Below are 56739 nucleotides of genomic sequence, written 5' to 3'. Positions count from 1 at the left end.
CCGGGTGATCTTCTCCTACGGCGTCGTGCAGGCGATCGGCCGCCTGACGGTGCGCTTCACCGCGCTGCCGGTGGCGATCTACAGCCCGAAGGAGCACTTCGATCAGGTCAAGGACCTCTGGTACGGCGTGCGCACGCCCGACGGTCGCTGAGGCCCGGCGACCCCGGCCTCCGAGGAGGGGCGGGCCGCGGTTCACGGGAGATCGCGGCTTCGCCCGGGGCGATCATCGGCGCGGTTTCCTCGGTCGGGAGGCTCCCGAGCACGTCGCACACAGGAGTCTCACGGCCGCGTGAGCTTATCCCGTGCCGCACAGCGGCCGGCGCTTGTGTCGGGGCGGGGGCATGAAATACTCGCCGCATTCCGAAACCGTTTACCCCAGATCCCGAGCATCGTCCGGATGAGTGCAGCGAGCCCCAAGGCGTCGGACAAGGCCCAGGAACCCTCGATGGAGGAGATCCTGGCGTCGATCCGGCGCATCATCGCCGACGATCAGATCGCCAAGGCCGAGGTGGTCGCGCCGCAGAAATCCGCGCCGCCGCCCCAGAACGACGACGTGCTGGACCTCGCCGAGGTCGCCCAGCCGGTGCGCAAGCCCATGCCCCTCGACGAGCCGGAGATCGCGTTCCGCAAGGAGCCGATCGAGGACGGGCAGATCGATTTCGACGCGATCTCCTTCGACGACGACGAGCCGGATTTCGAGCCGCTGCCCCCGCCGCGCCCCGCGCCGGTCGAACCGCCGCGCCCGGCGCCGCAGCCCGCCGCCCGCGCGCCCGAGCCGGAGCCGACGCCCACCGAGCGCCTCACCTCGGCCGTCACCGACGCCAGCGTCGCCCAGGCCTTCAACATGCTCTCCAACACGGTGATGAGCAGCCAGGCCCGCACCCTCGAAGACCTCGTGCAGGACATGCTTCGGCCGATGCTGAAGGACTGGCTCGACGAGAACCTCCCCGGCATGGTCGAGCGGCTGGTCCGGGCCGAGATCGAGCGCGTGGCCAGGGGTCGCTAAGACAAGAGGGCCGCTGGGGCGAGAGGGGCCGCCGACGCCGAATCGCGGGGCTCGCGAGTTGACGCAAGGGCCGTGACGGGTTGAAAGCGGGCCAGCTTCCGCTTCCTCGACATGTGACCCGACCCGCCCATGATGGACAAGACCTTCGATCCCGCCGCCGTCGAGGCGCGCGTCAGTGCCGCCTGGGAGTCCGGCGGCGCCTTCCGGGCCGGGCGGCCCGAGCGGGCCGGGGCGACGCCCTTCACCATGGTGATCCCGCCGCCGAACGTCACCGGCAGCCTGCACATGGGGCACGCCCTCAACAACACGCTGCAGGACGTGCTCTGCCGCTTCGAGCGCATGCGCGGCCGCGACGTGCTCTGGCAGCCGGGCACCGACCATGCCGGCATCGCCACCCAGATGGTGGTGGAGCGCCGCCTCGCCGAGGCGAAGGAGCCGGGCCGGCGCGAGCTCGGCCGCGCGGCCTTCGTGGAGAAGGTCTGGGCCTGGAAGGCGGAATCGGGCGGCGCCATCGTCAACCAGCTGAAGCGCCTCGGCGCCTCCTGCGACTGGTCGCGCGAGCGCTTCACCATGGGCGTCTCGGGCGCGCCGGACGACCAGATGGTCCGCGCCGTGACCCGGACCTTCGTCGACCTGCACGCGCAGGGCCTGATCTACCGCGACAAGCGCCTCGTGAACTGGGATCCCAAGTTCCAGACCGCGATCTCCGACCTGGAGGTGATCCAGGTCGAGGTGAAGGGCCACCTCTGGCACTTCGACTATCCGGTCGTCGATGCGGACGGCGCCGAGACCGGCGAGATCATCACGGTGGCCACGACCCGGCCCGAGACCATGCTGGGCGACACCGCGGTGGCGGTCCACCCGGAGGACGAGCGCTATACCCATCTCGTCGGCCGATTCGTGCGCCTGCCCCTGGTCGGGCGCCTGATCCCGATCGTAGCCGACAGCTATTCGGACCCGGAGAAGGGCACGGGTGCGGTCAAGATCACGCCCGCCCATGACTTCAACGACTTCGAGGTGGGCAAGCGCGCCGGCTGCACGCCGATCAACATCCTGGATGCGGAAGCCCGCATAAGCCTCGACGGCAACACGGCTTTCCTGAACGGTTCGGACCCCGAGCCGGAGGCTCTGGCCCTGCACGGCCTCGACCGGTTCGAGGCCCGCAAGCGCGTCGTCGCCCTGATGGAGGCGCAGGAGCGCCTGCGCCTGACCGAGCCGAACACCCATGCGGTCCCGCACGGCGACCGCTCGAACGTCGTCATCGAGCCCTACCTCACGGACCAGTGGTACGTGAACGTGAAGCCGCTCGCCGAGCGCGCCCTGCAGGCGGTGCGCGACGGGAAAACCCGTTTCGTGCCCGAGAATTACGAGCGGACCTTCTTCCAGTGGCTCGAGAACATCGAGCCCTGGTGCATCTCGCGCCAGCTCTGGTGGGGCCACCAGATCCCGGTCTGGTACGACGAGGCCGGCGGCATCTACGTCGCGACGACCGAGGCCGAGGCGCAGGCACAGGCCGATGCGAAGCGCGGGGCACCCGTCGTCCTGCGCCGGGACGAGGACGTCCTCGACACCTGGTTCTCCTCCGCCCTGTGGCCGTTCTCGACGCTGGGCTGGCCGGACGAGACCCCGGAGCTCGCGCGCTACTACCCCACCGACACGCTGGTGACCGGCAAGGACATCATCTTCTTCTGGGTCGCCCGGATGATGATGCTCGGCCTCCACGTCACCGACCGGGTGCCGTTCTCCACGGTCTACCTGCACACGCTGGTGCGCGACGCCTCCGGCGCCAAGATGTCGAAGTCGAAGGGCAACGTCGTCGATCCCCTCGGGCTCATCGACCAGTACGGCGCCGACGCCCTGCGCTTCACCCTCACGGCGATGGCCGCGCAGGGGCGCGACATCAAGCTCGCGGTGAACCGGGTCGAGGGCTACCGCAACTTCGCGACGAAGCTCTGGAACGCCTCGCGCTTTGCCGAGATGAACGGCTGCACCCTGCGGGCCGAGTACCGGCCAGAGGAGGCGGGCGAGACCCTGAACCGCTGGGCGCTCGGCGAGGCCGCCCGGGCCGTCGCCGAGGTCACCGCGGCGCTCGAGGCCTACCGCTTCAACGACGCGGCGGCGGCCGCCTACCGCTTCGTCTGGAACATCTTCTGCGACTGGTACCTGGAGCTCGCCAAGCCCGTGCTCCAGGGGGAGGGCGTCGAGGCCGCCGCCAGGGCCGAGACGCAAGGGACCGTGGCCTTCCTGATCGACCAGATCGCCAAGCTGCTGCATCCGTTCATGCCGTTCCTCACGGAGGAGCTCTGGGCGATCAAGGGCGAGGGCGTGCCGGAGCGCGGCCTCCTCGCCCTGGCGCCCTGGCCGGACCTCGCCGCCCTGAACGATTCGGCCTCCGAGGCGGAGGTCGGCTGGCTGGTGGACCTCGTCTCGGAGATCCGCTCCGCCCGCTCGGAGACCAGCGTGCCGGCGGCCGCGCAGATCCCCCTCGTGGTGGTGGGCGCCGACGCCGAGCTGCGCGCCCGCGCGACCCGCTGGGGCGACACCCTGGTCCGCCTGGCCCGGCTCTCCGAGATCCGCTTCGAGGCGGCCGCGCCGAAGAGCTCGGTGCAGCTCCTGGTGCGCGGCTCGGTGGCGGCCCTGCCCCTGGAGGGCATCGTCGACCTCGCGGCGGAGGTCGCGCGCCTGAAGAAGGAGGCGGCGAAGGCCGGCGCCGAGATCGCCAAGATCGAGGCCAAGCTCGGCAATGCCGACTTCCTCGCCCGCGCCCCCGACGAGGTGGTGGACGAGCAGCGCGAGCGCCGCGACGGGGAGGCGGCCCGCCTGGAGAAGATCACGGAGGCGCTGGCGCGGCTCGCCGGTTGAGCGCGTCGTGACCGCCGCCCGCACCCTCGCCGAACTCGGCTGGTCCGCCTTCTTCGCGGACCAGCACCGGCCCGACGAGGCGGCCCTGCTGCCCCAGCGCGTCGCCACCGTGCACCGCGCCCGCATGAGCGCCCTCTCCGAGGCGGGACCGGTCAAGCTCATGCTGCCGGTCCACACCAACACCGGCGACTACGCCGTCGGCGACTGGGTCCTGGTCGAGGCCGGCACGCAGATGCTGCGCCGGCGCCTGGACCGGCGCACCGTGCTCGAGCGGCGCCGGGAAGGCAGCGCCACGCCGCAGCTCGCGGCGGCGAACGTCGATGCGCTGTTCATCGTCACCTCCTGCAACGCGGACTTCAACCCGACGCGGCTGGAGCGCTACCTCGCCCTGGCCAACCAGGGCGGGGCGGAGCCCGTCATCGTGCTGACGAAAGCGGACGTGGCGGCGGATTCCGGGCGCTACCGGCGCGAGGCCGAGGCCCTGCAGCGCGACCTCGCCGTCACGGTCGTGAATCCACGCGAACCCGAGGCGGCGACGCAGCTCGCCCCCTGGTGCGGTCCCGGCCGCACCGTCGCGGTGGTCGGCTCCTCGGGCGTCGGCAAATCGACCCTGGTGAACACCCTGGCGGGTCCGGACCATGCGGCGCCGCAGGCCACGGGCGGCATCCGGGAGCACGACGCCAAGGGCCGGCACACCACGACGAGCCGCTCGCTCCACGCCATCGCGGGCGGCGGCTGGGTGATCGACACGCCGGGCATCCGCTCGCTCCAGCTCGGAGACGCGGCCGAAGGGATCGACACCCTGTTCGCCGAGATCACCGAGCTGGCGCCCGCGTGCCGCTTCCGCGACTGCACCCACGCCCACGAGCCCGGCTGCGCCGTGCAGGGCGCCGTGGCCGAGGGTCGCCTCGACCCGGAGCGGGTGGCGCGCTGGCGCGTCCTGCAGGCCGAGAACCGGGGCAACACGGTGGTGCCGACCGGCCCGCGCGGCAACAAGCGGCGCTGACGGCCCGGCCTCAGATCCCGCCGCCCGCGACTTCGCGGGCCACGGCGCGGCGGCCGATGTCGCGCCGGCAGAACCCCTCCGGCCAGTCGATCCGGGCCACCGCCGCGTAGGCGCGGGCCTGGGCCTCCATCATGCTCTCGCCCAGGGCCGTGACGGCGAGCACCCGGCCGCCATCGGCGAGCAGGCGCCCGCCCTCGGCACGGGTGCCGGCCTGGAACACGATGACCTCGTCGCTCACCCCCGCCGCCTCGACGCCGCGGATCTCGGACCCGCGCATCACCGTGCCGGGATAGCCGGCCGCTGCCATGACCACGGTGAGGGCAGCGCGGCGCGCATCGAATTCCAGATCGATGCCGGACACGTCACCCTCGCAGGCCGCCAGGAGGGCGGGCACGAGGTCGGAGGCGAGGCGGGGCATCAGCACCTGGGCCTCCGGGTCGCCGAAGCGGGTGTTGTACTCGATCAGCTTCGGCCCGTCGGCGGTGAGCATCAGCCCGGCATAGAGGATGCCGGTGAAGGGAATGCCGCGCGCGCGCATGCCGTCGAGGGTCGGGGCGATGATCGTCTCCATCACCTCCCGCTCCAGGGCCGGGGTCAGGATGGTGGCCGGCGAATAGGCACCCATGCCGCCCGTATTCGGACCGCGATCCCCGTCGAAGACCCGCTTGTGATCCTGGGCCGTGCCCACCGGCACCGCGCGGGTGCCGTCGCACAGGGCGAAGAAGCTCGCCTCCTCGCCGAACAGGCATTCCTCGATGACGATCTCGGCGCCGGGCTCCTCGAACAGGGCGCGCACCGCGCTCTCGGCCTGCTCCCGGGTCTCGGCCACCACCACGCCCTTGCCGGCCGCCAGCCCGTCGGCCTTCACGACGATCGGTGCCCCGTGCGCGGCGAGGTAGGCCAGGGCCGGTTCGAGGGCCCGGAAACGGGCGAAGGCGGCGGTGGGGATGCCGACCTCGGCACAGAGATCCTTGGTGAAGCCCTTCGAGCCTTCGAGCTGGGCGGCGGCCTTGGTCGGCCCGAAGACCCGAAGACCCGCCGCCTGGAGGTCGTCGACGAGGCCGGCCACCAGGGGTGCCTCGGGCCCGACCACCACGAGGCCGATGCGCTCGCCCGCGCAGAAGGCCCGCACGGCAGCGTGGTCAGATACGTCGAGATCCGGCCTGTTCTCGCCGAAAGCGGCCGTGCCGGGGTTGCCGGGCGCGGTGAACAGGCGGGCGCAGAGCGGGCTCTTGGCGATGGCGTAGGCCAGGGCGTGCTCGCGCCCGCCCGAGCCGATGAGGAGGATGTTCATGGGGCGTGATGTTCCCCAAAAGCCGATCGTTGAAAAGTCCGATTCTCCGTGGACCCTGGCGATGTGCACGGGAAGCGTTCCGCGAACCGGATCGGCCCTTCATCTCGTGGCGTACGATCCGGGTGGAACGAACACGTCGGGGCGACGTTGTGAGGATTATGCCAGGCTGTCGCAAATCCGTTCCGTTTTTGGTGGCGCCGACTCCCCCCCGGAGCGTCAGCCTCTCGCATTATGTCACGCGCGGCCGGGTTCCGCTTCGAGCCTCCAACGACAACAGCAACCTCGACGACCTGCCGATCTGGCGCATGGCCCTGGCGATCTGCGCCGTTCCGGTCGCGTCGGTCCTGGTGATCCTGTCCATCCTGATGTGAGGCCCGGGCGGCGGCGGCGCCTACTTTACCTGCCGCGGCGCCGGCCCTAGCGTCCGCGCCCATGGCCGTTCCCCCTCCGCCCGCCAAAGCTGCCGTCGTACCCGAACCAGTCTCCAACGTGCCGGAATGGTCCGTCGGCGACCTCGCCTCCGCCCTCAAGCGGACGTTGGAGGATGCCTTCGGCCATGTCCGCCTGCGCGGCGAGATCTCGGGCTTTCGCGGCCAGCACAGCTCCGGCCATGCCTATTTCTCGTTGAAGGATGGCAGCGCCCGCATCGACGCGGTCGTCTGGAAGGGCACCTTCAACCGTCTGCGCCAGCGTCCCCAGGAGGGGCTGGAGGTGGTCGCCACCGGGCGGATCACGACCTTCCCGGGCAAGTCCTCCTATCAGATCGTCATCGAGACCCTGGAGCCGGCGGGCATCGGCGCCTGGATGGCGCTCCTGGAGGAGCGCAAGCGCGTGCTCGCCGCCGAGGGCCTGTTCGCGGCCGAGCGCAAGCGGCCCATTCCCTACCTGCCCCGCATCGTCGGCGTCGTGACCTCACCCACCGGCGCCGTCATCCGCGACATCCTGCACCGGCTCGCGGACCGCTTCGCCCGGCCGGTCCTGGTCTGGCCGGTGCGCGTGCAGGGGGAGGGGGCGGCCGAGGAAATCGCCGCGGCGATCCGGGGCTTCAACGCATGCACGCCCGGTGGCCCGATCCCACGTCCTGACGTGCTGATCGTGGCCCGCGGCGGCGGCTCGATCGAGGATCTCTGGGCCTTCAACGAGGAATGCGTGGTGCGCGCGGCCGCGGACTCGACGATTCCGCTGATCTCGGCGGTGGGCCACGAGACCGATACCACCCTGATCGACTTCGTCTCAGACCGCCGGGCCCCGACCCCGACCGGAGCCGCCGAGATGGCGGTGCCGGTGCGGGTCGACCTCGTCGCCGAGGTGACCGATCTCGGGCGGCGCCAGCGCGAGGCAGTCCAGCGGCGCCTCGACCGGGAGCGCAGCGACCTGCGTGCCCTGGTGCGGGCGATGCCCGATGTCGACGCCTTCCTCGCGGCCAAGCGCCAGCGCCTCGACCTCGCCGAGGCCCGCCTCGGCCCGGCGCTGGCCGGAAACGCACGGGTGTTCCGACTGCGGGTCTCGCGTCTGGTCGAGCGCTTCGCCCGGCATCCGCCGACCCTGGCCCTCGCCCAGGCACGCGGGCGCGTCGCCCGCATCGGTGACCGCCCCGGTGCCGCCCTGCGCCACGACATGGCGCGGAAAGCAGAGGGGCTGTCGTATCTCGGGCGCCGCCTCGTCATCGCCCGCGAGGGAACCCTGAGCCGGGCCCGCGCCGAGCAGGTGCGCAGCCGCGACCGCCTCGGCGCTCTGCAGGCGCGTCTCGTCCAGGCCGGCGCCCGGCTGACCGAGCGCCGCGCCGACCGCCTCGCCGGTCTGGCCAGCCTTCTCGGCGCCCTCAGCTATCGCGCCGTCCTGGCCCGCGGCTACGCCCTGGTGCGCGATGGGGACGGGCGCGCGATCCGCGCCGCCGCGCAAGTTGCCCCGCACATGACCCTCGAATTCGCCGACGGCCTCGTCGGCGTCCGCACTCTCGATATCCCGTCCGACACGCGGGCCGGCCCCCTTGCGTCGCGCCCCGAGGACCACGCCGAGCCGGTCTCCGGGAAGCGGATCGCCGCAAAGACGGGCGCCCGGAAGACCGCGCCGAAGAAGGCCGTCCCGAAGGCGCCCCAGCCGGAGGCCGCCGCGGTCCCGGCTCGGCAGGGGACCCTGTTCGATCTCTGAACAGGGGTCGTCGGCAACGTCGCACGGCGCCTGTGGCCGTCCGGCGTGTTTCCCGTCACATGGTTCGGGTTGACGAACCCGCCCGCGTTTGCGACCGCACCGGCGGCACGGCTCGTGCCTTCCGGGATGGCGCCGGAACCGACCGGGGAGGAGACGCGGCAATGACGACGACGATCGACAGCGCACAGAGACTGCATCTCGTCTTCGGGGGCGAGTTGGAGAGTCTCGACGGCGTGAACTTCCGCGACGTCAAGAATCTCGACATCGTCGGCATCTTTCCGGACTACGCCTCGGCGCAGATCGCCTGGAAATCCAAGGCACAGTCGACGGTTGACAGCGCACAGACGCGCTACTTCATCGTGCATCTGCACCGGCTGCTCGAGCCCTGATGTGCGAAACCTGGGCTCGTAACCCAGGTGAAGGCATTGTGACGCCCCTGTTGCGGCTGTTATGGAGCGCCGCAACGAAGGCCCGCCCCCCCGGCACGGGACCGGCCCTCCTGGATCGCGAGATGAAGACCCCGGCATGAAGTCCTCGATCAAGATCATCGCCGGCAACGCGAGCCGGCCGCTGGCCGAGGCCATCGCGGCATATCTCGAATTGCCGCTGGCCAAGTGCATGGTCCGGCGCTTCGCCGACATGGAGATCTTCGTCGAACTCCAGGAGAACGTGCGCGGCGAGGATGTGTTCATCGTCCAGTCCACCTCGTTCCCGGCCAACGATCACCTGATGGAACTGCTCATCATGATCGACGCCGCGCGCCGCTCGTCGGCCCGGCGCATTACCGCGGTGATCCCGTATTTCGGCTATGCCCGCCAGGACCGGCGCACCTCGGGCCGGACCCCGATCTCGGCCAAGCTCGTGGCCAACCTCATCACCGAGGCGGGGGCCGACCGCGTGATGACCCTCGACCTCCATGCCGGGCAGATTCAGGGCTTCTTCGACATTCCCACCGACAACCTGTTCGCCGCCCCCGTGATGGTGCGCGATATCAAGGAGCGGCTCGACCCCCGGGACTGGATGGTGGTCTCGCCCGACGTCGGCGGCGTGGTCCGCGCCCGCGCCATCGCCAAGCGCATCGACGCGACCCTGGCGATCGTCGATAAGCGCCGCGAGCGTCCCGGTGAATCCGAAGTGATGAACATCATCGGTGAGGTCGAGGGCCGCTCCTGCATCCTCGTCGACGACATCGTCGATTCCGGCGGCACCCTGGTGAACGCCGCCGAGGCCCTGCTGAATGCCGGCGCCAAAGACGTCTCCGCCTACATCACGCACGGGGTACTCTCGGGCGGCGCGGTCTCGCGTATCGCCGCCTCGCGGATGAAGGAGCTGGTCATCACCGACTCGATCCAGCCGACTCAGGCGGTCAAGCTCGCGCGCAACATCCGGGTCGCCACCATCGCGCCGCTCCTGGGCGAGGCCATCGGTCGGACGGCGACGGAATCGAGCGTGTCGAGCCTCTTCACCTGAGGCCCGCGTCCCGGATGTCCGGGACCGGCGGATCGCAATTGCGTTGACCCCATCGGAACCTGTATAGACGGCGCTTCCCTATTGCAGCGTTGAGACGGGATGCTGCCGGCCAGCCAAGGCCGGAGCGAGCGACGCCCTGTCGGCGGCGCCCCGGACCCGTCCCGCACGAACCAGTTGGAGTCACCCGATGTCGCAAGGCCCGCTGATGCCGAAGGCCACCGCCGTATGGCTGGTGGAGAACACCTCGCTGGCCTTCGAGCAGATCGCCGATTTCTGCAAGCTGCACCCCCTCGAGGTGAAGGGGATCGCCGACGGCGAGGTCGCCGCCGGCATTAAGGGCCTCGACCCGATCACCACCGGCCAGCTCACCCGCGACGAGATCGAGAAGGCGCAGAAGAGCCCGAACTACAAGCTCAAGGTCGCGGTCTCGAAGGTGAAGCTGCCCGAGGTGAAGCGCACCACCAAGGGTCCGCGCTACACGCCCCTCTCCCGCCGCCAGGACCGGCCGAACGCCATCCTCTGGCTGCTGCGCAACCATCCCGAACTCAAGGACGCGCAGATCATCCGCCTCGTCGGCACCACCAAGTCGACGATCCAGCAGATCCGCGAGCGCACCCACTGGAATTCCGGCTCCCTGCAGCCGATGGACCCCGTGACCCTCGGCCTCTGCACCCAGATCGACCTGGATTTCGAGGTGCAGCGCTCGGCCAAGGACCGTCCGGCCAACATGCCGGTGGACGGCGGCGCGACGCTGCTCCCCACCGAGGTCTCGACGGCCACGGACTACACCGAGTCCGACGAGCACCATCGCAGCGCCCGCGACGAGAAGCTCAACGCCGATTCGGTCTTCGCCAAGCTCAAGGGCATGCGCAGCACCGAGGACGACGACGAGGACTGAGGGCCCCGCCGATCCAGTCCTGACCGATCCCCGCAGCCCTGCTGCGGGGATTTTTCGTTTCCGGGCTCGAAGGCCGCCACGGTACTCGGCCTGTTGCCGGAGGCCCGGCAATCCGCTATGCAACCGCCGTTCTCCGAATGGATTCGACGAGGCTCGGCTGTCCCGCCGGGCCCCGGCCCGTTTGGAGGATCGCTCTCGACCATCGTTTGAGAATGCGTCGGCCCTCCTCCGGGAGGTTGAGCCCGTCGGGTCCGTGACCCCGGGCGGCGACGTCGAGGGTGTCCCGTCACACGAGCCGCCGATGCCGGCCTCCCGATGAGGCCTGTCAGGAGACAGAATGACCGCTGGTAACGCCCTGCAGCGTAGCCCGAGCCGCGACGATTTCGCCGCTCTTCTCGAGGAGTCCTTCCTCGAACACGAGATCACCGAAGGGTCCGTCGTCAAGGGTCGCGTCGTCGCGATCGAGAAGGACGTGGCCGTCATCGACATCGGCGCCAAGACGGAAGGCCGTGTCGCCCTCAAGGAATTCAACGGCCCCGGCCGCGAAGGCGAGCTCGCCGTCGGCGACGAGGTCGAGGTCTATGTCGACCGCATCGAGAATGCGCTCGGCGAGGCCGTCATCTCGCGCGACAAGGCGCGCCGCGAGGAGAGCTGGGTCAAGCTCGAGAAGGCCTTCGAGGCCAACGAGCGCGTCACCGGCGCGATCTTCAACCAGGTCAAGGGCGGCTACACCGTCGACCTCGACGGCGCCGTGGCGTTCCTGCCGCGCTCCCAGGTCGACATCCGCCCCGTGCGCGACGTCACCCCGCTGCTGGGTACGCCGCAGCCGTTCCAGATCCTCAAGATGGATCGCCGCCGCGGCAACATCGTCGTGTCGCGCCGCACCGTCCTCGAGGAGAGCCGCGCTGAGCAGCGCTCCGAGCTGGTGGCCAACCTTGAGGAGGGTCAGGTCATCGACGGCGTCGTCAAGAACATCACCGAGTACGGCGCCTTCGTCGATCTCGGCGGCATCGACGGCCTGCTCCACGTCACCGACATGGCGTGGCGCCGCGTGAACCATCCGTCCGAGGTCGTGACCATCGGCCAGACGGTCAAGGTCAAGATCATCAAGATCAACCACGAGACCCACCGCATCTCGCTCGGCATTAAGCAGCTGCTCGCCGATCCGTGGGAGGGCATCGCCCAGCGCTACCCGGTCGACGCCAAGCTCAAGGGCCGCGTGACCAACATCACCGACTACGGCGCCTTCGTGGAGCTGGAGCCGGGCATCGAAGGTCTGATCCACGTCTCCGAGATGTCCTGGACGAAGAAGAACGTCCACCCGGGCAAGATCGTCTCCACCTCGCAGGAAGTGGAAGTGCAGATCCTCGAGGTCGATCCCGTCAAGCGCCGCATCTCGCTCGGCCTCAAGCAGACCCTCCAGAACCCCTGGGAGGCCTTCGCCCAGCAGCATCCGGTGGGCTCCGAGGTCGAGGGCGAGGTCAAGAACAAGACCGAGTTCGGCCTGTTCATCGGCCTCGACGGCGATGTCGACGGCATGGTCCACCTGTCGGATCTCGACTGGAACCGTCCCGGCGAGCAGGTCATCGAGGAGTTCAAGAAGGGCGACATGCTGCGCGCCCAGGTTCTGGACGTCGACGTCGAGAAGGAGCGCATCTCGCTCGGCGTGAAGCAGCTCGGCGGCGACCCCTTCACGGAAGCGGGTGACCTGAAGAAGGGTCAGATCGTGACCTGCGAAGTGGTGGACGTGAAGGATTCGGGCGTCGACGTGAAGATCGTCGATACCGACCTGACGACCTTCATCCGCCGGGCCGAGCTCGCCCGCGACCGTGGCGACCAGCGCCCCGAGCGCTTCGCCGCCGGCGAGAAGTTCGACGCCCGCGTGATCCAGTTCGACCGCAAGGCGCGCCGGGTCCAGCTCTCGATCAAGGCCCTCGAGATGGCCGAAGAGAAGGAGGCGATGGCCCAGTTCGGCTCGACCGACTCGGGCGCCTCGCTCGGCGAGATCCTGGGCGCGGCCTTCAAGAAGGCCCGCACCAGTGACGACAAGGACGAGTCGCAGGACTGATCCGTCCCGCATGAGCCCCGGTCCTCCCGGACCGGGGAACGCGAAACAGTCTCTACGCCCGCGCGGGATCGCCTCCCGCGCGGGCGTTTTTCATGGGCGCAGCCTCGGCGGCCGGGTTCGCGGCGGAGGATGCCGGCCCCCTTGTCGGTCCGCGTCCGGCAAGGCTAGAACACGGGCGGGGCGACGGATCGCCTTGGGTATCGCGCCGGAGGACGCGCGATACCCAAGGCCGTGATTCGTCAAAGGCCGAGATGCGTCAAAGGCTTGATGCAAATCGGCGGGGAGTGTGGGACAAGGTTCGGTACGCAGGCGCGTAGCGGGCTCGGAGCCCAGGAACTCGGCGTTCAAAATATCAGCCGGTCGAGCCGGCACGAGAGGGAGCAGAACCAGCGCATGGCCGCGGATGCCGAACTTCTGATCGATCGCCGGCGCCTGCGCCGCAAGCTCTCCCTCTGGCGCGTCCTTGGCATCGGCGGCCTCGTGGTCGCGGTCGGCGCGGTCGGTCTGCGGGTCCGCAACGGCGGAGAGGGCCTGGGCCTCGGCAGCGTCCGGCCGCAGATCGCCCGGATCTCCGTGGGCGGCTTCATTGCCGGCAGCGAATCCACCACGAAGCTGATCGAGCGCGTCCGCGATGCGAGCGCCGTGCAGGGCGTCGTGGTGTCGATCTCCTCGCCGGGCGGTACCACCACCGGGTCCGAGGAGCTCTACCGCAACCTACGGGCACTCGCCGAGAAGAAGCCCATGGTGGCCTTCGTCGACGGCACCGCCGCCTCCGGCGCCTACATCGCCGCGATCGCCGCCGACCACATCGTGGCGCGCGAGACCGCGCTCGTCGGTTCCATCGGCGTGCTGTTCCAGTATCCGGACCTGTCGGGACTCCTCGACAAGGTCGGGGTCAAGGTCGAATCCGTGAAATCCGCGCCCCTGAAGGCCGAGCCCTCGGGCTTCACGCCCACCTCGCCCGAGGCCCGGGCCGCCCTCGCGGCCGTCGTCGGTGACACCTACGCCTGGTTCAAGGGGCTTGTGGCCGACCGGCGCAAGATGACCGAGAAGGAACTCGCCACCGTCTCCGACGGCCGGGTGTTCAGTGGTCGCCAGAGCGTGCCCCTCAAGCTCGTCGACGGCATTGGCGGTGAGCGGCAGGCCATCGCCTGGCTCGAATCCGAGCATGGCGTGGCCAAGGACCTGCCGGTGCTGGACTGGAAGCCGACCGCCAAGAGCGACTTCCGGCTCTGGTCGGCCCTCGGCCTCGGGGCCGACCTCGTCGGGCTCGACGGCGTCGCGGCGCGCCTGCGCCAGGTCGGCGACGAGACGGCGGGTCTGGCCCAGGGCGGCCTCCTGGTGCTGTGGCGCCCGGGCCCCGCGGACGCTGCCCGCTGAGGGCCCGTGCCACACTCTTTCGTGCATGACTTCGTGAAGGCCCTCGCATGATCAAGTCGGAGCTCGTGCTCAAGATCGCCGAGCAGAACCCGCATCTCTACCAGCGCGATGTCGAGACCCTGGTGAACGCGATCCTCGACACCATCGCGGATGCCCTCGCCCGGGGCGACCGGGTGGAACTGCGCGGCTTCGGGGCGTTCTCTGTGAAGCGTCGCGATGCGCGGCGCGGGCGCAACCCGCGGACGGGTGCGACCGTTGCCGTCTCGGAAAAGGCCATTCCCGTGTTCAAGACGGGCAAGGAGATGCGCCTGCGCCTCAACGAGGCCGGCATCGGGGACGGCGAGGCCGCCGCGTCCTGATCCGCCCCGTACCCTACGCTCGGAGTTCCTCTCGATGATCCGCTTCCTCAAGGGCCTGGTCTTGCTTCCCGTGGCGATCCTGGTGGTCGCCTTCGCGGTGGCGAACCGCGATGCGGTGCGGGTCTCCTTCGATCCGCTCTCGCCCGACATGCCGCTCTTCAGCGCGACGCTGCCGCTCTACCTGCTGCTGTTCATCGCGGTGGCGGTCGGCGTGCTGCTCGGCGGCTGCGGTGCCTGGTTGGGTCAGTCGCGCACCCGCCGCACCAGCGCCGAGCGCCGTCGCGAGATCCGCCGCCTGGAAACCGAGACCGCCCGCCTGAAGACCTACGCGCCGGCACCGACCAACGAGGGTCCGAACGGCATCTACCGCAACGCTCCCGACCGCGTCGCTCTGCCGGCCCCGCGCTGAGGCCGGCCTCGATCCGCACGCCTGGAACTGCATGTCGGCCATCGCGATCAAGATCTGCGGGCTCAGCACGCCGGAGACCCTCGACGCCGCCTTGACGGCCGGCGCCGACTTCGTCGGCTTCGTGCATTTCCCACGCAGCCCCCGTCATGTGAGCCTCGAAAGTGGTCGCGCCCTGTCGGCGCGGGCGAAGGGCCGGACCGAGCGGGTGGTCCTCCTCGTCGATCCGGACGACGCCCTGGTGGCCGCCGCCGTCGCGGCCCTCGATCCCGAGTGGATCCAACTCCACGGCCGCGAGACGCCCGAGCGCGTCGCGGCCATCCGCGCCGCCACAGGGCGCCCGGTGATGAAGGCGCTCGGCGTCGCGACGGCTGCGGATCTCGACGCGGTGGCGGCCTATGCGGAGGCGGCCGACCGCATCCTCCTCGACGCCAAGGCGCCGCCGGGCGCCGTGCTGCCCGGCGGCAACGGCCACGCCTTCGACTGGACCCTGCTCCACGGTGCCGCCCTACCGGCGGACTACATGCTCTCGGGCGGGCTCACCCCCGACACCGTGGCGGCCGCGCTCGCCCATACGGGAGCCCGCGCGGTCGATGTCTCCTCCGGCGTCGAGATCCGTCCGGGAGAGAAATCGCCGGAGCGGATCGCCGCCTTCGTCGCTGCCGCCCGGGGCTGACAGGGCAGGGGATCGCGGCCGGACGCCCCGCGCTTTCCGCCCCGAACGGCCCGGATTCGTCGGTCATTTCGCAATTCGACGCGTTGGCCGCATTGTCGCCGCCCCCCGCGCGGGTCTAGGCCTATCGACAAACGCAGACCTGACAAGGACCACGCCCGTGACCATCGCTCCCCCTCCGAACTCGTTCCGCAACGGCCCGGACGAGCGCGGCCGCTTCGGCATCTTCGGCGGACGCTTCGTGGCCGAGACGCTGATGCCGCTGATCCTTGACCTGGAGGCGGCTTACACCGCCGCGAAGGCCGATCCGGCCTTCCAGGCAGAGATGAACAGCCATCTGACCCACTATGTGGGCCGGCCAAGCCCACTCTACTACGCCGAGCGCATGACGGAGCACCTGCGTGCGCAGGCTGCCCCCGGCCACGGCGCGAAGATCTTCTTCAAGCGCGATGAGCTGAACCACACCGGCTCGCACAAGGTGAACAATGTGCTGGGCCAGATCATGCTGGCCCGCCGCATGGGCAAGCCGCGCATCATCGCCGAGACCGGCGCCGGCCAGCACGGTGTCGCCACCGCCACCCTCTGCGCCCGCTTCGGCCTGAAATGCGTGGTCTACATGGGCGCCGTGGACGTGGCGCGCCAGGCGCCCAACGTGTTCCGCATGAAGATGCTCGGCGCCGAGGTGGTGCCGGTGCAGTCCGGCACCAAGACTCTCAAGGACGCGATGAACGAGGCCCTGCGCGACTGGGTTACCAACGTCGCCGACACCTTCTACTGCATCGGCACCGTGGCAGGCCCGCATCCCTACCCGGCGATGGTGCGCGACTTCCAGTCGATCATCGGCCGCGAGACGAAGCAGCAGATGCTGGAGATGGAGGGCCGACTGCCGGATTCCCTCGTCGCGTGCATCGGCGGCGGCTCCAACGCCATGGGCCTGTTCCATCCCTTCCTGGACGATCCCGAGGTCGCGATGTACGGCGTCGAGGCGGCGGGCCACGGCATCTCCAGCGGCCTCCACGCGGCTTCGCTGTCGGGCGGCAAACCCGGCGTGCTGCATGGCAACCGCACCTACCTGCTGCAGGATGCCGACGGCCAGATCGCGGACGCGCACTCGATCTCGGCCGGCCTCGACTATCCGGGCATCGGCCCCGAACACGCCTGGCTGCACGAGGCCGGGCGCGTCACCTATCTCTCGGCGACGGATCAGGAAGCCCTCGACGCCTTCAAGCTGTGCTCGATGCTGGAAGGCATCATCCCGGCCCTGGAGCCGGCCCACGCCCTCGCCAAGGTGCGGGAACTGGCACCCCAGAAGCCCGAGGATCATCTCCTCGTCGTCAACCTCTGCGGCCGCGGCGACAAGGACATTCCCCAGGTCGCCGAGATCCTGGGGACCCAGCTCTGAGCCCAGCGGCGGAACGGCCATTTTCCGAGGCTTGACCCCGTTGACACCCCACGGCGGGGTTCCCTATACCGCCGATCTCATCGCGGCCACGATCTTCGGCGGCCGCGGTCTGGCGGGGTAGCTCAGCTGGTTAGAGCAGAGGAATCATAATCCTTGTGTCGGGGGTTCAAATCCCTCCCTCGCTACCAATAATTCGAAGCACTTAGCTTGAAAGCCCTGGCCAGGACGCCGGGGCTTTTTCGTTACCGGGGCGGAACTGGGGCGGCACCTTGGAGGTCCGCTCGTCGGTCCGGGCCCAGAATGCCGCCCCAGTGCGGCGCGCGGCCGCTCCCCGGTTTGTCCACAGGCCAGACTGCCACCGCCCCCGTGTCCCGTTCCAGGCCACGCCGCGGATCAGCCCTTGCCCCGCTCCTGGTAGGTCTCGACGAGGAAGGTCGCGATGGCGCCGGCGGCGTTGACCGCGAGGCTCGCGTGCCGGGGCGACGGCCGGACCCGGGGCCGCTCGTCAGTCGGCGGGTCGTCGGCGTGCGCATCCGAGAACCGGTTCCTCAGGGTGCCGAGGCCGTTCACCAGCGTCATCGCCCCGCCGAGGATGGCCTTGATCGGCACGTCCCGGTGCTGGTCCGGGGCCAGCTTTAACCCGGCTGCGACGGCGCCGTATAGCTTGGGCAGGTCATCCTTCGGGGCGTAGGGGATGCCGAGCCCGTCGAGGATGTGCTTGCACACAGCCTCCAGCAGGGTGCGCGCGACCGTGATGGCGCCCTCGGGATCGGCCGTCCGGCGTGCCAGGGCCTTGGTCCAGACCGCATGCACGCCGTCGGCATCGAACGAGGCGAGCGCATCGTTGACCACCGCGTCGCCGGGGGACCGGTTGCGGCCCTCCAGGTGGTCCATCAGGGGCGTGAAGGATTCGCAGATGAATGCTCGCCGCTCCGCGTACCGGCCGTAGCGGTCTTTGATGTACGGCCAGAAGGCATCGAGCGTGCGGGAGGTCCTGACGAATGCCGGCAGGAGCGCCTTGGCCTTGTCGTCGTGGAGCAACTCGCGTCGGAGGATCTCGTAGGCGTGCCCGTCGGGGGAGCCCCCGGTCGCGGCCGCGACGAGGATGCCCTCCATCATGGCCACCCGCTCGATGAGCGTCTCCGGCATATCGTCCATTGGGTCCCCCGGCGTCGGGCCCAGGCTATCGTCATGCCGCGGGGTGCGCACGTGCGCACGCGAGATGCGCACAGGGCAAGGCACAACGGCCTCCCGCCGGAATTCCGGCTGTCGCCGAAGATTATTCGCCGGGTGTCTCGGCGGCTGCGTGGGCAGCGGCGGCCTTGGCTTGAAAGGAAGCCCAGGCCGCATCCGCGGCCTCGCGCCTGGCCCTTTTGTCAGCAGCGTCCGCCTCTGCCTTTTGGGCGGCCTTCAGGGCGGCCTTCATGTCCTCGCGCCTCCGCCTGTCAGGCGGCCGCTTCCCGACGTGGTACACGAGCGGTCCTGGAGGAAAGGGACCGAGGTAGACGCCCCGCTTGGCACCATTATCCAGCGCGATGAGGATGGGTCGGATGCGGTGGTCAAACTTCATCGCGTACCCGGCCAGAACACCCGAGATGTAGCCGTCGAGCCTGCGCCTGTTGGGGCCGCCCGCCTCGCGGATGGCCCAGTACCAGCGAGGAGCGTCGCTGTAGAGACGCTCCTGCAGGATGTGCAGCATCTCCCTCTCTCTCATGGTTGGCGTGATCTTCTTGCTGCCAGCATTGCGGGCGTAGGCCTCCTCGAAGCACTCGGCCTCGCATCTTGCCCTCATCTCGGCCGTCGGCAGGTCAGCGCACGCTGCCCATTCACTCACCTTACTCATGGCACGCCCCCATCCTCGGTTGGGGGCACCCTGGACGGGTGGGGTTACCGCGCTCCGAATCGGGGCGGGCCATGTATGGCCAGGGTTGCCAGTGTGTTGCGGCGTCCCCAGCAGTTTGACCGGGTCAGCTTAACCGGCATGCAACCGGCGCCGTGGCATCTCTCGGATCGGCATAGCTGCTCACACACCGACGACGCCGGCGAGGACCCGTCCTCACTATCCGCCCGGCATCGGTTTCGGGCGTGGAGGTACCCAGCATGTCAGTTACGACCAGAATGCCCCCGGATCTGGCACTGGTGCTCGATCGGGCCGAGGGCGGCCTACGCATCTTCGTGGAGTTGCAGAGGGCCGAGGTCGACAGGATGTCCAAGCGCTGGCAGGAGAGCGACCGCGGTGCGGCAGTCTCTCGCTGGCTGGATGACCTGGAGGACACCGCCGAGCTCATCGCGGAGTGCGAGGGTTCGGCCCATTAGGTCCGACGGTTGATGGGGCTCCGGCAGTGATGCCGGGGCCCTATTCGATTCGGGCGGCGAACTCGCGGTGGTTAGTGCGTCTCGCATTCGAGGGTCCGATTGACTCGCTGCCCGATTCAACTGCAACCGAACCTCAACGATGTTGGGGTTAGCTCCGCCCCTAATGCAGGGGGGAAAAAGTGCCGTTCTTTACGCCTGAGCACGTCCGGATCGCGCTAGAATACCTCGCCGAGAGCTCGCACCCGTCGCTCGTCAGCTTTATCTCGATGACCCGCAATGAGGTGCCAGTCGAAGCGCCTGGCGTCGACGGTGTCGAGTTTGGCGGTCGTCAGGAGAACGAGGTTCTCGCCGCATACTTCTCACCGGACATCGATGCATCTGAGCCGCTCTATTACGTGCCGTTTGGACGTAGCGGCGAGACGCACTGGCGCAAGAGGAAGGCATACGCGGGCAACACTTTACAGCGGCAGCGGAGCGGCAAGCCCTTCTTGTATACGCGCGAGGGGGAACGGGATGACGCGCGCTGGTGGCTGGCCAAAGACTTCCAGTCAGCATTGGCGTCCCGTCAAGGGAAGGCACTTGGTGCGCGGCCGCTCTCCATCCATCACCTCGCAGCATGGTGCTACCGGGACGTCGACCTGAAGGATCAGGCGGAAGCCATCTCCCGCTTCCGCGACGAGTTCAAGCTCGACAAGTATGGTCTGGTACCGGACGTCTTTTCCCCAAACCTCGACCCGGCGCTCGCCGCCATTCCCTTTGACGCCGCTAAGGTCGGGCCCGGGGTCCTCGACCTACTCGACGAGCTGCCGAGCGACCTTGCCCCAGCGGCCCCCATGGTGGCGTCGGTGGGTCCGGCGGCTGTCGCTTCCGACGACGACGATGATGAGGCCGTCGCGCCCGGTTCCTGGGACATCTCGGATGCGAGCCTCGCGACGTATACCGGGCACCTCCGCGGCGTCGGAGCAGCCATCGCCCAGGCTGTCGCGGCGCTTCGCTCCGGCATGCATGTGGTGTTCACGGGGCCGCCCGGTTGCGGCAAGACCGACCTCGCCCAGCGCCTATGCGAGGCGGGCGGCTTCCGGCCATGGCAGGTCACCGCCACCGACCAGTGGGGCACCTTCGAGACGATGGGCGGCTACTTTCCCGACCCGGACGAGGGCGGGCAAGTCCTCGACTTCCGGCCCGGCACCGTTGTCGAGGCCATCGAGTAGGACCGCATCCTGATCATCGACGAGGTCAACCGCGCCGACATCGACAAGGCGTTCGGTGAGCTCTTCACGCTCCTGAGCGGGCACCCGGTCGACCTGATGTTCCAGCGCCGGGTCGGGACCGAGCGCCGCCGCATCCGGCTCGCCCACGGCGCGGCCGCCGCCGAGCCCGGGGTAGACGTCGCTAATCGGCCTGCCGTGGCGGGTCGCCCTGGGCATGCAGGCGGAGGGCTGGGTCCTGCGCAGCCCCATCATTTGGCAACGCCCGAACGCGCTCGGCGAGCCGACCGCCAAGGACCGCCCCTGGCGGACCTACGAACACCTGTTCCTTTTCTCGAAGGGACCGCGCTACTACTTCGACCGATCCAGACTGAATGGTGCGGAGGACGTGTGGGTTCTGCACGCCCGGCCTGAGAACCCATACGCGCACTGCGCACCGTTCCCCGTAGAACTAGTCGAGCGCTGCCTAGCCTGCGGCTGCCCGGCGGGAGGCACAGTGCTCGACCCATTCTTGGGCTCGGGGACCACCCTTGTCGCCGCAGCCCGAGCTGGCCTCGACGGTGTTGGCGTCGAGCTCAATGACGCCTATGCCGCCCTGGCCGAACGTCGCATCCGGGAGAGCATCGGAACTGCCCCGCGGCGGGCCGCCAGGGCGTGAAGCCGGCCGGTTTGGCGCCCCGCCTTCCTGGATGGGTGCAAACCGACGAGGTCCCCGGCGCGAAGCCGGGGCCTTTCTCGTTCACGGTCACGTGCTACCCCGGTGCCATGGACATCCGCCTCGCCTACGTTGACCTCACCGTGTTCGAGATCCCCGCCGGCTGGGTCGCAGTCGGCTTCATCGGCGCCGGCGACGCGCTGGCCTACGACGCGGACAGGCGCCCCCACCGCATCGCCGATGGCGTCGCCCATCCGGTCGATCCGGCCGAGGTCAACCGAGCCCTTGTCCAGGCCGTCGACGAGGCCGGCCTGCGGGTCTGGCCCGGCGGGTGGACGCACGCCCTGCCTCAGGCGTTCGGGCTCAACAGGCGCACGACGCAGCGCGACCGTATCGAGCGCAGCGGCCTGGCCCCCGCCATCCTGAAGGCCCTCGGCATCGCGGCAGGCTCGCACGACGCGGACGGGCTCGGGCTGATGATGAGCGCGCTCGCCACCTACGTCGAGCGGCATGCCCAGGGTCTCGGCATACCCGAGGACCTCGACGACGCCGCGGAAGCGACGGCCAACGCCCTGTCCCTCATGCGCGACGTCCGCCGGGGCCGTACGACGAAGGCGGAACCCGATTAACGATTCCGAAGGGAGTCCCTGCTAGGCAGCTACCCCCCAGCCCAGGGTCGGTCATGCCGCCCAAGGCCAACATCGGTGCCTTCCGTGACGAACCTCCCCATTTTTGGGACGCCGCCGCACGTGCGCGCGCTTCTCCTCGGCACGCCCCCCTACGCTGGCAGCCTTCAGCGCGACCTCTACTCGGCGCTAGCGTATTTCTACCCGGGCGTCCTCTCCTCCAAGCCGGAGGATCTCCTGCTGCAATGCGGCGGGTCGCGCGTCCTCACCGAGCTCGTCTGGAGCCTGTGGGCAACGTCCGGGCATGCCCTCGACGACATCCATGGTGTCGGCGGGAGGCTGCTCGTCGGACGGATGGCCATCGCCTCGGGCGAGCTCCACCGCCTACTCGATGCCAGAGCGGCCGAGGACATCGAGCTCGACCTGAGCTTCGAAACTGTCGATGCGGTCATCGAGATCCGGGACCGCATCGACGTGCTCCTGTCCCTGGCCGGGGAGTGGCGAGGCGTCTCGCGGATGCCGGCGCTGCTGTGGCGCGAGGCGGGCCGGCAGAACAAGGCCGACCAGGGCGAGATGCTCGCGACGGCGGTCGGCGCGTCCCTCCTGGGGGGCAGGGTCAACCTCAAGCGGAAGGGCAGCGCGTTCGCCACCCCGTTCGCGCAGTGGCGCGACTACGGCCGGGCGATCCTGGCCCGGAACGCCTACGCGCCGAAGTCCGAGGCAACCGCCGCGAAGGGCTCCCCGCTCCAGCGCCTGCAGGCTGCCCGCGCCGAGGCGACCCCGGCTCCCGGTAGCGCGGTGCTGTTCCCGTCGAGCATCCTGGAGGGTGTCGGCAGGTCCGACAATCAGAAGGAGATGAAGCGCATCCTTGAGGACGTCCTGGACAAGGACCTGCCGGGCGTGCCTGTGCCGGCCGACTGGGACGCCTGGGAGCGGACGCTGATCGCCCAGCACCCGAACGGGGCCGCCTTCATCCGCGCCGTGCGCCGGAGCCAGGGCAACCGCGCCTGGTGGGGGCACGCCGTCGTCTGCGCCGACGGGCCGCCCGGGACCGGCAAGTCGGCCATGTGCCGGAGCATCGCCGAACTGTCCGGCCTGCCGATGAAGCGCTTCCAGTGCGAAAACGCCGGGGACAATTCGTACGGGGGCACGCCGATCCGCTGGAACAGCGCCCAGCAGGATTTCGTGACGGCGGGGTTCGTCGAGCACCGGACGCGGTCGTTCGTGGCAGCCCTCGACGAAATCGAGAAGGCAGCCGGGTCGAGGGACTCAAATTCCGGCCGGATGCACGACGTGCTGCACGGCCAGTGGGACCGCGAGACCGCATCGCGCTGGCAGAGCCATTTCCTCTGCCACGAGATCGACCTCACGGGCGTCGTGTTCCTCTGCACGAGCAACGACGCGGCCAGCCTGCCGAGCTCGCTTCGGGACCGGATGACCGTGGTCCGCGTCGAGGAGCCGACGGCGGAGCACCTCGCCGCCCTGGCCCCGCAGGTCGCCTGTGACATCTGCCAGGACATGGGCCTCGATCCGGCATGGGGCGTCCTCGACAGCGATGAATGGAACGCCCTCCGACAGGCGTGGGGCGCGGGCGGCTCGATCCGCCGGCTCCAGCATCTTCTCAGCACGCTCCTCCGGGCTCGCGACGCAGACCCGTCCACCCCCCGCCATTGACCCCGGAGAGAACCATGGGCCTGAACCTTCTCATCCCCGTCGGCTCCCCCATCGTGGAGCTGTTCCTCGACCTCCTGCAGGCCTCAGAGGAGGCCGGCGAGGTCACGCCTCAGGCCGCCTATGTCGGCCGGACGCACCTCTACCGGACCCAGGCCTCCGTCCGGAGCGCACAGGTCTCCCCCGTCGTGGCCGCCGGCATGGCGGCGCAGATCTACGCGCGGGCGAAGGCGGGGTTCGTCGATGCAGCCTGACGACCTCCAAGCGATCCGCGAGCGCACCCGCGCGGCGTGGACGACCCGCCGGGTGTGTGGCCTCGTTGGCATCGCCGCCACCCTACGCATCGAGCGCCTGATCGCCCTCGATAGCGCCGGCCGCATCCCTCGGTCGGACGCCCTGCGGATGGCGAAGGAATGCGAGGCGGTGGCGTTGTGTTTCGCACCGCTTCCCTGGCTGTAGAGGCGTACCGCCACCTCCGCCGGAAGGCCTGGTCTGTCCGCGAGCGGGGACGCGTCGTCCGACACGTTGAAACCCTGGCCCTCGCGGACGCCGCCTTCCGCGTGTCGGCCGCCGGGGTGCGCCGCATCCAGGAGCGCCAGACCCGAGAGGTGGTGGCCACCGTCCGGGGCATCCCTGTCGAATCCGGCGCGATCCCGCCCGGGGCGGTCCAAGTGTGCTTCTGCCCCTATCGGGGGCCCTGCTTCACGCTTGAGGACGGCACGCCGGTGAGCGCGGCCGCCCTCGTGATCCTCGCCGCCGACGGCACGTGCTGGGCGGTCAACCCCACCTGAAAGGTCACCAAGGATGCGAACGCTGATCCTCGCCGCTGCCGCCCTCGTTCCTGTCGCCGCGGTCGCGAGCGACGAGCTTTGGCCGACGTTCGACACCGGCTGGCGCTGGGCCGTCACCGAGGCGGCGCCGGGTGGCCTTCAGCGATACAGCTACGTCGACGCGGAACCGGCGGGCCCGGCGGGCCCGGCCACGTGGAAGGTCCGCGTCGAATGCGGCCTCCAGGATCCTCGCACCGGCCGCGTGGTCCGCCGCGTCGTCGGGACCGGCACTAGCACCCGTGGGAGAGCTCCCGGATTCGGGGGGCGATTCGACCTCACGGACGGCCGGTGCGGGTCGTTCGTCGTCACGCAGGATGCCGCGCGCCCGGAGGCCCTGCGGCTCTACGGCGAGATGGTCGGCGTGGACGAGTGCCCCCGCCGCGGCGCGGGCGACCTGTCGTCCGGCGACTAGGCCGTCGGCGCCGCAGCGCTGGCCCGCGCTTCGGAGACGGCATGGGCTGCGCGCGCATGCTCGGCGGCCTGCAGCTTGACTGCCTGGAGCCCACCCCGACTCCGCCCAATAAGAAGTCGAGTTACGTAAGACCACTGGCCGCATGAGCGAAATGATAAATTAACCAATATCCCGAGTCGGGCTTGCGCCGCCGGCTCGATCAAGCCATTAACTGTTTCACGCTAGGTACCATCAGTCAGCCATTAACCTTGGGGTGTGGTGCCGCGTGCATTTGCCAGAGATATGTCTACTTTCCCTGACGTTCAGCCGAATGGCTGCGTGCAGGAGGTTTGAGTGGACGAAATTTTGAAGATGGAGCTGCTGCGTACAAGCGCGCAGCTGACGGACTGGAAGTTCCGTCGTCTCAGCATAGGGGCACAAGCAAAGTGCATGGCGCAAGCTTTCCGACGCTCCCACGTTGTCGTGGCAATTTATCCGACGCCTGATGGGGCGAGTTTCTGTCACATGCTGCTCAAGGGCACAGCAGCGAAACTTGATGCGGATGTGCAAGAGGCTGCAGACGCCATGGGACTATTCTGCATTCTCAAGCCAACCTGGTTCGCAGTCAGTGTTGAGGATGCCGATACTGCAAGAGCAACGCGTGACGTCTTCGAGCTGGATCAGTACGAGCGCAGGCGCAACAAGAGAGCGGCGCGTGCGACAAGCGAGTTTCGTGAGCAACTGACCCCACGAGGCCGAAACAGATTTGCTCAGACCAAAATCGTCGAGCGCTACACTCAATACGTTCGTTCTGGTCCTCTTACCCTGCGGAAGATCCGGCTCGCGAGAGACGCAGCGTAGATCGACAAGTTCGACAAGTGACCGGGTAATTTTTTCTCGCCCGGTCACAAAAATCAGGCTGAAGATAGATAAATGACGGGCGTCAAACGCTGAACTAGACATACTAATATTATTTGTTTTATCTGTTTAAATCTAATTTACATTATATTATAATATTTGATAAACTTATCTATCGGACGGCATCCAGTTCCCATTCGCATCTTTGTGCATCCTAACAATGCTTGGCGTATTCGTTATCTCTCGCCTTTGATGCTCAATAGACGTCAGCACTCGGCGCTGGTCAGATTCCTGCTTCGCAGAACGTGCCTGCCACTCCGCGTATGCCTTCTCCATGATGGACCGCACGTAAGCTCGGCCGCTTATGAGGCTGCTCCGCGGATTGATAACCCGGTTGTTTAGGATTGGCACGAGGAAGCTACGGCCGAGGTGGAGGGTTACATCTACGGCGAGGCTGCCGTTTAGGAAGCTGGGCTGCTTCGTAGCGACTTGGTGCTCATGCTGCTGACGGGGTAGATCGAAGTTTGCCAGCAATATCCGCAGATTTTTGCGGTACTCGCCACCCAACGCTTCGTCCGCCTTCGATAGGGTCGGGAAGTCTTTGGTGAAATCCTGTTCAAGGAGCCGTTTGGCAGTCACAGCCGTGTGCATTAACGGTAGCTCGACGGCAAGTTGCCAGAACCACCACAGCGCCCTTGCTTCTATCCGTGCATTTTCAGTCGAGAGCAGCGCACCGACTTCAACTTCGGATCCTAGCGCGGAAGGCGCCGCTTCGCTCGCCAATGTGTCGGCGAAAATTTGAGGGGGAGCCGGCGCGAGCGTCGTCTGCGGACTCACACGCTTTTTCGGTTTTGCGAGTGGCATTGCGCCTTCCGCTCGCGCTTTCCTCAACGCCTTACGTCGCTCTTTTTGCGAAGCTCGGAAGCGTCGAACGCAAGCCGCCTCAGCCTGAGCCATGATGTTCAGCGGTGCGTTGTCGGCTGATGCATCAAGGTACTTCTGCAAGTCGGGCTGCTCCATCTCCTCCATGACGAAGTTCCAGAACGACTTATCAGGCCCGTCACGATCAATCGCGTCAAGCAAATGTTTACCGCGGTACTTCCGCGTTTCGTAACCCGATGTCTGTACATTTCCCGAAAGTGCCTCGTGCAAGGCAACGAGCCACCAACACTGCCAGGTGAAGATTTCGGATGTCAGGGCCGCGATCCGGCTACGCTTTGATCCGGACTTTGGCTGAGGCAAGCGCCGTGATGGGATCGCGCTTCCAAGCCTGATCAGCGTCGCGGCTTTTAGCTTAAATTGCGGCGCATCCGGTCGTGCCTGCAAAAAATTCAAATCGTGCGCGCTTACCACCCGAGCTGCGGCCGTTCGCATCTCAGGCGGGCATATGCGAATATTGAGGGTCACGGCGAGGTTACGCCCACGTGCGTCCTTTACCTCCGCGACCTCCACCACTTTGAATGCCGCTACATGCTCTGCAATTTCGGTTAGGGCTGGCTTCAGATACCGGATCCGAAGCGGCCCCATTCTCGCAGGAGGCGGCATGCCAAGAACTTCGCCCAGCTCTGGAACGCCGATCGTAATAGCGAAGGGTGGGGCGTCGGCGGAATAGCGAGCCCTTGCCTCGGCAAGACGCCCCACGATGGCCCGATAGAGTAGCGCCCCGCCCTTGGTCGAGAAGCGGGCAAGTTCGGCAAGGGCGAGGTAGCCGTAGAGACCTTGCCGCAGTAGCGGGGCAACCCATCCCGGCAGCGACACACGGTAGGTATCATCGATGCCTAGTTCCTGTCGCTCACCTCCAAACAGCCTCACAAGGCTGTCCGAGAGCTCTCGCGGCTGCACAAGCCGTCCGCGTCCGCTGATTGCGATAAGGGTAGGTCGAACTGGAATCGCAGGCTCATGCACCTGCGCCGGCAAGCTCCCTGGATGAGCCCCGACAATGAAGCTCACGACCCATTCCCACAATGCAACGTCTCGAGCTGTAAGCCGTGGAACAGCGCAGAGGCGTCGGTCGAGTAGATAGGCGACAGGCCGTGGCACGGCCGGAGCTATTTCAGCGAAGGCCGCAACCGAGGTCGTTGCTGTCGCCAAATCCCCACGTACCAAGGGGACGAATGGCCGCCGTCTTGAGCGGGTTGTCGGTGCGCCGTGCTCTAGGGTGCCAGAAGGAGCGGACATAGGGCTATGACTTGAAGATTTTCACCAGCCTAGGGTACGCTTTGACGGAATAATTTCAAGCTAAATTCCTTGGCGATCAATGGGTTGGACGGCTGGAGGTGGTAGCGGTTGCGCTCACCTAATACTGAACTAGGAGGCGGAGGGCAGTCCCGATGGACGGTTCCGACGGACCGACCGAGGCGATAGGGTTTCCTTCATTAGCATTATCTGACGGAAACACCGTCCGGCAGAAGTTTAAACCCGGAAATTTCCTAGGAGAAAGCCCATACATCCTTCGATATGAGGTGGTGCAAATCTTCATGAATAAAGCGTTTGAGGATGGTCCGGGTCGTCAAGCTAGCGGATCGCTGCACCCTTCGGCTCGTCCAAGCGGCCCGCACCACCGGTAACTCGTCGGCACGGGTGGTGTATCGCTCGGCTCGCTGCTTGACGCCGTTTCTGCAGCGCCGAGACCTTCCCTCCAAGCCGGTTTACGAAGGTCGCTCAACGAACCCTGTCCGTCGTCAGATGATTTGGGACATTCAGCGGTGTTCAGGAGCGGAGGCTCTGATCCATCGGGGGTAAGAGGTTAGGCGGCCTGCGCGTGGTGGCGCAAGCGGCGATCCATCAGGGTCTGGCGCTTGATGCGTTCGCGCTCGGCCAGGATCCCTTCGCCGCGTCCGAAGTAGACGTCGGCGGGCGTGAGATTGCTCAGGCTCTCATGGGCTCGGGCATGGTTGTAGTGTTCGACGAAGTCGTCAACCTGCATCTCCAACTCGCCGGGCAAGTAGGCATGTTCGAGCAGGATGCGGTTCTTGAGCGTCTGATGCCAACGCTCGATCTTGCCCTGCGTTTGAGGATGGCATGGCGCACCGCGGATGTGGGTCATGCCCCGAATGCCGAGCCAGTCAGCCAGGTCGCTGGCGACGTAGCTCGGCCCGTTGTCGGAGAGCAGGCGCGGCGGCTGCATCACCCGCGCCTGATCGAGCCCAGCCGCGCCCAGCGCCAGGTCGAGCGTGGCGGTGACGTCGCTGGCCTGCATCGTCGTGCACAGCTTCCAGGCGACGATGTAGCGTGAGAAGTCGTCCAGGACCGTCGACAGGTAGTACCAGCCCCAGCCAACGACCTTCAGGTAGGTGAAGTCCGTCTGCCAAAGCTGGTTGGGCGCGGTGGTCTTATCGCGGAACTCGTCGGCAGCCTTGATGACGATATAGGCCGGGCTGGTGATCAGGTCCTGAGACTTGAGCAACCGGTAGACGGTCGCTTCCGAGACGAAGTAGCGGCGCTCGTCGGTGAAGCGCACCGCCAGCTCACGCGGACTGAGTTCAGGCTGCTCTAGAGCCAAGGCAACGATCTGCTCGCGGATCTCCGCAGGTAGACGGTTCCAGACCCGGCTCGGCTGCGAAGGATGGTCATTCAACGCCTCGGGGCCGCCGCGCTGGTAGGCGTCGTACCAGCGGTAAAACGTCGAGCGCGTGATGCCGAGCTTGTCCAGGGTGGCGCGCACCGGCAGGTGGGATTGCTCGACCAGCCGGATGATCTCCAGCTTCTCGGGGGCCGGGTACCTCATGCCTCGTCGCCCCCAACCCCGCTCATGCTTTTTTTAAGCAGACGGTTCTCCAAGACGAGATCAGCCACGGCCTCCTTCAGCGCCCCCGCTTCGCGACGGAGATCCCGCACCTCATCCGTCGTTGCCGCGCGAGCCGTGTCGCCGGACAGGCGTTTTTTGCCAGCCTCCAGGAACTCCTTGGACCAGCCGTAGTACATCGAGGCAGCAATCCCCTCGCGCCGGCACAGCTCGGCGATGCTGTCCTCGCCACGCAAGCCTTCCAGCACCACACGGATCTTCTCCTCGGACGAGAACTGCCGACGTGTGGCCCGACGGATGTCCTTGATCACCGCTTCTGCCGGCTTCTTGGCCGGTCCGGATGTCTGCTTCATCTTCGCTCCTCAGGGGCTACGATGAACCAGCCATCCTCCGTTCGTGAAGACCCTCAATCTGTCCCACAGGTGCTGACGTCGGACACGCAAATACAGACATTCGCTCGATAGATATGGCTTGTGGTCTCAGAGCCTTGTCGTCAGGTCCGTCAGCCAAGCCGGCGAAGCGTTCACCAGACCGGTCTCCAGCATCTTGTCGTAACCGAGCACGATGGTCATGCCGGTGACGATGAGGATCAATCCAAGCGCCGCCTTTAGTCCCTTGCCCAGACCCATCATCCGGTCGCGCCAGCGCATCAGCACCTCGCGGGACAGGGTGCCGAGCAGCAATAGCGGGAGGGCGGCGCCGAGGCCGAACAGGAGCATGGTCAGCGCCACGACGCCGAGGTCGCGTCCCTGGGAGGCAAGCAGCGAAGCCGCCCCGAGGGTCGGACCGACGCAGGGGCTCCACACGGCCCCGAGGAGCAGGCCGACGCCGAACTGGCCGAGTAAGCCGTTCGTGGAGAAGCCGCCGAACCGGCTCTCGGTCCAGTTGCTCACCGGACCGGCCGCAACGGCCAGCCGCGTCTGGGCCGCGGGGACCATCAGGACCAGCCCGATCAGGATCAGCACGATGGCCGCGCCGGTCCGGAAGATGCCGGCGTCGAGGCCGATGGCGAAGCCGACGGTCGCCACGAACAGGCCGATGGCCACGAAGGACAGCGCCAGGCCGGCGGCGAGGGCCGCCGGACCGAGCCTGTGCTCCGACGCCGCCGCGCCGAGCACCAGCGGCAGCAACGGCAGCACGCAGGGGGACAGCACCGAGAGGATGCCGGCGAGGAAGGCGAGGCCCAGGCTCGTGACCATGACGGGTCAGATGGCCTTGTCGAGGAGCGACGAGATCGCCTCGGGCTTGGTCTCGCCTGCCGAGCGACCGGTCTCCTTATCGCCCTTCTAGGTGATGAGGGTGCTCTGCATCGTCGCGCCGAACTGCTTGACCACGTCCTTGCGGCTGTCGAAGTCCACGTCGAAGACCTGAAGGTCCTTGAACTTCGGGTCGGCCTCCAACTTCGCCAGGATCGGCTTCTGGGCGGCGCAGGTGGTGCACCACGGGGCGGAGATGTGCACCAGGATCGGCTTGCCGGCCTTCTGGGCGGCCTCGAAGGCGGCGGGCGTGTAGGTCATCTCGGCAGCGCCGGCAGCAGTGCCGAACAGCATGGGGGCGACGGCGAAGGCGGCGAGCAGGATGCGGCGAGTGGTCATGGAGGTTGTTCCCGTGATGGATGGCTGGGGATGGAAGGCGGGGTTCAGTTCGAGACCTGTGTGATGGCCCGGTCGATGTTCACCCGTGCCGACCAGTCTTTGGCGCTGTCCTGGCCCTTAAGATCGATGAGACGGGCGGCGGTGACATCGACGTTCTTGAAGTCGGCCCCGGCGATAGTCGCGCCGGTCAGGTTGGCCCCCGACAGGTCGGAGCCCATCAGGACTACGTCGGTAAGATCAGCGTCGGTGAGGTCGGCGTATTCGAGGCGCGAGCGCCCGAGGTTCGCCCCCTTCAGGTTGGCGCCCTTGAGGTTCACCGAGACGAACACGGCCCGCATCAGCCCCATGGACTGGTTCTTGATGTCGGCCCCGCCCTTGAGGTCGACGAGCGTCGCCCCGGCCATGTTGGCGCCCTTGAAGTCGCCGATGGGCATGGAGCGACTGAGGTCGGCACCGCTGAGGTTGGCGTCCCGGGCGGTGATGCCGAACATCTTGGCGCCGACGAGCTTCGCCCCGCTGAGGTCGGCCTTGATGAACCAGGCCTGCTCCAGGTTCGCCCCGGTCAGGTCGGCGCCGCGCAGGTTGGCCTTGTTGAGGCGTGCGGTTCGCAGGTTCGCCCCCTTGAGGTTCAAGCCGGACAGGTCGAGGCCGGCGAGCGCCTTGTCGGAGAGGTCGACGGGCTTGCCGTCGGCCTTCGCGATCAACACCTCGACGTCCGCCCGGGTCATCTCAGCCTTTGTCATCGCCGCCGAGTTCATGTCGGCGCCCAGGAGCAGGTCCTGCTCGGCATGGGCGGGGGCGGCCAGGAGCACGGAAGCGAGTAGAAGGGGGACGAGGCGGCGCATGGTTTCTCCCGGATCATCTCGCCCGGGTCCATGGAAAGCCTGTGCTTCCCCAAGACGTCGTTTGGGCGGATTTTTGTTCTCTGGAGATGGTGGTACTGGGGTCTGTTCCCACCGTCTGTGACCCAGGTCACCGATGGCTCCGGAATGCGAAGATCCACTGCTTCAACGGGGTATGGCGGCATCGAACGACCGCTGGCCTCCGGGAGGACAACCATGCAGAGCGCCCATCAGGTCGAGCGCTGGATCGAGCGCTTTCCGCTGGTCCGGAGCTTCAGTGCCAGCCATCTCCAGATCGCCCGCGGCACGGTACACTTCCCCGTGCTTGAGGCAGGCGCGATTGCCTACGAGCTTCAGGACGCCTGCGCGAACTACCTGATGTGCATCGACGGGCGGACCCGGGTGTTTCGGATGTCCGAGGGCGGGCGGGAGATGCTGATCTACAAGGTCGGCGCCGGCGGCACCTGCGTGCTCACCACCCAGTGCCTTCTGTCGGGCGGTGGCTTCCCGGCGCAAAGCATCGCGGAAGCCAGGACCGAACTCGCCGCGTTGCCGGCGGACACCTTTCGCCAGCTGATGCGGGAGAGCGACACGTTCCGAGACTTCGTCCTTGATGACTACACGCGGCTCCTGTCCGGCATGTTCGATCTGGTCGAGGAGATCGCCTTCGCGCCCCTGGAGCAGCGCCTCGCTAGGCGGCTGCTCATTGAGGCAGACGCTGATGGCATCATCTGGAAGACGCACCAGCAACTCGCATCGGACGTCGGCAGCGTGCGTGAAGTCATCAGCCGCCTTCTTGGAGAATGGGCGGACATCGGGCTTGTCGAGATCCGCCGAGGCCAGGTGCAGGTGATCGACCGGGCGAGCTTAGCAGCGAGAGGACCGAACTAACCCTACGTCCGCTTGAGGGCGACCAGTGGAACAGACGGAATGACCAAGTCGGGTCGGATGCGGAACGTCTGTTTCCGGACGGAAGGCCAGGGTGCGTCTGCCACTCTTCAAGGTATTGGGGCGATCCAGGCGAAGAGCCCCAGCACCAAGGCGACCAGGATCGAGGCCATCAGGAATGACCGTCCCGCGGCCGTGCGGACCTGGGGCCTGACCTTGCGCCGTGCCGCGCTTCCGCCACCCCACGACTCCATCCGGCGGGCGAGCTTCTCCCCCGGCATCGGCTTACTCGGCGGCCTGGGAAGCGACAGGGTGCGCAGCGACCCGCGCATCCCCCGCCTTGACCTTGGTAGGGGCGACGGTCCCGGCGAAGCGGGCATACAGCGCCGGCAGCACGACCAGCGTCAGCAGGGTCGCCGAGATGAGCCCGCCGATCACCACCGTCGCCAGGGGGCGTTGGATCTCGGCCCCGGTCTCGGTCGCAAGCGCCATCGGCACGAAGCCCAGCGACGCCACCAGGGCGGTCATCGCCACGGGCCGGAGCCGGGTCATGGCGCCTTCGAGGATGGCCTCGCGCTTCGGCCGGCCTTCCGCGATGAGCTGCTTGACGTAGGTCAGCATCACCAGGCCGTTGAGGACGGCCACCCCGGACAGGGCGATGAACCCGACCGCCGCCGGCACCGAGAACGGCATGCCCCGCAGCCACAGCGCGGCGATGCCGCCCGTCAGCGCCAGCGGGACCGCGCTGAACACCAGTAGCGCGTCCCGGGCCGAGTTGAGGGCCGAGAACAGCAGCAGGAAGATCAGGAAGAAGCACACCGGCACGACGACCATCAAGCGCTGGCGGGCCGAGGCCAGGTTCTCGAACTGGCCACCCCAGGTGACGTAGTAGCCGGCCGGGAGGGCGACGCCGGACGTCACCTTGGCCTGCGCCTCCGCGACGAGCGAGCCGATGTCGCGGCCGCGCACGTTGGCGGTGACCACGACCCGTCGGCGCCCGTTCTCGCGCGAGATCTGGTTCGGTCCCTCGGTGACCGAGAAGCTCGCCACCTGCTTCAGCAGCACCGACGAGGCCCGGCCGTTGACCCCGGGGGGCAGGGGGACCGGGATGTTCTCCAGGGCCTCGCGGTCCTCGCGCACCTTGTCGTTCAGGCGCACGACGATGGGAAAGCGCCGGTCGCCCTCGAACACCATGCCGGCCTCGCGGCCGCCAATGGCGGCGCCGATGACGTCCTGGATCGCGGACGTGCTCAGGCCGAGGCGTGCGGCCTCGACCTTGTTGATCCTGATCTCCAGGAACGGCAGGCCGGCGGTCTGCTCGACCTTGACGTCGTCGGCCCCCTCGGTGCTGCGCAGGATCGTCGCGACTTGGTTGGCGGCCTTCAGCATCGGCTCGAACTCCTCGCCGAACACCTTCACCGCGAGGTCGCCGCGGGTGCCGGCCAGGAGCTCGTTGAAGCGAAGCTGGATCGGCTGGGAGAACTCGTAGACGTTGCCGGCGAGGCCCCCGAGCGCCTTCTCGATCTCCTCCTGCAGCGCCGCCTTGGTCAGGCTCGGGTCGGGCCATTCCTCCTGGGGCTTGAGCATGACGAAGGTGTCGGACGAGCTCGGCGGCATCGGGTCCGAGGCGACCTCCGCGGTGCCGGTCTTCGAGAAGACGTAGGCAACCTGCGGGAATCGGCTGATCGCCTGCTCGACCTTCAGCTGCATCGCCTGCGACTGGGTCAGGGAGGTCGAGGGGATGCGCTGGGCGTTGAGCGCGATGCTCTTCTCGTCGAGCTGGGGGATGAACTCCTGCCCCAGCCCCCTGAACAGGAACCCGGCCCCGACGAGCAGCACCAGTGCGACCGCGACGAAGGTCATCGGGATGCGAAGCGCGGCCCCGAGGACGGGGCGGTAGGCGCCCTTGAGCCCGCGGATGAGGACGTTGTCCTTCTCGGTGACCTTGCCCGTGATGACGATGGCGATCATCGCCGGCACGAAGGTGAGCGACAGCACGAATGCCGAGACGAGCGCGATGATGACGGTCAGCGCCATCGGCTCGAACATCTTGCCCTCGACCCCGGTGAAGGTGAGAAGCGGGACGTAGACGAGGATGATGATGGCCTGCCCGTAGAGCGACGGCTTGATCATCTCCTCGGCCGAGGCGCGCACCGTCTCCAGTCGCTCCTCCAGGTCCAGCCGACGCCCGAGTTCGGTCTGCCTCTCGGCGAGGTGGCGCAGGGCGTTCTCGGTGATGATGACGGCCCCGTCGACGATGAGGCCGAAGTCCAGCGCCCCGAGGCTCATCAGGTTGGCGCTGATGCGGCCCTGGACCATGCCGGTCATGGTCATCAGCATCGCCACCGGGATCACGAGCGCGGTGACGATGGCCGCGCGGATGTTGCCGAGCAGCAGGAACAGGACGACGATGACGAGGGCGGCGCCCTCGGCCAGGTTCTTGGCCACCGTCCGGATGGTGGCCTCGACCAGCAGCGTCCGGTTGAGGACCGTCTGGGCCTCGACGCCGGGCGGCAGCGTGCGGCGGATCTCGGTCATGCGGGCGTCGACGGCCGCCGCCACGGTGCGGCTGTTCTCGCCGATCAGCATCAGGGCGGTGCCGATGACGACCTCGCGCCCGTCCTCGCTGCCCGACCCGGTGCGCAGGTCGCGCCCGATCCGGACCTCGGCGATGTCGGAGATGCGCACCGGCACCCCGCCGCGCGTGGTCACCACGACGGATCCGATGTCCTCCATGGTCTCCAGGCGGCCGGCGGCGCGCACGACGTAGCCCTCGCCGTTGTCCTCCAGGTAGCGCGCGCCCTGGTTGGCGTTGTTGGCCTCAAGCGCCCGGCCGATGTCGGCGAACGACAGGTCGAGGGCGGTCAGCTTCATCGGGTCGGGCTGGACATGGTACTGCTTGTCGAAGCCGCCGATGCTGTCGACGCCGGCCACGCCGGGCACCGTCTTGATCTGGGGTCGGATGATCCAGTCCTGGACCGTGCGCAGGTAGGCGGTGCGTTCGAGCTCCGTCGCCAGCCGCTGGCCCTCCGGGGTCAGGTAGCTGCCGTCCGACTGCCAGCCGGCCTTGCCGTCGGGCGAGACCTTGCGCTCCTTCGGCGGCGCGTAGTGCACCGACCACATGTAGATCTCGCCGAGGCCGGTCGAGATCGGGCCCATGTGGGGCTCGGCCCCGGGCGGCAGGGTCGACTTCGCCTCGCCGATGCGCTCGGCCACCTGCTGGCGGGCGAAGTAGATGTCGAGCTTCTCGGAGAAGACGGCGGTGACCTGGGAGAAGCCATTTCGCGATAAGGACCGGGTGTATTCGAGGCCCTTGATCCCGGCGAGCGCAGTCTCGACCGGGTAGGTGACCTGCTTCTCGATATCGACCGGGGAGAGCGACGGCGCCGTGGTGTTGATCTGCACCTGGTTGTTGGTGATGTCCGGCACCGCGTCGATGGGGAGCTTGGTCAGCGAGAACACGCCGAAGCCGGCCGCCAGCAGCGAGAGGAGCACCACGAGCCAGCGCTGGTGGACGGAGAAGTCGAGGATCTTGGAGATCATGGCCGCCTCCCTCAGTGGTCGTGGTCGGCTTCGGCCTTGCCGAGCTCGGCCTTCAGGACGAAGGAATTGGCGACCGCGACCTCGTCGCCGGGGTTCAGGCCGGACAGGATCTCGAAGGCGTCGTCGTCGGCCTTGCCGAGGGTCACGTCCCGGCGCTCGAAGCCCTCGTCGGTGCGTACGAACACCACCTTCTCGCCGCCGATGGTCTGGATCGCGGACTTCGGCAACCGCACCTTCACAGGGTCCCGGGCGATCTCGACCTCGGTGGTCACGAACGTCCCCGGGCGCCAGGCCATGTCCTTGTTCGGCAGGGCGACGATGACCCGGGCCGAGCGGGTCTCGGGGTTGAGGATCGGGCTGACGAACACGACCTTGCCCTCGCCGCGGGAGGCGTCGTCGCCCCCGACGATGGTCACCTTGGCGCCCTCGCGGACCTTCGACAGATCGGTGGTCGGGACGGCGAGCTCGATCCACACAGAGGAGAGATCGGCCACCGTGTAGACATCGGCCGGGTCGCCCTCCTTGCCGACGGCGGTGCCGACGTCGACCTTGCGCCCGACCACCCGGCCCGAGAGCGGCGAACGGAGCTCGTAGCGGCGCAGGCTCGACAGGTTCGGGGTGGTCTCGTCCTTCTTGGCGGAGGTCGCCACCTCGGCCGCGTTCAGCCCCAGGGCCGACAGCTTCTGGCGGGCGAGGTCGACCCGCAGGGTCGCTTCCGAGTAGGCGGCCTTCGCGTTCAGGAACGCCGATTCCGCCGAGATGCGCTTGTCCCAAAGGGCCTGCTGCCGGTCGAAGTTGGTCTTCTCCAGGTCGGCCTTGACCGTTGCGGTGAGGAAGTCGCTCTTGGCCTCGGCGACCTCACGGCTGTCGAGGACGGCCACGACCTCGCCCTTGGCGACCTCCTCCCCGAGGCGCTTGCGCATCTCGGAGACGGTGCCGACGACCCGCACGGGCACCCGCGCGATCCGGTCGGCGTCCTGGGCGATGGTGCCGGGCACGAGGAGGTGGCGCGAGAGGACGCCGGCCTCGACCTTGGCCATCTTGATATCCTGCTCCGCAGCCTGCTCAACGGACATCTTGATCTTGCCCTCGCCCTCCTCGTCGTGGCCGTGCGCCTCGCTCTCGGCGTGCTTGTGGCCTCCGGTCTCCGGCTTGGCTTCACCATCGGCATGCTTGTGCTCGTTGGCGGGCTTGGGCTCGCCCTCGGCATGCTCGTGGCCGTGCTGGCCGTGACCGTGCCCATCGTCGGCTGCGGGCTTGGACATGGCCGCGTTGGTCGGAGGCGCCGCTCGGGCGTTCGTCAGGCCGGCGGCGGCAAGGGCGCCCTGCACGACTTCGGACACGCGGGGGAAGGCACCGCCGATGGCGATGCCGATGGCCAGGAAGGCCACGGAGAGGAATGCACGCATGGAGGAAGGGCCAACTCGCCTGGGACCGGGACGCCGCTCGGGCGGTCTCCACGGTCCGGTTCTGATCACGCTTGATGAGGGGCCGGCATCCGCGAGGATGGACGGCAGGCACGCGCCACGGGGCGTGGCGCTGCGGCCTCAGGCGCGAGGCGGCCTGGGAAGGCGGTCGGGAGAAACCGATCCGATGGGGGTGGTCACGGTCGCATAGGAGGCGCGTGCCGTCGCCCGGGGCGGCAGGGCCGGCGTCCCATCGACGTTCAGGGCTTGGTGGCAGCCGCAATTGGCATGGCAGGCCGGGCAGGTGTCGGCGTGGTCCGACTTGGCGCCATCCGTCGGCGCGGACATCAAGAGTTCGTAGCTGACGGAGTGGTGGGCCTCGGCGGAATGGATCGCGCCGGGGACGACGAGCGCCAGGACCAGGACGAGCGACAGCGCGCGGACGGTGGTCGCCCACCAGCCGCGCATCGTCTCGTAGACCCTGATCCGGGGTTTCGTCGTCATGGTCGCCTTATGAACGATTCAGGGCCACCCGTACATGCCGGGTGGCCCGTGAGGCGGGTCGGCCTCAATCGTCGTCGTGATGGTGGTGATGATGTCGACGCTCATAATAGGCCGGCCGCTCGTCGAAGTGGCGCCGATGGCGGTGGACCACGATGTCGTCATGGTCCCCGTGATGGTAGCGGTCGACGTGCACGTCGCGGCCACGCCTATCGAAGTCGCCGCCGTAATACTGAGCCGACGCGGCTGCGGGCGCGAGGATCAGGGTCGCGGCCACCAAAACCGGAATGCGGATGCGCATGGCTTACTCCCTCAACACGTGATCCCGACAGACTGGCCCCGGTGTCTTGAACGATGCCTGAAGCCGTCGTTCACGGAACCCGGTCCCAGGCCATGGGTGCCGGCCCCCGCGGAACCCCGCGGGGGCCGGAGACGCCGAGTTCAATGACGCTCGATGACCGTGGTCCGGCTGGAGCCCTAGTCGTGATGGTTGTGCTGCTCGTGAACGACCGGGTGGTCGTCGTGGTGATGCTCATGGACGAAATGCTCGTGATGGTCGTCGTGGTGGTCGCCATGGACCGCGACGCCCCCCGGCCCGACATCGACGTGCTGGGCGTAGGCACCCACCGGCGACAGGGCCAGGGCGGCGACGGCGGCGTAGGCGAGGATGTTGCGCTTCATGAGGTTGCTCCTGGAAACATTGTACGGGCAGCAACGCAAAGCCCTCGAAAACCCATCCAATATTATTTGTCGTTCTCGAACGTATCGACGCGCGATGGATACATTGCGGGCGATCAAATCGCGGTTCATGTATTCTTCGGCTTACGGAAGAGGTTCGCCTTCAATCAGGCAATGAACCGTCCACCGCGATCGCATGCTTGAATTCCGGCCGATGGCCGCCCCCTAGAACGATCCCCTCATCGCTGGCCGAGTCATCGCAATCGGCTTGCGTCCGCGCGCCCACCACCCTCGGATGGCGGGCGTCCACGTCGGATCCGCGCGATGCCGGCTGGCCCGGAGAAGGCCGTTCAGACGACATGGGCCGGAGCCAATGGGCATGCCGTTCCCGATCCGGTCTCCACCTGCAGGGTGGTATGGCCGATGCCGAACCGCTCCCTGATGCCGTTCGCCGCGCCCGCCAGGAAGGCGTCGTCGGGATGGCCGCCGGGCATCAGGAGGTGGGACGTGAGGCAGGTCTCGGTGGTGCTCATCGCCCAGACGTGCAGGTCGTGGATGTCCGAGACACCGGGCAGGCCTTCGAGGTGGCTGCGGACGGCTTGCGGGTCGATGCCCGGCGGCACGGCGGCCAGGGACAGCGTGAGGCTGTCCCGCAGGAGTCCCCATGTGCTCCAGACGATGACCGCGACGATGGCGAGGCTGACGATGGGATCGAGCCAGGTCCACCCGGTGTAGAGGATCACGAGGCCTGCGATGACGACGCCGGCCGAGACGGCCGCGTCCGCGGCCATGTGCAGGAACGCGCCGCGGATGTTGATGTCGCCCTTCGCGCCGGAGGCGAAGAGCCAGGCGGTGATGCCGTTCACGAGGATGCCGAGTACGGCCACCACCATCACGGTCTTGCCCGCGACCGGGGCGGGTTCGCCGAAGCGTTGGACGGCTTCCCAGGCGATGGCGCCGACGGCGACCAGCAGGAATACCGCGTTGAACAGGGCGGCCAGGATCGACGAGCCCTTCATCCCGTAGGTGTAGCGGGCGCTCGGCGCGCGCTTGGCCAGGACCGTCGCGATCCACGCCACGACGAGACCGAGCACGTCCGAGAGGTTGTGGCCGGCGTCCGCCAGCAGGGCCACCGAGTTCGCGAGGATACCGTAGGTGGCCTCGACGGCGACGAACCCGACGTTGAGCGCGATCCCGATTGCGAACGCCTTGCCGAAGGTGGCGGGCGCGTGGGCGTGCCCGGGGCCATGGGCGTGCCCCGCATGGTCGTGGTCGGAGTGGTCATGCCCACCATGGTCATGCCCGCCATGGTCGTGGCCGGCGGCTTGATCGTGCGCTGTCATGTGCGTCCTATGTCGGCGGGCCGGGGGGCCTTGATGGGGTTACTCGGCGGGTGCGGGGCGGATCGCGACCGAGCCCTCGCGATGTTCGGCCCAGGCCTGCCGCAGGATCTGGACGGACGAGGTCAGGAAGATGCCGGCCATGACCGCCGCCACGGCGAGGTCGGGCCAGGCGGACGAGGAACCCCAGACGCCGATCGCGGCAACCATCACGACGAAGTTGCCGATGGCATCGTTGCGGGAGCACAGCCAGACCGAGCGCACGTTGGCGTCGCCGTCCTTGTAGCGTCGCAGCAGGAGGACCGATCCGAGGTTCGCGGCGAGCGCCATGACGCCGATGACGCCCATAACCTCGGCCTTCGGGACGCCGAGGACCATCGTCTGGTAGACGGTCGAGCCGAACACCCAGAGCGCCATCAGGAACAGCGACAGCCCCTTGAACAGGGCCGCTTTCGAGCGGACGGCCAGGGATGCCCCGATGACCGCGAGGCTGAGGCCGTAGGTCACGGTGTCGGCGAGGAAGTCGAGGGCGTCGGCCTTGAGCGCCTGGGAGCCGGCGAGTTGGCCGGCCGCCATCTCGGTCACGAACATCGCGCCGTTGATGCCGATGACGGTCCAGAGGACGGCCTTGTAGCGCGGATCGACCCCGTCGAAGACCGGGACGCTGCCCGAGCAGCAGGAGCCGCCGGCGTGGTCTTGCGCCTGCGTATGCGCCGGGGTTCCGGGGAGCACGAGCTCCTGGGGTGAACAGCAGGCGTCGGCCTTGGTCGCTGCGCAGCAATGCTCGCTCATGATGTCTCCTTCCACAGGGTCGAGAAGGAGCCTACAACCTCTAGCGGCTAGAGGGTCAAGCGGGTAATCATGGACATCACAATCGGCGAGCTTTCGCGTCGGACCGGCGTGAAGGTGCCCACCATCCGCTACTACGAGCAGGTCGGCTTGATGCCCGTGCCTCCGCGAACGGCGGGGTGGCAGCGCCGCTACGGCGAAGGCGATGTCGCGCGGTTGAACTTCATTCGCCACTCCCGGGAACTCGGCTTCGAGGTCGATGCCATCCGGGAGTTGCTGACCATGAACGCGCAACCCGACCGGTCGTGCACCGACGTCGACCTGATCGCCCGGCGTCATCTCGCCGAGGTCGACCGGAGGATCGAGCGGCTCATGGCGCTTCGGGGCGAACTAGACCGCATGATCTCGGAATGCGGCCAGGGTCGCGTCGGTGAATGCCGCGTGATCGAGACGTTGTCGGACCACGCGCGATGCGCAGGGGAACACCGCCCGGAGCTGAAAGGGCCGCCCTCATGATAAGGGCGGCCCATTTACCCCAGGGTGATGCCGCGCGGAGCCTTGGAGCCAAAATGGAATTTCTGGTTTGGCGACCGTCGAAAGGACTCGGCCCGCGGCTGCGACCGTGTTACCTCTTGGGTAACGACGTGCGGAGCATTACCTTGCGGGTAACGGATTGGTGTGATGCAGATCCGTTTCCGGTCTAGGCGTCTGGAGAAGGATCTGTCGGACCCGAAGGCCATGGCGAAGGCCTACGGCGACAGGGCGAAACCGATCCAGAGGCGACTGGACGTCCTAAGGCTGGCGGCCTGCCTTGCCGACGTGTCTACGGGACCACCCGACCGCCGGCATCCGCTGGGTGGTAACCGGAACGGCCAACTCTCGGTCACGATCAAGGACAACTGGCGTATCGTTTTCGTGCCCGACCATGACCCGGTGCCATGCCTGCCCGACGGCGGTCTCGACACCGGTCAGGTCACGGCGGTCGAGATCATCGAAATCGTCGATTACCACGGCAATTGAACGACGGGGATCTAGGGGATGACGACGCAGGAAACCTGGACGCCGCAATGGGCGACCCATCCCGGCGAACACCTCGAAGAGTACATCCAGGATCGCGGCTGGTCCCAGGCCGAGTTCGCCCGCATCGCCGACATGACGCCCAAGCTCGTGAGCACGATCATCAACGGCTCCAATCCAGTCACGCCCGAGACCGCGTTGAAGCTTGAGCACGTGCTGGGTCTTAAGGCGTACATCTGGACGGGCCTTCAGGCGAACTGGGACCTGTTCCAGGCCCGGCGTCGCGAACAGGAAGCAGCGGCGAGCAAGGCGGAATGGCTCAAGGGTTTTCCGGTCAGGGAGTTGAAGGCGTGCGGTCGCCTCCCCCAGACCAACGACCCCGGCCGGATCATGGACGGATTGCTCGGTCTCCTCGGGATCGGTGCGCCCCAGGCCTATGAGGCGAAGCTCGGTTCCCTGGCCGTGCACCACCGCAAGGCAAGGACCGGCACGACCTCACCCCATCACATGCTCTGCTGGCTCATGCTGGGAGAGGAGAAGGCGCGCCGGCTCGGCCTCCCGGCCTACGACCCGAAAGGGTTCGTCCAGAGCTGCATGAAGATCCGCGCGCTCACCGTGGAACGGGCGGAGACGTTCGAGCCGCGTATGCTCGAACTTTGCCATGCGTCCGGCGTGGCCTTGGTGTTTCAGAAGCCTCTGAGCAAGACATGTGTCTTCGGCTCGGCCCGGTGGATGAACGACGAGCGCCCCCTCATCCAGATGTCGCTGCGCATGAAGAGCAACGACCATTTCTGGTGGACCTTCTTCCACGAGGCGGCGCACGTCGTCCTTCACCGGGGCAGGAATTTTGCCGACGACCAGAACGGCGAGGGTGACCCCGTCGAGGCCGAAGCGGATGCCTGGGCCGAGGAGATCCTGGTCGGACGCGAGCGGATCGCCGCCTTCGCAACCCAATGCCCCAGGACGAAGCAGGAGGTCGTGGCCTTCGCCGACGAGGTCGGTCTCCATCCGGGCATCGTTCTCGGGATGCTGCAGCATCGCCGTGTCGTCCCCTTCAGCCACATGAATGACCTGAAGGCGCGCCTGGGATGGGCTGACGAGGTCGCCACGGCCTGAGGAATGCCCAGCCTTGTTACCCTCGATGGTTTCGTCGAGATGATCGACTGCGACGTCGGCCCGTCCGTATTTGCCGCCAGGCTTCCTCTTGCTCCCAAACATGGCCCCGAGTCTCGCGCGCCAGCTTGCCAGGAAAGCTGCGATGCCGGGGGAGGTATCGTGGCGACGCGGATATGGCCTGCGTGCTCGTTCAAGTCAGATTCAGAGGACCCGAGGGGCTTCGGTGGCGCGGCCATATGCTCTAGGATTTCCTCCAGCCGCACGGGGGCTCAGTCCTAGCAATCAAGTCCAGCGTCGAGTCGTGTGCACGTGCCGGGCAGAGTGTCATGCGAATCGCCGTAGAAGTGTAGGTCGCTTTGGTAGGCGTTAAGCCATGTGAGGTGCGTGCAGTGGCTGCACCAGATGGCCTGCGGCTCCGGCATGCCCAGGTCCTGCATGTGTAGGGCGGTGACAAAACCATCCACTGGAGCGTCGGCGGGGTGCTGATGCGGGCGGGGTAAAAGCCGGCCAGTTTGAGAGGCTTCTCTTTCGGGAGGGGCCCAGGATGTTTGCCGTGGAAGTCTACGCGGCCGTTCGGCAGTTCGTTTTCATCGACGGCCACTCTCGTCGCGAGGCAGCTCGGGTCTTCGGGCTCAATCGCGAGACGATTGCCAAGATGTGCCGGTTCTCACTTCCGCCGGGCTACACGCGCTCGAAGCCGGTCGAGAAGCCGAAGTTGGGGCCGCTACTGCCGGTGATCGATGCGATCTTGGAGGCGGACCGGATCGCACCCGTCAAGCAGCGGCACACGGCCAAGCGGATCTTCGAGCGTCTGCGCGACGAGCACGGCTATCCCCGGGAGACCACCGAGGCGTTCCTGGACGGTCATGTCGCCGCCGTCGGGTTCTTCGACGGGGTGCCGCTGTCGATCCTCTACGACAACACCAAGATCGCGGTCGCCAAGATCTGCGGTGGCGGCCAGCGCGAGCGCACCCGCGCCTTCACCGAGCTGGTGAGCCACTACCTGTTCCGTGACCGCTTCGGGCGTCCGGGCAAGGGCAATGACAAGGGTAAGGTCGAAGGCCTGGTCAAATACGCCCGGTCCAACTTCATGACCCCAGCCCCGGTGGCGGCGTCCTTCGAGGCGTTGAACGCAGATCTGGAGCGACGATGCCGGATCCTGCAGGATGAGCGGGCCGGACAACATGCCGAGCGCATCGGCACGCGACTGGCCGCCGATCGTGCCGTCCTGCGTGCCCTGCCGGTGGTCCCGCTGGAGCCGTGCGAGAAGCGGGCTGGGCGGGTCCTGCAGTCGGGTGCCCGAGGCGGTCCGGACCGTCGCGGCTGGTACGCCGCCCTTCGGCCCATGCATGTGGCGCTGGACGGAGCGGTGACGCTTCGTGATCCCGGGCGTCGCCATGAGCGGCTGGTGCAGCCATACGAGATGCAAGCCACGGCCGGAAAAAAGGATGTAGCTCGGCAGCGGCTTGCCTGCCGCGCGCAGGCGCTCGATCAGGATGCCAGCCATCTCCTCGGGGGCGAGGCCCCGGAACTCGGCCTGGTCGTGACAGTCCGCGTCCGCGATGAGGGACCGAAGCTGGACGAGGCTCGTGCTGCCGCGGGCTCCGTAGAATCGTTGCATCGAAACTTGCGTCGCCCAGAGCAGCGCGTCGGACGTGGCGAGCTCGGAGACGGTGACGACGCGGGTCTCCCAGCGGTCCTCGCCGCTGGCGTTCTTGGACGCGCGCATGAGCGAGACCTTGCCCTTCGCGCCGGCAAGGTCGGGATGGAGCGTCCTTGCGTGGGCCGCGCGGGGGCCGGCGTTGACGCGGGCGCGGAACTGCTCGTCCAGGCGCGCCAGGTCGGACGCCGGCAGGAGCTTCTCCGCGAACGAATCGAGGCGAACGAAGGCGCTGGAAGGCAGGTGGAGCAAGGCGACGGTCCGGGTGCGGCGGCGGGGCAGCACGACCCGACGCGACATCACGAGTTTCCCACCCGGCCTGGAAAGCTGCCAGAGCGCCCCTGCCTATCGAGGCTGACGCCGGCACCGAGACGATGGGCGGACGCGGGGGAGGAGCGCTGCCCGATGTCTGGGACCGCACCGGAGAGCCTCGCCATGCGCCCGTTCGCCATCACGGACGCCAAAACCCCATCAGGCGGTCAAAACTGCCGACTTGGCCGCCCCTGCCGAGCCAGACGGACGCGTCGTTCGGCAAAAGAAACGTGCTGAAATATTGCGCAGCGAGCGTGTGGTCGCCCTCGAATTGGGCACCCACGAACTAAACGCAGTCCTGAGGCGTCAAGGGTAGTCATCCATGCATTAGGTGGAAGGACGTGAAGCGCGAGCTTGATCGCGTGCTGCTGCCGTTCATGGCCGACCCGAACCCGCAGCCCTTCGACCTAAAGCTCCTCGACGGCTTCGAGATCAAGGTCTTCCGTTGCCCAGTGCCGAAGCAGACTTTCTTTCGTCCGGCCGGCAGCCGCGACGAGCAATCTGGCGGGCTTCTGATTGAGCTTATCGCGACGAACCTCGACCACTGCATCGTCGAGAAAACCGCGAAGATCGCGCCTAATCGCGGTAAGTACCCGGAGTGGTGGCTGGTACTCCCGGACCACATCGGGTTCTCGCTCGACGATTTCGAACGGGACTTATTCCGCAATCAGTTCACCGTCTCTAACGGCAGCTTCGATCGGATGGTCCTCGTGGACCCGCGCGACCCGACGAGGTCATTCACCGTTTATTCCTGAGAGCCTCCTGGCCGGTCTGCTGGGACATTACGCAGCGCCCGAGAGCTCCAGTGGCTCCCGGGCGGGCACTTCCTCCAGCCGCGCCAGCCGCTCGCGCAGGTGGCCAATCTCGGCTTCGGCCACGTCGAGCCGCGCCATGGCCTCGTCGAGGATATCCTCGCTGGCCCGCGCCCTTGCCTCCATCGCGTCCCGCTCCGCCACCAGCTCCGCCGCCGCGTCCGTCCGCGCCGCCTCCCACAGCTCCACCGCGAACTCCCGCAGCCGCCGCTGCAAGCCCTCAGGCAGACCCGCCGCCTCCATCTTCGCCAGGTACTTCCGCTCAACCTTCCAGTCCCGCAGCAGCGGGCCCACCACCCGGTTCGAGCCCCCGTAGCAAAGCTCCGGGATCACGCTGCGCAGCGAGACCCGAACGCCCCGCGCCCGGAGCCGGTCCGCCACCTCGAAGACCTCGTGTCGCGACGCCATCCCGACCCTCCCGATCCAAAGGATCCTCAGGGTCCAGGGTCAAGATCACCCCTCCTTTCAGGTAGCGGTCGCACGGTAGCGCTTCCCGCGTCCCGCTCCTCCGAGTCGCGCGCCACCCCTACGCGGGCGGACGAGGTGAGAATCGGGTGAATCGGCAAGCTTCGCCGTGCTAGGTCTCGCGGGGCGGGGGAAGATATGCAGCAGGATTACGCGCGCGACATCCTCGCTCTGGGTGACAGGGCCCTGGAGCGCTTCGTCAATGACTGGATCGCCACCAAGGTAGCTACTTACGTCGGCCACAAGCGCTTTGGCTCCGGCGGCGACATGGGACGCGACGTGGTCGGCTACCTTTCCGACCGCCGCATGGCAGGCCGCTGGGACAACTTCCAGTGCAAGCAGCTGTGCAAGCCGCTGACAGCCGCGGCCGCCGCGCTCGAACTCGGCAAGATCTTCTGGCACTCCGCGCAAGGGCAGTTCTCCTTGCCGGACCGCTACGTCTTCGTCGCGCCCCGCGGGTTCAAGCGTGACGTCGAGGCCCTCATCGACAACCCTGACCAGTTCAAGCTCATTTTCCTCGGCAACTGGGATCGCTGGTGCAAGTCGGGCATCGTCGCCGGCCAGCGGACGACGCTCGACGACACCATTCGGGGCCTGATCGAGGGGTACGACTTCAAGGCCGTCGAGCTCTACGACGCCGAACGATTGCTGGAGGACCCGCACATCCTCCCCACCCTCGTCAGCTGGTTCAAGTACGACCCCGGCAAGGCACCGCGCGGCGTGGTGCCGGACGCGATGCAGCCCGAGGAAACCCCCTTCTCCGCGCATCTGCTGGAGCTCTACGTGGAGCGGGAAGGCCAGGGCTTCGCCGACCTCGGCGAGGTCGCCCGCCATCCCCGGCACGGCGACCATCTCGGCCGGCAGCGCAGACGCTTCTTCGATGCCGCCGCCTTCCGCCGCTTCTACCGCGACAACACGCCAGCCGACTTCCTGGTGGAATTCGATCAGGACGTCCACGATGGCATCATCGAGGTCTACGACAGCCCGCGCATCGACCGGCTGGAGCGGCTCGACAGGGTCATGACCCAGGCCTCCCAGGTCATGCCGAGCGGGATCCTGGGGACCCATTCCAGCGTGAGCGTCCGGCAGGGCACCTGCCACCACTTCGTGAACGAGGGGAAGCTGTCGTGGAAGGCGTGACCGAGCGCGGGGCTGAGCCGGCACCCACCCTGTTCAACAGCACGATCGAGACCGGGATTCGCGCCGTCGTCGTCCTCGACGCCCTCTACCCGCGTGCCTGCGGCCTCACCGAGGTGACCTGCTTCGACCACGTCGTCGTCCACAGCGGCGATCTCGACGGGCCCGAGAGCCTGCACCCGCCGCTCCCGACCCGGGCCGGCGAGCTCGTCATCCGGCGCGGCCTCGTCGGCGAGAGCCTGCGGCTGATGTGCCAGATGCACCTGATCGAGGAGCGGCACGAGGAGGAGGGGATCCGCTTCGCCGCCAGCGACGACGCACCGAGCTTCCTGCGCCTGATGCGGACCCCCTACAGCCGAGCCCTCAAGGACCGCGCGCGCTGGCTCGCCGAGCGCTTCGGCAAGATGGACGAGGCCGAGGTCGAGGCGCTCGTTGCCGGCCTCGTCGGTCGTTGGCGACAGGAGTTCGGGCCGGCTGACGGGCGCGGGGTCCTGCCGTGAGCGAACCTCGCAAAGGCATCACGCTGCGGCATCTCGCGTTCACCGGCCCCTCGGTGGACACAGCCAGCCTGGGCTTCGATCCCGGCCTCAACGTCGTCTACGGCTCGTCGAACACCGGCAAGTCCTCGGCCGCGAAGGCCCTCGACTTCATGCTCGGCTCCTCGACCTGGCTGCGGGCCAGCAAGGAGAACGAGGGCTACGAGGCAGGCTGGCTCGGCCTCACCCTGCCCGACGGCCGCGACGTAACCCTCTACCGGGCCGTCCGCGGCGGCAACCTGCGCCTCTACGACGGCCTCCTGACGGCCACGCCGACGGCGGCGGCACCCGCACTCAAGGCCAAGCACGACCATACCGCGACCGACAACGTCTCCATGTTCCTGCTTGAGGCGATCGGTCTTGGAGTGAAATGGGTCGTCCGGCGCTCCGAGACCGGCGAGAAGTACACGCTCAGCTTTCGCCACCTCTCGCCCGCCGTGATCGTGGAGGAGGGCGCGATCATCGACGAGCGCAGCCCGATCCTGTCAGGCCAGCGCCAGGACCGGACCCTGGAGCGCAACGTCTTCAAGGTCTTGATGACCGGGCGGGACGACGCCGCCGTCGTGCCGGTGCCCGACCGGGAGGAACTGCGCACGCTGAACCGTGGCCGTGTCCAGACCTTCGACGAGCTCATCGAGCTGGCGGACGTGGAGCTCGGGGACGCGGCAGCGGATCGGGAGGGCATCGCGCGCCAGGCTGAGGCCATCCAGCGGACGCTCGCCGAGCGCACCGAGGCTCTGCGCCGGCGCCAAGCCGATCTCGATGCCGCAGTCGCCGTGCGTCGCGACAAGCGCGACGCTATCGAGCAAGGCAACGCCGTCCTGCGCGAACTCAAGCTCACCATCCAACGCTACGACGAGCTCGACGCCGTCTACCGGTCCGACCTCGAACGGCTCGAATCCCTGGAGGAAAACAGCTTCCTCCTGAAGACCCTGCGCGGCCGCGTCTGCCCCACCTGCGGCGCCGCCCCGCACGACCAGACGCACGGCCCGAGCGCCGAAGAGATCGAGCGCTTCCACGGCGCCGCCGCGGCGGAGATGCGCAAAATCCGGCACGAGCGCACCGAGCTGCGCGCCGTGCGCGACGGCCTGGAGGCCGAGGCCGCGGGCCGGGCGAGCGTCGTGACCGTTCTCGCCGAAGCGGTCGAGGGCCTCGACCGGGCGATCGTCCGGCTGCGCGAGGACGAAACTTCCGCACGCAGCGAGTACGAGGCGTTCCTGGCCACCTCCGAGCGGATCCGCCGGATCCAGGAGACCTTCGGCCGCCGGGACCACTACCTCGTCCGCAAGGCGCAGCTGGAGGCCCGCTCGGCCATCCGGCCGGAGAAGCCGACCCTCGTGGTCGGCATCGACGGGCCGACGGCTCACGCCTTCGCGAAGGTGGTCGAAGAGGTCCTCTGCGAATGGGGCTTCCCGGACGCGCCGCAGGTCTCCTGGGACGACCCCACCCAGGACATCCGGCTGGACGGCAAGGAGCGGGCGGCCAACGGCAAGGGGGTGCGCGCCGTCCTGCACGCCGCCTTCAAGGTCGCCATGATGATCTTCTGCCACCGGCGGGAGCTGCCCCACCCGGGCTTTGTCCTGCTCGACACGCCCCTGCTCACCTACCGCGAGCCGATGGACGCACCGAAATACGGCGCGCTGGAGGAGGACGAGGCGATCCTCAAGGCGACCAGCCTGAACCAGCGCTTCTACAGGCATCTCGCCAGCATCACCGCGATTGGGCAGGTGATCGTCCTGGAGAACTCGGACCCGCCGGCCGGGATCGCCGACCTCGCCCGGGTCACGACCTTCACCAAGCGCAGCGGACCGGGCCAGCGCTACGGCTTCTTCCCCGTCGCACGCTGAGGTGACGGCGGACAGGACACGAGCGGCCTCCCGGAAGGGAAACCGGAGGCATAAAACAGGGCCTCCGCTGGTCGAGATCGGCTCTGCCGGCCGCCCCTGGCTGTTCTTCTCGCGGAAGGCATAGACGCTGATGTCGCGCAGGCTCTTCCTACGAAGCTGACGTCCGGGCTGGGATGTTTGGAGGTCTGCAAGGGGTCAGGAGTTAGCATGCCAACTGGTCGGCTACGCGCCAGGAGCCAACATCTACCCCGGGCCTGGAAGCGGACGTTCCGATCCCGACCCAACATGGCCATAAACATAATATGATGCACTGCCCGAAAGCTGCCGTTCAATCGGCTGCGATTAGGCCGAGCTCGCGAAGAAGAAGGCCAGGCCGAAGAGGACGTAGACCCCGAGGAGCAGGAGTCCCTCGAACCACGTCGTCTCGCCGTCCCGGGCAATGGCGTTGACGATGAAGGCGGTGCTCGCGATGCCGAAGAGGTGCAGCGGGTTTGAGAACACCAGCGTCATCGGGTGGCCGAGCGCCCACGAGATGATGACCAGCAGCGGCGCCAGCACCAGCGCCACCTGGATGGCCGAGCCGATGCAGATGTTCAGCACCAGCCCCATGCGGTCCTCGTGGGCGAACCACGCCGCCGCGAACAAGTCGCCGGCCGTGCCGACCAGGGCCAGCACGATCACGCCGAGGAACATCGGCGAGAGATGCAGGCTCCCCGCGGCCTGGGTGATCGTCCCCGACAGCATCTCGGACTCGAACGCGATGGCGACCGTCGCGGCGACGAGGACCCCGATGGCGAACGTCAGGCTCCAGTCGGCTTTGCCGCTGCCCTTGTCGTTCGAGAACACGTCTCGATGGGTGACGAGGGTGAAGGCGAGGTTGGCAAGGTAGAGCAGAAGCAGCACGATAGAGACGCCGAGGCTGACCTCCTCGTCGGTGATCCCGAGCGACGCGGCCTGTCCCGACATTCGCCCGCTCAGGTCGAACACCGCCGGCAGCAGCAGGGCGATGACCACGAGGATCAGCAGGGTCGACAGCAATCCGGCCCGCTCGGCGCTGAACTTCTGCCGCTCCCGCGTCGCGCCGCCGACGATGATGGCGAGCCCGAGCCCGAACAGGCTCGTCCCCATAATCGAGCCGGCGATCTGGGCCTGCACGACGGCGGCCTCCCCGCGCATCAGCACGAATAGCGCGAGGACGAGTTCGGCGATGCTGCCGAAGCTCACGGTGAGCAGGCCGCCGATGGCAGGCCCGACGCGGTCCGCGAGTTGGTCGGTGGCGCGCCGGACCCACTCGGCCAGCACGGCGATGGCGAGCGCGCTGGAGATGAACACCAGGAGCGGAGAGGCGCCGACGAGATACTTCAACGCCGCCGAGATCGGGATGAGGATGAGGAGGACGGTGAAGACCATGGCGGGGATACGGGGTCCTATGGCGGGCGTCGCATGATGGGTACGCCCAGCCCCGAGCAGGGCGAATAGCGACCGTTGTCGGGAGCCGTCAGACGTCGCGCAGCGTGCGTCGCGCCACCAGCCCCAGGGTCGAGCCCTGGACGATGATGGTGAACAGCACCACCGCATAGGTCGCTGCCAGGATCGCGGGCTTGGCGTCGCTTTCGGGGATGGACAGAGCCAGCGCCACCGAGATGCCGCCGCGCACCCCTGCCCAGGTCAGGAATGGCACGTTGCGGGGCGATAGGTGTCCGCCCCAGCGGAAGGCAAGGAGCGGCGTAGAGACGGCCACCAGGCGGGCGACGAGTACGATGGGGACAGCGCAAACCGCAAGGAGCAGACCGTTCGCCTCGAAGCGCAGCACCAGCACCTCCAGGCCGATGAGCAGGAACAGCACCGAGTTCAGCACCTCGTCGATCAGCGTCCACAGCGCCGAAACGTAGCGTTGCGTCTCCTCGCTCATCGCATCGCGCGGAGCCCGGTCGCCGACGAGGAGCCCGGCCGCGACCACCGCGAGAGGGCCGCTGAAGTGGAGCTTCTGGGCGAGGGCATAGGTACCGGCGACCAGCGCCAGGGTGATCAGTACCTCGACGGGAAAGTCGTCGATGGCCCGCATGGCCCGGTAGGCGACGTAGCCGGTGACCACCCCGAGGACGATGCCCCCACCAGCCTCCTGCACAAGCAGCTTGACGACGCCACCCGCGCTGGTGGCCTCGCCCCCGATCCCGGCTGCGAAGGCCACCAGCACCGTGAACAGCACGATGCCGATGCCGTCGTTGAACAGCGCCTCGCCCTGCATCTCGACCTCAAGCGTTTCCGGCACCTTGACGTTCTTCAGGGTGGCCAGCACGGCGACCGGGTCGGTCGGGCTGATGAGCGCGCCGAAGACGAAGGCCCAGGCAAGCGAGATCGGTCGTCCGATGGCGTCGGCCGCCAGCCAGAAGGCGCCGCCGACGATGGCCGTGGAGATCAACGTACCGACGAGCGCCAGCGTCGCGACGGCCCAGGCTCGGTCGCGAAGCATGCGCAGGTCGAGGCTCATGGCGCCGGCAAAAAGCAGGAAGGCCAGCATGCCGTTCATCACCACGTCGGTGAAGTCGACCTGGCCTAGGACCTTGGTGAGATCCGCGTAGAGGTGCTGGCTCGGGAAGGCCAGGTCGAGGCCGACTAGGGAGAGCGAGGCGGCCAGCCCCATCACCAGCAGGCCGATGGTATGCGGCATCCGCAGGAAGCGACGATTCAGCCAGCCGAACAGGGCCGAGAGGGTCAGCAATAGGGCGGCGAGGTCGAAGATCGAGATGATGGAGAGCCTCCGAATGTAGCGAGGCTCGACGGTGAGGTCTCGCGCGCCGAACCTAGCCTTGGTCTCCGACGGCGACGCCTTCGTCGTTCCCGCCGGAAGCGACCGTCCCCATGCCCATACCGGACGGGACACCCGCGGGCTCCATCCCGTCGGTGCCGAGGACCGTGGCCGCGGTCAGCCCGGTCGATTGCGCGTCGTGGCGCGGGGCGTCGATCCAGTAGGCTATGCCGACCAGCAGGATCATACAGACGGCCATCGCCGCCAGGAACGTCTTCATGAACCTCATGGCCATCCAATCCATGGCCAAGCTCGAACGTTCCCCAGGATGTACATGTTCGAGTTGGACGGCCCGTCTGACCTCGCATGGCAGGCGGGCCGTCCATGGCCTAGGGTTACTTCGGCATCAGGACGCTGTCGACGACGTGCACGACGCCGTTCGACTGGAACACGTCGGCCTGCTCGACGAAGGCGCCGCCGCCCTTCTGGTCGATCAGAGCGAGCCGGTCGCCGTCCATCTTCACGGTCAGCACCTGGCCCTCCACGGTCTTCAGGTTGGCGTCGGCGCCGCCCATCTTCGCCTTGGCCATGAGCTCCTTGGCGTCGAGCTTGCCCGGCACGACGTGGTAGGTGAGCACGCCCGTCAGCGTCTTCTTCATGTCGGGCTTCAGCAGCGTGTCGACGGTGCCGGCCGGGAGCTTCGCGAAGGCCGCATTGGTCGGGGCGAACACCGTGAACGGACCCTTGCCGCTCAGGGTGTCGGCGAGGCCGGCGGCCTTCACGGCGGCGACCAGGGTGGTGAGGTTGCTGGCCTTGGACGCGTTCTCGACGATGGTCTTGTTGGCCATCATCGGCGCGCCACCGACCATCGGGGAGGTCTCGGCGAAGGCCGGAACGGCAACGGCGATGCCGGCGACGAGGAAGGCGGCGGTCAGGGTCATACGCATCATTAAAGGTCCTGTTGACGTCATCAAGGCTCGATCATCGAGGCTCGTGATAGCGTTACGGGTCCTTTCCATCCGTAGTTTCAGCGCAACGATCACAAGAAAGTCATCTATTCGGCAGTCGCGGGCTGGGATTAAATTTCGTTCATGTCATACATCCCATCATTGTACTACGGATCGGAGGGTATGACCGACCTCACCAAGCCCAATTATCGATCCGTTTCGAGTCAGCGACTTACAAAATGTTCATGTGGTGGCCGGCGATTTTTCTGAACGTTTCCTGAACGAGGACGTTGTCGCTTCGAACCGTGCAGCCTTGAAGGGCACATGCCTGGCCCCCGGTCGGGCAGCCCGACCTGCACCTTCGAAGCCCCCGCCCGGAGAATATCTTGTCCTACCGCACGATCACCGCTGCCCTCGCGCTCGCCTGCCTCTCGGTCCCGGCGCTCGCCCAGACGACGCCCGCGACCCCGACCGCTGGTATGAGCTCGTCCTCCGACATGGGGATGAAGATGGCCGACACCGCGACGGTGAAGCTCAAGTACGTGACCGTGAAGCCGGCCGACGTCATGTCGTCCAAGCTCGTCGGCACGACCATCTACAACAACAAGAAGGAGACCGTCGGCGAGGTCGAGGATCTTGTGATCGAGAACGGCAAGACCTTGACCGGCGTCGTGGTCAGCGTCGGCGGCTTCCTCGGCATGGGCGAGAGCTATGTCGTCCTCGACCCGTCGACCCTCGCCATCCACGACAAGGACGGCAAGTGGGCAGTCTACGCCGACACCGACAAGGACACCCTCAAGAACGCACCGAAGTTCACCTACTCGAAGATGAAGAAGTGATCCCGGGAAAGGGAGGAGAGACGATCATGAAGCACACCATCCTCGCCTCGGCGCTCCTGGCCGGCCTCGGCTTCGGGGCATCGACCCTCCCTTCGGCGGCGATGCCGATGAACGCCTCTGGCGTGACGGCCTCGGACAGCAGCGACATGGTTCAGGTTCGCATGACGCGGCGGGAGATGCGCCGTCATCGTATGACGCATCGCAATCACCGGATGCGGCAGGGCTCCGCCAGCCGCGGCAATGCCAGCATGCCCTCGCGCAGCGGGTTCGGCGGGCAGCAGTACGGCGGTACAGCCGGCGGCCCGCGCCGCTGATTGGTACGGGACCGGACCGCGAGGGCCTGCCGCCCTCGCGGATTGTCGATAAAGCGCCGCCGGCTGGCACATCCGCCACCGGCGGCTTTTCCATGAATCGGGACACCGCATGATTTTCTCTGAAGCCCTCGGGCGTCTGGAGGGCCTGGGCCGTTCGACCGCGGCACTCGTGCCGGGGCTCATCATCGCGCTCGTCCTGTTCGGTGTCGGATTGCTCGTCGCCCGCGGCGTCCGGGCAGCCGTTCGCAGGGCCGCTGAACTGCGGCAGGCATCGCCCGGCTCGGCCGCGGTGCTCGGTCGGATCGCCGGCGGCATGACGATACTGGTGTCGTTCCTGGTCGCGGCCTCGGTGGCCTTTCCCTCCGTCTCGGCCGCGGACCTGTTCAACCTGCTCGGCATCGGCGGCGTCGCCATCGGCTTCGCGTTCCGCGACGTGCTGCAGAACCTGCTCGCGGGCATCCTCATCCTGCTGACCCGCCCGTTCGTCATCGGTGACCAGATCCGGGCGGGCTCGCACGAGGGCACCGTCGAGGATGTCTGGGTGCGGGCCACCGTGCTGCGCACCTACGACAACCAGCGCATTCTGATCCCGAACGCGACGCTGTTCGTCGACAAGATCACGATCATCACTGCGCACGACAAGCGACGGCTCGCCTTCCCGCTCACCATTGGCAACGGCGACGACATGAAGGAGGCCCGCCGCGTCATCGTCGAGGCCCTGCGCGGCACCGAGGGCGTGCTTGCCGACCCGCCGCCGGAAGCGCTCGTGACAGGGCTCGGAGCGGCCGGCGTCGACATGACGGCGCGGTTCTGGATCGACCCGCCCCGGCGGCGCGACGCGGTGGACGCGCTCGACCACGCCATCTCGAACGTCAAGGACGCGCTCACCGCAGCCGGCATCGACCTGCCGTACCCGACGAGCCAGGTGCTTCTCCACGACCAGACCGAAGCCTCTGACGGCGACCGGAGCCGCCAGCGCGAGGGCTGGCCCGCCGGCAAAAGCCCGCCGAGGGCTAGATGGCAGGTGCTTCGAGAGGATGACGAAAGCGTCCGTCGCGAGGAGGAGCGGGCATGAAGGCGCGGCTCCAGGCCTGGATCGAGTGGCTGGGCGACCTGTTCTGGCTCAGGCCCGCCCTGATCGTACTGGGCTGCCTCGGGCTGGCCCAACTCGGCGTCTGGCTGGAGACAGCGCACGTGGCCGGCTACGACGCTTCGTCCCCCAACCAGAACTGGGGTTACTCGGGCGGGGCGGAGGGCGCGCGGGCGCTCCTCAGCGCGGTGGCGTCCTCCACCATCGGTGTCGCCGGCACGACCTTTTCCATCACCATCGCCGCGCTGACGCTGGCATCCGGGCAGATGGGTCCGAGGTTGCTGCGCAACTTCACGCGCGACGCCCGCAACCAGGTCGTGCTGGGCATCTTCCTCGGCACCTTCGCCTACGCGCTGATGGTCCTGCGCACGGTCCGTACCGTGCAGGAGAGCCCGTTCGTCCCGCATCTCGCGATCACCGGGGCCATCGCCCTGGCGCTGCTGTCGCTGGCCACCCTGGTCTGGTTCGTCCACCACATCGCCGTCAGCATCAATGTCGAGACCGTGGTCGACGCCGTCCATGGCGACCTCTGCGCCGCCGTCGAGGCGCGCACCCACGACAGCGCGGGCATGACGCCTCCCACCAGTTTGCCGAAGGCGGGAGGGGTAACCGTGACCGGCAGCGGTTACCTTCAGGCGCTCGACGAGGACGGGCTGGCGGATTGGGCACATGAGCACGGCGTCGTCGTCGCGCTGCGGATACGACCCGGCGACTACGTGCCGAGCGGGTTCCCAGTCGCGTTCCTCTCCACCGCCGTCGAGGGCGCCGATGATGCCATTAGCGGCGCATTGACCTTCGGTCGTCGCCCTGCCGCCCTCCAGGACCTGGAATACTCGATCCGGCAACTGGTCGAGATCGCGGTCCGGGCGCTCTCGCCCGGCATCAACGACCCGTTCACGGCCGGCAGCGTGGTCGACCACCTCGGCGATGCTCTGTGCCGCGTGGCGTCGCGACACCTGCCGACCGGGGCGGTCGTGCGCGACGGCGAGGTCGTACTCGCCGTGCCGGTCACCGACTACGACGGCCTATGCGATGCCATGT

56 protein-coding genes, 1 tRNA gene and 2 pseudogenes (2 of these 59 cut by a window edge) are annotated in these 56739 nt (G+C 67.7%); 39 read left to right on the top strand and 20 right to left on the bottom strand.

The window, feature by feature from the left end; all coding sequences use genetic code 11:
• The 4 genes from ACXJY8_RS09505 to rsgA all read left to right on the top strand — a co-directional run.
• On the top strand, positions 1-151 hold the final stretch of the coding sequence (locus ACXJY8_RS09505) for a TolC family outer membrane protein (protein WP_463779221.1). It extends 1244 nt beyond the left edge of the window; 151 of the gene's 1395 nt are visible here — the last part of the coding sequence; its start codon lies off the left edge, out of view; its stop codon occupies positions 149-151.
• Between the two features lie 246 nt (positions 152-397).
• Entirely contained in the window at positions 398-1006 is a 609-nt protein-coding gene (locus ACXJY8_RS09500) for a PopZ family protein (RefSeq protein ID WP_463779219.1), read from the top strand.
• A gap of 129 nt (positions 1007-1135) precedes the next feature.
• A complete protein-coding gene (locus ACXJY8_RS09495; protein ID WP_463779214.1) occupies positions 1136-3868 on the top strand; it encodes a valine--tRNA ligase in 2733 nt (910 codons plus the stop codon).
• A 7-nt stretch (positions 3869-3875) separates the two neighbouring features.
• Positions 3876-4874, top strand: coding sequence for a ribosome small subunit-dependent GTPase A (gene rsgA / locus ACXJY8_RS09490; protein WP_463779211.1), 999 nt, complete (start codon positions 3876-3878; stop codon positions 4872-4874).
• Between the two features lie 10 nt (positions 4875-4884).
• Here rsgA and purD read toward each other — a convergent pair whose 3' ends face one another.
• Positions 4885-6168 (bottom strand): phosphoribosylamine--glycine ligase, encoded by a 1284-nt coding sequence (gene purD / locus ACXJY8_RS09485; RefSeq protein ID WP_463779209.1) that lies wholly within the window; start codon positions 6166-6168, stop codon positions 4885-4887.
• A 191-nt stretch (positions 6169-6359) separates the two neighbouring features.
• On the opposite strand from purD, the gene ACXJY8_RS09480 reads away from it, so the two are divergent.
• From ACXJY8_RS09480 to ACXJY8_RS09425, 12 genes are all read left to right on the top strand, one after another.
• Positions 6360-6539, top strand: a complete 180-nt coding sequence (locus tag ACXJY8_RS09480; RefSeq protein WP_463779207.1) for a hypothetical protein — start codon at positions 6360-6362, stop codon at positions 6537-6539.
• A gap of 61 nt (positions 6540-6600) precedes the next feature.
• Positions 6601-8319: an exodeoxyribonuclease VII large subunit gene (xseA, locus tag ACXJY8_RS09475; RefSeq protein WP_463779204.1), complete on the top strand. Its 1719-nt coding sequence runs from the start codon at positions 6601-6603 to the stop codon at positions 8317-8319.
• 161 nt (positions 8320-8480) lie between these two features.
• Positions 8481-8708 carry a DUF4170 domain-containing protein gene (locus ACXJY8_RS09470; RefSeq protein ID WP_463779202.1) on the top strand — a complete coding sequence of 76 codons (228 nt, stop codon included), beginning with the start codon at positions 8481-8483 and terminating at the stop codon, positions 8706-8708.
• Positions 8709-8844: 136 nt separating this feature from the next.
• Positions 8845-9789, top strand: a complete 945-nt coding sequence (locus ACXJY8_RS09465; protein WP_055959118.1) for a ribose-phosphate pyrophosphokinase — start codon at positions 8845-8847, stop codon at positions 9787-9789.
• A 187-nt stretch (positions 9790-9976) separates the two neighbouring features.
• Positions 9977-10687: a DUF1013 domain-containing protein gene (locus tag ACXJY8_RS09460; RefSeq protein ID WP_463779197.1), complete on the top strand. Its 711-nt coding sequence runs from the start codon at positions 9977-9979 to the stop codon at positions 10685-10687.
• Between the two features lie 337 nt (positions 10688-11024).
• Entirely contained in the window at positions 11025-12755 is a 1731-nt protein-coding gene (gene rpsA / locus ACXJY8_RS09455) for a 30S ribosomal protein S1 (RefSeq protein ID WP_056184418.1), read from the top strand.
• 393 nt (positions 12756-13148) lie between these two features.
• A complete protein-coding gene (gene sppA, locus ACXJY8_RS09450; protein WP_463779194.1) occupies positions 13149-14135 on the top strand; it encodes a signal peptide peptidase SppA in 987 nt (328 codons plus the stop codon).
• A gap of 47 nt (positions 14136-14182) precedes the next feature.
• Positions 14183-14494, top strand: a complete 312-nt coding sequence (ihfB, locus tag ACXJY8_RS09445; protein ID WP_463779191.1) for an integration host factor subunit beta — start codon at positions 14183-14185, stop codon at positions 14492-14494.
• Between the two features lie 34 nt (positions 14495-14528).
• Positions 14529-14903, top strand: coding sequence for a lipopolysaccharide assembly protein LapA domain-containing protein (locus tag ACXJY8_RS09440; RefSeq protein WP_463779188.1), 375 nt, complete (start codon positions 14529-14531; stop codon positions 14901-14903).
• Between the two features lie 31 nt (positions 14904-14934).
• Complete coding sequence (locus tag ACXJY8_RS09435) at positions 14935-15576, top strand: phosphoribosylanthranilate isomerase (protein ID WP_463779185.1); 642 nt, start codon at positions 14935-14937, stop codon at positions 15574-15576.
• Between the two features lie 157 nt (positions 15577-15733).
• Entirely contained in the window at positions 15734-16975 is a 1242-nt protein-coding gene (gene trpB / locus ACXJY8_RS09430; RefSeq protein WP_463779183.1) for a tryptophan synthase subunit beta, read from the top strand.
• A gap of 111 nt (positions 16976-17086) precedes the next feature.
• Positions 17087-17163: transfer RNA gene (locus ACXJY8_RS09425), tRNA-Met, on the top strand.
• 205 nt (positions 17164-17368) lie between these two features.
• Here ACXJY8_RS09425 and ACXJY8_RS09420 read toward each other — a convergent pair.
• Both ACXJY8_RS09420 and ACXJY8_RS09415 read right to left on the bottom strand, forming a co-directional pair.
• Positions 17369-18133, bottom strand: a complete 765-nt coding sequence (locus ACXJY8_RS09420; RefSeq protein WP_463779180.1) for an abortive infection family protein — start codon at positions 18131-18133, stop codon at positions 17369-17371.
• Positions 18134-18254: 121 nt separating this feature from the next.
• A complete protein-coding gene (locus ACXJY8_RS09415; RefSeq protein ID WP_463779178.1) occupies positions 18255-18818 on the bottom strand; it encodes a hypothetical protein in 564 nt (187 codons plus the stop codon).
• A 257-nt stretch (positions 18819-19075) separates the two neighbouring features.
• Between ACXJY8_RS09415 and ACXJY8_RS09410 the strand changes: the two genes are divergently transcribed.
• From ACXJY8_RS09410 to ACXJY8_RS09365, 10 genes are all read left to right on the top strand, one after another.
• Complete coding sequence (locus ACXJY8_RS09410) at positions 19076-19291, top strand: hypothetical protein (RefSeq protein WP_463779176.1); 216 nt, start codon at positions 19076-19078, stop codon at positions 19289-19291.
• A gap of 179 nt (positions 19292-19470) precedes the next feature.
• Positions 19471-20502, top strand: a complete 1032-nt coding sequence (locus ACXJY8_RS09405) for a hypothetical protein (protein ID WP_463779174.1) — start codon at positions 19471-19473, stop codon at positions 20500-20502.
• A gap of 214 nt (positions 20503-20716) precedes the next feature.
• Complete coding sequence (locus ACXJY8_RS09400; RefSeq protein WP_463779172.1) at positions 20717-21157, top strand: DNA-methyltransferase; 441 nt, start codon at positions 20717-20719, stop codon at positions 21155-21157.
• A 107-nt stretch (positions 21158-21264) separates the two neighbouring features.
• Positions 21265-21783 (top strand): hypothetical protein, encoded by a 519-nt coding sequence (locus tag ACXJY8_RS09395; protein ID WP_463779170.1) that lies wholly within the window; start codon positions 21265-21267, stop codon positions 21781-21783.
• An 84-nt stretch (positions 21784-21867) separates the two neighbouring features.
• Positions 21868-23454 (top strand): AAA family ATPase, encoded by a 1587-nt coding sequence (locus ACXJY8_RS09390; protein WP_463779167.1) that lies wholly within the window; start codon positions 21868-21870, stop codon positions 23452-23454.
• 14 nt (positions 23455-23468) lie between these two features.
• Positions 23469-23705: a hypothetical protein gene (locus ACXJY8_RS09385; protein ID WP_463779163.1), complete on the top strand. Its 237-nt coding sequence runs from the start codon at positions 23469-23471 to the stop codon at positions 23703-23705.
• Complete coding sequence (locus ACXJY8_RS09380) at positions 23695-23910, top strand: hypothetical protein (RefSeq protein WP_463779161.1); 216 nt, start codon at positions 23695-23697, stop codon at positions 23908-23910. Before ACXJY8_RS09385 ends, ACXJY8_RS09380 begins: the two co-directional genes overlap by 11 nt.
• Positions 23865-24242 carry a L5-gp82 domain-containing phage-derived protein gene (locus ACXJY8_RS09375; protein WP_463779158.1) on the top strand — a complete coding sequence of 126 codons (378 nt, stop codon included), beginning with the start codon at positions 23865-23867 and terminating at the stop codon, positions 24240-24242. Before ACXJY8_RS09380 ends, ACXJY8_RS09375 begins: the two co-directional genes overlap by 46 nt.
• Before the next feature lie 13 nt (positions 24243-24255).
• Positions 24256-24693, top strand: coding sequence for a hypothetical protein (locus ACXJY8_RS09370; protein ID WP_463779154.1), 438 nt, complete (start codon positions 24256-24258; stop codon positions 24691-24693).
• 333 nt (positions 24694-25026) lie between these two features.
• Positions 25027-25533 (top strand): hypothetical protein, encoded by a 507-nt coding sequence (locus tag ACXJY8_RS09365; protein WP_463779152.1) that lies wholly within the window; start codon positions 25027-25029, stop codon positions 25531-25533.
• 165 nt (positions 25534-25698) lie between these two features.
• Here the strand turns inward: ACXJY8_RS09365 and ACXJY8_RS09360 are convergent, their stop codons facing one another.
• The 5 genes and pseudogenes from ACXJY8_RS09360 to ACXJY8_RS09340 all read right to left on the bottom strand — a co-directional run bounded on the left by ACXJY8_RS09360 (position 25699) and on the right by ACXJY8_RS09340 (position 31715).
• Positions 25699-27480: a hypothetical protein gene (locus ACXJY8_RS09360; protein ID WP_463779151.1), complete on the bottom strand. Its 1782-nt coding sequence runs from the start codon at positions 27478-27480 to the stop codon at positions 25699-25701.
• Between the two features lie 796 nt (positions 27481-28276).
• A protein-coding gene (locus ACXJY8_RS09355; protein ID WP_463779149.1) for an IS3 family transposase occupies positions 28277-29628 on the bottom strand; the annotation gives its coding sequence in 2 pieces (ribosomal slippage) (positions 28277-29292 and positions 29292-29628; 1353 coding nt in all).
• Between the two features lie 126 nt (positions 29629-29754).
• The gene (locus ACXJY8_RS09350; RefSeq protein ID WP_463779148.1) at positions 29755-30474 is read right to left on the bottom strand and encodes a cytochrome c biogenesis CcdA family protein; all 720 of its coding nucleotides are present in this window, start codon (positions 30472-30474) and stop codon (positions 29755-29757) included.
• A 6-nt stretch (positions 30475-30480) separates the two neighbouring features.
• A pseudogene (locus ACXJY8_RS09345) lies at positions 30481-30870 on the bottom strand (thioredoxin family protein).
• A 44-nt stretch (positions 30871-30914) separates the two neighbouring features.
• The gene (locus ACXJY8_RS09340) at positions 30915-31715 is read right to left on the bottom strand and encodes a pentapeptide repeat-containing protein (RefSeq protein WP_463779146.1); all 801 of its coding nucleotides are present in this window, start codon (positions 31713-31715) and stop codon (positions 30915-30917) included.
• Positions 31716-31928: 213 nt separating this feature from the next.
• On the opposite strand from ACXJY8_RS09340, the gene ACXJY8_RS09335 reads away from it, so the two are divergent.
• On the top strand, positions 31929-32603 hold the full coding sequence (locus ACXJY8_RS09335) for a Crp/Fnr family transcriptional regulator (RefSeq protein WP_463779142.1): 675 nt from the start codon (positions 31929-31931) through the stop codon (positions 32601-32603).
• 282 nt (positions 32604-32885) lie between these two features.
• Here ACXJY8_RS09335 and ACXJY8_RS09330 read toward each other — a convergent pair whose 3' ends face one another.
• The 7 genes from ACXJY8_RS09330 to ACXJY8_RS09300 all read right to left on the bottom strand — a co-directional run bounded on the left by ACXJY8_RS09330 (position 32886) and on the right by ACXJY8_RS09300 (position 40860).
• Positions 32886-36143 carry an efflux RND transporter permease subunit gene (locus ACXJY8_RS09330; RefSeq protein WP_463779139.1) on the bottom strand — a complete coding sequence of 1086 codons (3258 nt, stop codon included), beginning with the start codon at positions 36141-36143 and terminating at the stop codon, positions 32886-32888.
• Positions 36144-36154: 11 nt separating this feature from the next.
• Positions 36155-37552 carry an efflux RND transporter periplasmic adaptor subunit gene (locus tag ACXJY8_RS09325; protein WP_463779136.1) on the bottom strand — a complete coding sequence of 466 codons (1398 nt, stop codon included), beginning with the start codon at positions 37550-37552 and terminating at the stop codon, positions 36155-36157.
• A 138-nt stretch (positions 37553-37690) separates the two neighbouring features.
• Positions 37691-38053: a hypothetical protein gene (locus ACXJY8_RS09320; protein ID WP_463779133.1), complete on the bottom strand. Its 363-nt coding sequence runs from the start codon at positions 38051-38053 to the stop codon at positions 37691-37693.
• Between the two features lie 64 nt (positions 38054-38117).
• The gene (locus ACXJY8_RS09315) at positions 38118-38351 is read right to left on the bottom strand and encodes a hypothetical protein (protein ID WP_463779131.1); all 234 of its coding nucleotides are present in this window, start codon (positions 38349-38351) and stop codon (positions 38118-38120) included.
• 176 nt (positions 38352-38527) lie between these two features.
• Positions 38528-38731 carry a hypothetical protein gene (locus ACXJY8_RS09310; protein WP_463779129.1) on the bottom strand — a complete coding sequence of 68 codons (204 nt, stop codon included), beginning with the start codon at positions 38729-38731 and terminating at the stop codon, positions 38528-38530.
• A 347-nt stretch (positions 38732-39078) separates the two neighbouring features.
• Positions 39079-40071, bottom strand: coding sequence for a cation diffusion facilitator family transporter (locus ACXJY8_RS09305; protein WP_463779126.1), 993 nt, complete (start codon positions 40069-40071; stop codon positions 39079-39081).
• 39 nt (positions 40072-40110) lie between these two features.
• A complete protein-coding gene (locus tag ACXJY8_RS09300) occupies positions 40111-40860 on the bottom strand; it encodes a cation efflux transmembrane domain-containing protein (protein ID WP_463779124.1) in 750 nt (249 codons plus the stop codon).
• Between the two features lie 69 nt (positions 40861-40929).
• Between ACXJY8_RS09300 and ACXJY8_RS09295 the strand changes: the two genes are divergently transcribed.
• The 5 genes and pseudogenes from ACXJY8_RS09295 to ACXJY8_RS09275 all read left to right on the top strand — a co-directional run bounded on the left by ACXJY8_RS09295 (position 40930) and on the right by ACXJY8_RS09275 (position 45717).
• Positions 40930-41373, top strand: coding sequence for a MerR family transcriptional regulator (locus ACXJY8_RS09295; RefSeq protein ID WP_463779120.1), 444 nt, complete (start codon positions 40930-40932; stop codon positions 41371-41373).
• A 165-nt stretch (positions 41374-41538) separates the two neighbouring features.
• Positions 41539-41877, top strand: a complete 339-nt coding sequence (locus ACXJY8_RS09290) for a type II toxin-antitoxin system RelE/ParE family toxin (RefSeq protein WP_463779118.1) — start codon at positions 41539-41541, stop codon at positions 41875-41877.
• Positions 41878-41895: 18 nt separating this feature from the next.
• Positions 41896-42990 carry a HigA family addiction module antitoxin gene (locus ACXJY8_RS09285; protein WP_463779113.1) on the top strand — a complete coding sequence of 365 codons (1095 nt, stop codon included), beginning with the start codon at positions 41896-41898 and terminating at the stop codon, positions 42988-42990.
• 544 nt (positions 42991-43534) lie between these two features.
• Positions 43535-44275: pseudogene (locus tag ACXJY8_RS09280) on the top strand (IS21 family transposase); the annotation flags it as partial.
• A gap of 1028 nt (positions 44276-45303) precedes the next feature.
• Positions 45304-45717 carry a hypothetical protein gene (locus ACXJY8_RS09275; protein WP_463779110.1) on the top strand — a complete coding sequence of 138 codons (414 nt, stop codon included), beginning with the start codon at positions 45304-45306 and terminating at the stop codon, positions 45715-45717.
• Positions 45718-45744: 27 nt separating this feature from the next.
• Here the strand turns inward: ACXJY8_RS09275 and ACXJY8_RS09270 are convergent, their stop codons facing one another.
• Positions 45745-46182, bottom strand: coding sequence for a DNA-binding protein (locus ACXJY8_RS09270; protein WP_463779107.1), 438 nt, complete (start codon positions 46180-46182; stop codon positions 45745-45747).
• Between the two features lie 195 nt (positions 46183-46377).
• On the opposite strand from ACXJY8_RS09270, the gene ACXJY8_RS09265 reads away from it, so the two are divergent.
• The 3 genes from ACXJY8_RS09265 to ACXJY8_RS09255 are packed head-to-tail and all read left to right on the top strand — an operon-like array spanning position 46378 to position 49759.
• Positions 46378-47379, top strand: a complete 1002-nt coding sequence (locus ACXJY8_RS09265; protein ID WP_463779103.1) for an ABC-three component system protein — start codon at positions 46378-46380, stop codon at positions 47377-47379.
• Complete coding sequence (locus ACXJY8_RS09260) at positions 47367-47876, top strand: ABC-three component system middle component 2 (protein ID WP_463779100.1); 510 nt, start codon at positions 47367-47369, stop codon at positions 47874-47876. Before ACXJY8_RS09265 ends, ACXJY8_RS09260 begins: the two co-directional genes overlap by 13 nt.
• Positions 47873-49759 (top strand): coiled-coil domain-containing protein, encoded by a 1887-nt coding sequence (locus ACXJY8_RS09255; RefSeq protein ID WP_463779096.1) that lies wholly within the window; start codon positions 47873-47875, stop codon positions 49757-49759. Before ACXJY8_RS09260 ends, ACXJY8_RS09255 begins: the two co-directional genes overlap by 4 nt.
• Positions 49760-50101: 342 nt before the next feature.
• On the opposite strand, the gene cax is transcribed toward ACXJY8_RS09255, so the two are convergent.
• The 4 genes from cax to ACXJY8_RS09235 all read right to left on the bottom strand — a co-directional run bounded on the left by cax (position 50102) and on the right by ACXJY8_RS09235 (position 53455).
• Positions 50102-51169, bottom strand: a complete 1068-nt coding sequence (gene cax, locus ACXJY8_RS09250; protein WP_463779093.1) for a calcium/proton exchanger — start codon at positions 51167-51169, stop codon at positions 50102-50104.
• A gap of 88 nt (positions 51170-51257) precedes the next feature.
• Positions 51258-52511, bottom strand: coding sequence for a cation:proton antiporter (locus tag ACXJY8_RS09245; RefSeq protein ID WP_463780494.1), 1254 nt, complete (start codon positions 52509-52511; stop codon positions 51258-51260).
• A gap of 52 nt (positions 52512-52563) precedes the next feature.
• Positions 52564-52797: a hypothetical protein gene (locus ACXJY8_RS09240; RefSeq protein WP_463779090.1), complete on the bottom strand. Its 234-nt coding sequence runs from the start codon at positions 52795-52797 to the stop codon at positions 52564-52566.
• A gap of 106 nt (positions 52798-52903) precedes the next feature.
• Positions 52904-53455: a fasciclin domain-containing protein gene (locus ACXJY8_RS09235; protein WP_463780489.1), complete on the bottom strand. Its 552-nt coding sequence runs from the start codon at positions 53453-53455 to the stop codon at positions 52904-52906.
• Between the two features lie 386 nt (positions 53456-53841).
• Here ACXJY8_RS09235 and ACXJY8_RS09230 point away from each other — a divergent pair, with 386 nt between their 5' ends.
• The 4 genes from ACXJY8_RS09230 to ACXJY8_RS09215 all read left to right on the top strand — a co-directional run.
• Positions 53842-54294, top strand: coding sequence for a PRC-barrel domain-containing protein (locus tag ACXJY8_RS09230; RefSeq protein WP_463779088.1), 453 nt, complete (start codon positions 53842-53844; stop codon positions 54292-54294).
• 26 nt (positions 54295-54320) lie between these two features.
• A complete protein-coding gene (locus ACXJY8_RS09225) occupies positions 54321-54608 on the top strand; it encodes a hypothetical protein (protein WP_463779086.1) in 288 nt (95 codons plus the stop codon).
• 169 nt (positions 54609-54777) lie between these two features.
• Positions 54778-55683 (top strand): mechanosensitive ion channel family protein, encoded by a 906-nt coding sequence (locus ACXJY8_RS09220; protein ID WP_463779084.1) that lies wholly within the window; start codon positions 54778-54780, stop codon positions 55681-55683.
• Positions 55680-56739 carry the 5' portion of a DUF2254 domain-containing protein gene (locus ACXJY8_RS09215; protein ID WP_463779081.1) on the top strand. Its footprint extends 257 nt past the window's final position, so the window shows 1060 of its 1317 coding nt (coding positions 1-1060); the start codon lies at positions 55680-55682; the stop codon falls past the right edge of the window. The genes ACXJY8_RS09220 and ACXJY8_RS09215 overlap by 4 nt, the downstream gene beginning before the upstream one ends.

The sequence above is a fragment of the Methylobacterium sp. TK31 genome (genome assembly GCF_055361545.1).
This window is presented reverse-complemented; position numbering and strand designations above follow the sequence as displayed.

Coding starts and splice junctions, on each gene's coding strand:
- ACXJY8_RS09500 (WP_463779219.1), top strand. CDS start 398: ATGAGTGCAGCGAGCCCCAAGGCGTCGGACAAGGCCCAGGAACCCTCG.
- ACXJY8_RS09495 (WP_463779214.1), top strand. CDS start 1,136: ATGATGGACAAGACCTTCGATCCCGCCGCCGTCGAGGCGCGCGTCAGT.
- purD (WP_463779209.1), bottom strand. CDS start 6,168: ATGAACATCCTCCTCATCGGCTCGGGCGGGCGCGAGCACGCCCTGGCC.
- xseA (WP_463779204.1), top strand. CDS start 6,601: ATGGCCGTTCCCCCTCCGCCCGCCAAAGCTGCCGTCGTACCCGAACCA.
- ACXJY8_RS09470 (WP_463779202.1), top strand. CDS start 8,481: ATGACGACGACGATCGACAGCGCACAGAGACTGCATCTCGTCTTCGGG.
- ACXJY8_RS09465 (WP_055959118.1), top strand. CDS start 8,845: ATGAAGTCCTCGATCAAGATCATCGCCGGCAACGCGAGCCGGCCGCTG.
- ACXJY8_RS09460 (WP_463779197.1), top strand. CDS start 9,977: ATGTCGCAAGGCCCGCTGATGCCGAAGGCCACCGCCGTATGGCTGGTG.
- rpsA (WP_056184418.1), top strand. CDS start 11,025: ATGACCGCTGGTAACGCCCTGCAGCGTAGCCCGAGCCGCGACGATTTC.
- sppA (WP_463779194.1), top strand. CDS start 13,149: ATGGCCGCGGATGCCGAACTTCTGATCGATCGCCGGCGCCTGCGCCGC.
- ihfB (WP_463779191.1), top strand. CDS start 14,183: ATGATCAAGTCGGAGCTCGTGCTCAAGATCGCCGAGCAGAACCCGCAT.
- ACXJY8_RS09440 (WP_463779188.1), top strand. CDS start 14,529: ATGATCCGCTTCCTCAAGGGCCTGGTCTTGCTTCCCGTGGCGATCCTG.
- ACXJY8_RS09435 (WP_463779185.1), top strand. CDS start 14,935: ATGTCGGCCATCGCGATCAAGATCTGCGGGCTCAGCACGCCGGAGACC.
- ACXJY8_RS09420 (WP_463779180.1), bottom strand. CDS start 18,133: ATGGACGATATGCCGGAGACGCTCATCGAGCGGGTGGCCATGATGGAG.
- ACXJY8_RS09415 (WP_463779178.1), bottom strand. CDS start 18,818: ATGAGTAAGGTGAGTGAATGGGCAGCGTGCGCTGACCTGCCGACGGCC.
- ACXJY8_RS09410 (WP_463779176.1), top strand. CDS start 19,076: ATGTCAGTTACGACCAGAATGCCCCCGGATCTGGCACTGGTGCTCGAT.
- ACXJY8_RS09400 (WP_463779172.1), top strand. CDS start 20,717: ATGCAGGCGGAGGGCTGGGTCCTGCGCAGCCCCATCATTTGGCAACGC.
- ACXJY8_RS09395 (WP_463779170.1), top strand. CDS start 21,265: ATGGACATCCGCCTCGCCTACGTTGACCTCACCGTGTTCGAGATCCCC.
- ACXJY8_RS09385 (WP_463779163.1), top strand. CDS start 23,469: ATGGGCCTGAACCTTCTCATCCCCGTCGGCTCCCCCATCGTGGAGCTG.
- ACXJY8_RS09380 (WP_463779161.1), top strand. CDS start 23,695: ATGCAGCCTGACGACCTCCAAGCGATCCGCGAGCGCACCCGCGCGGCG.
- ACXJY8_RS09375 (WP_463779158.1), top strand. CDS start 23,865: ATGCGAGGCGGTGGCGTTGTGTTTCGCACCGCTTCCCTGGCTGTAGAG.
- ACXJY8_RS09370 (WP_463779154.1), top strand. CDS start 24,256: ATGCGAACGCTGATCCTCGCCGCTGCCGCCCTCGTTCCTGTCGCCGCG.
- ACXJY8_RS09350 (WP_463779148.1), bottom strand. CDS start 30,474: ATGGTCACGAGCCTGGGCCTCGCCTTCCTCGCCGGCATCCTCTCGGTG.
- ACXJY8_RS09340 (WP_463779146.1), bottom strand. CDS start 31,715: ATGCGCCGCCTCGTCCCCCTTCTACTCGCTTCCGTGCTCCTGGCCGCC.
- ACXJY8_RS09335 (WP_463779142.1), top strand. CDS start 31,929: ATGCAGAGCGCCCATCAGGTCGAGCGCTGGATCGAGCGCTTTCCGCTG.
- ACXJY8_RS09330 (WP_463779139.1), bottom strand. CDS start 36,143: ATGATCTCCAAGATCCTCGACTTCTCCGTCCACCAGCGCTGGCTCGTG.
- ACXJY8_RS09325 (WP_463779136.1), bottom strand. CDS start 37,552: ATGCGTGCATTCCTCTCCGTGGCCTTCCTGGCCATCGGCATCGCCATC.
- ACXJY8_RS09320 (WP_463779133.1), bottom strand. CDS start 38,053: ATGACGACGAAACCCCGGATCAGGGTCTACGAGACGATGCGCGGCTGG.
- ACXJY8_RS09315 (WP_463779131.1), bottom strand. CDS start 38,351: ATGCGCATCCGCATTCCGGTTTTGGTGGCCGCGACCCTGATCCTCGCG.
- ACXJY8_RS09310 (WP_463779129.1), bottom strand. CDS start 38,731: ATGAAGCGCAACATCCTCGCCTACGCCGCCGTCGCCGCCCTGGCCCTG.
- ACXJY8_RS09305 (WP_463779126.1), bottom strand. CDS start 40,071: ATGACAGCGCACGATCAAGCCGCCGGCCACGACCATGGCGGGCATGAC.
- ACXJY8_RS09300 (WP_463779124.1), bottom strand. CDS start 40,860: ATGAGCGAGCATTGCTGCGCAGCGACCAAGGCCGACGCCTGCTGTTCA.
- ACXJY8_RS09295 (WP_463779120.1), top strand. CDS start 40,930: ATGGACATCACAATCGGCGAGCTTTCGCGTCGGACCGGCGTGAAGGTG.
- ACXJY8_RS09290 (WP_463779118.1), top strand. CDS start 41,539: ATGCAGATCCGTTTCCGGTCTAGGCGTCTGGAGAAGGATCTGTCGGAC.
- ACXJY8_RS09285 (WP_463779113.1), top strand. CDS start 41,896: ATGACGACGCAGGAAACCTGGACGCCGCAATGGGCGACCCATCCCGGC.
- ACXJY8_RS09270 (WP_463779107.1), bottom strand. CDS start 46,182: ATGGCGTCGCGACACGAGGTCTTCGAGGTGGCGGACCGGCTCCGGGCG.
- ACXJY8_RS09265 (WP_463779103.1), top strand. CDS start 46,378: ATGCAGCAGGATTACGCGCGCGACATCCTCGCTCTGGGTGACAGGGCC.
- cax (WP_463779093.1), bottom strand. CDS start 51,169: ATGGTCTTCACCGTCCTCCTCATCCTCATCCCGATCTCGGCGGCGTTG.
- ACXJY8_RS09240 (WP_463779090.1), bottom strand. CDS start 52,797: ATGAGGTTCATGAAGACGTTCCTGGCGGCGATGGCCGTCTGTATGATC.
- ACXJY8_RS09235 (WP_463780489.1), bottom strand. CDS start 53,455: ATGCGTATGACCCTGACCGCCGCCTTCCTCGTCGCCGGCATCGCCGTT.
- ACXJY8_RS09225 (WP_463779086.1), top strand. CDS start 54,321: ATGAAGCACACCATCCTCGCCTCGGCGCTCCTGGCCGGCCTCGGCTTC.